Source organism: Virgibacillus sp. AGTR (genome assembly GCF_016919725.2).
Classification (GTDB): Bacteria; Bacillota; Bacilli; order Bacillales; family Amphibacillaceae; genus Virgibacillus; species Virgibacillus salarius.
Genome location: NZ_JAJERH010000004.1, coordinates 1 through 57,671 on the forward strand (window position 1 = coordinate 1; position 57,671 = coordinate 57,671).

The 57,671-nt window shown below is 37.6% G+C and carries 55 protein-coding genes and 2 pseudogenes; 45 read left to right on the forward strand and 12 right to left on the reverse strand.

The genetic code is table 11. The features are described 5' to 3' along the window. Nucleotides 1-598: 598 nt before the first annotated feature. Nucleotides 599-1,084, reverse strand: coding sequence for a hypothetical protein (locus JUJ52_RS02715; RefSeq protein ID WP_228088646.1), 486 nt, complete (start codon nt 1,082-1,084; stop codon nt 599-601). A gap of 1 nt (nt 1,085) precedes the next feature. Continuing rightward, the gene (locus tag JUJ52_RS02720) at nt 1,086-1,892 is read right to left on the reverse strand and encodes a ParA family protein (RefSeq protein WP_228088647.1); all 807 of its coding nucleotides are present in this window, start codon (nt 1,890-1,892) and stop codon (nt 1,086-1,088) included. 929 nt (nt 1,893-2,821) lie between these two features. Between JUJ52_RS02720 and JUJ52_RS02725 the strand changes: the two genes are divergently transcribed. From JUJ52_RS02725 to JUJ52_RS02735, 3 genes are all read left to right on the forward strand, one after another. After that, complete coding sequence (locus JUJ52_RS02725) at nt 2,822-3,058, forward strand: hypothetical protein (RefSeq protein ID WP_228088648.1); 237 nt, start codon at nt 2,822-2,824, stop codon at nt 3,056-3,058. Nucleotides 3,059-3,110: 52 nt separating this feature from the next. Then, nucleotides 3,111-3,734: a ribonuclease H1 domain-containing protein gene (locus JUJ52_RS02730; RefSeq protein WP_228088649.1), complete on the forward strand. Its 624-nt coding sequence runs from the start codon at nt 3,111-3,113 to the stop codon at nt 3,732-3,734. Nucleotides 3,735-3,926: 192 nt separating this feature from the next. Then, nucleotides 3,927-4,433 (forward strand): YcxB family protein, encoded by a 507-nt coding sequence (locus JUJ52_RS02735; protein ID WP_228088650.1) that lies wholly within the window; start codon nt 3,927-3,929, stop codon nt 4,431-4,433. Nucleotides 4,434-4,467: 34 nt separating this feature from the next. On the opposite strand, the gene JUJ52_RS02740 is transcribed toward JUJ52_RS02735, so the two are convergent. Beyond that, nucleotides 4,468-6,669 carry a glycoside hydrolase domain-containing protein gene (locus tag JUJ52_RS02740; RefSeq protein ID WP_228088651.1) on the reverse strand — a complete coding sequence of 734 codons (2,202 nt, stop codon included), beginning with the start codon at nt 6,667-6,669 and terminating at the stop codon, nt 4,468-4,470. A gap of 198 nt (nt 6,670-6,867) precedes the next feature. Beyond that, a complete protein-coding gene (locus JUJ52_RS02745) occupies nt 6,868-7,038 on the reverse strand; it encodes a YvrJ family protein (protein ID WP_228088652.1) in 171 nt (56 codons plus the stop codon). Nucleotides 7,039-7,386: 348 nt separating this feature from the next. On the opposite strand from JUJ52_RS02745, the gene JUJ52_RS02750 reads away from it, so the two are divergent. From JUJ52_RS02750 to JUJ52_RS02765, 4 genes and pseudogenes are all read left to right on the forward strand, one after another. Continuing rightward, complete coding sequence (locus JUJ52_RS02750) at nt 7,387-7,836, forward strand: AraC family transcriptional regulator (RefSeq protein WP_228088653.1); 450 nt, start codon at nt 7,387-7,389, stop codon at nt 7,834-7,836. Between the two features lie 75 nt (nt 7,837-7,911). Further along, nucleotides 7,912-9,044 (forward strand): annotated as a pseudogene (locus tag JUJ52_RS02755) (ISL3 family transposase); the annotation flags it as partial. Nucleotides 9,045-9,091: 47 nt separating this feature from the next. Beyond that, a complete protein-coding gene (locus tag JUJ52_RS02760) occupies nt 9,092-9,268 on the forward strand; it encodes a hypothetical protein (protein WP_228088654.1) in 177 nt (58 codons plus the stop codon). Between the two features lie 441 nt (nt 9,269-9,709). Beyond that, nucleotides 9,710-9,874 (forward strand): hypothetical protein, encoded by a 165-nt coding sequence (locus tag JUJ52_RS02765; RefSeq protein WP_228088655.1) that lies wholly within the window; start codon nt 9,710-9,712, stop codon nt 9,872-9,874. 553 nt (nt 9,875-10,427) lie between these two features. Here JUJ52_RS02765 and JUJ52_RS02770 read toward each other — a convergent pair. After that, nucleotides 10,428-11,744: a hypothetical protein gene (locus JUJ52_RS02770; protein ID WP_228088656.1), complete on the reverse strand. Its 1,317-nt coding sequence runs from the start codon at nt 11,742-11,744 to the stop codon at nt 10,428-10,430. Nucleotides 11,745-12,333: 589 nt separating this feature from the next. Next, complete coding sequence (locus JUJ52_RS02775) at nt 12,334-13,530, reverse strand: replication initiation protein (RefSeq protein WP_228088657.1); 1,197 nt, start codon at nt 13,528-13,530, stop codon at nt 12,334-12,336. Nucleotides 13,531-14,032: 502 nt separating this feature from the next. Here JUJ52_RS02775 and JUJ52_RS02780 point away from each other — a divergent pair. From JUJ52_RS02780 to JUJ52_RS02800, 5 genes are all read left to right on the forward strand, one after another. Next, nucleotides 14,033-14,422, forward strand: a complete 390-nt coding sequence (locus JUJ52_RS02780; protein WP_228088658.1) for a hypothetical protein — start codon at nt 14,033-14,035, stop codon at nt 14,420-14,422. Nucleotides 14,423-14,663: 241 nt separating this feature from the next. Further along, nucleotides 14,664-14,945, forward strand: coding sequence for a lactococcin 972 family bacteriocin (locus tag JUJ52_RS02785; protein WP_228088659.1), 282 nt, complete (start codon nt 14,664-14,666; stop codon nt 14,943-14,945). 130 nt (nt 14,946-15,075) lie between these two features. After that, the gene (locus JUJ52_RS02790) at nt 15,076-15,699 is read left to right on the forward strand and encodes a putative bacteriocin export ABC transporter (protein ID WP_228088660.1); all 624 of its coding nucleotides are present in this window, start codon (nt 15,076-15,078) and stop codon (nt 15,697-15,699) included. A gap of 661 nt (nt 15,700-16,360) precedes the next feature. After that, nucleotides 16,361-18,523 (forward strand): hypothetical protein, encoded by a 2,163-nt coding sequence (locus JUJ52_RS02795; protein WP_228088661.1) that lies wholly within the window; start codon nt 16,361-16,363, stop codon nt 18,521-18,523. Nucleotides 18,524-18,543: 20 nt separating this feature from the next. Continuing rightward, nucleotides 18,544-19,023, forward strand: a complete 480-nt coding sequence (locus tag JUJ52_RS02800; protein WP_228088662.1) for a hypothetical protein — start codon at nt 18,544-18,546, stop codon at nt 19,021-19,023. A 218-nt stretch (nt 19,024-19,241) separates the two neighbouring features. On the opposite strand, the gene JUJ52_RS02805 is transcribed toward JUJ52_RS02800, so the two are convergent. Then, the gene (locus JUJ52_RS02805; RefSeq protein WP_228088663.1) at nt 19,242-19,922 is read right to left on the reverse strand and encodes a hypothetical protein; all 681 of its coding nucleotides are present in this window, start codon (nt 19,920-19,922) and stop codon (nt 19,242-19,244) included. Nucleotides 19,923-19,928: 6 nt separating this feature from the next. Next, nucleotides 19,929-20,504, reverse strand: a complete 576-nt coding sequence (locus tag JUJ52_RS02810; protein WP_228088664.1) for a sigma-70 family RNA polymerase sigma factor — start codon at nt 20,502-20,504, stop codon at nt 19,929-19,931. Between the two features lie 251 nt (nt 20,505-20,755). Here JUJ52_RS02810 and JUJ52_RS02815 point away from each other — a divergent pair, with 251 nt between their 5' ends. Then, a complete protein-coding gene (locus JUJ52_RS02815; protein WP_228088665.1) occupies nt 20,756-21,112 on the forward strand; it encodes a hypothetical protein in 357 nt (118 codons plus the stop codon). Nucleotides 21,113-21,389: 277 nt separating this feature from the next. Here JUJ52_RS02815 and JUJ52_RS02820 read toward each other — a convergent pair whose 3' ends face one another. Next, nucleotides 21,390-21,854 (reverse strand): sigma-70 family RNA polymerase sigma factor, encoded by a 465-nt coding sequence (locus tag JUJ52_RS02820; RefSeq protein WP_228088666.1) that lies wholly within the window; start codon nt 21,852-21,854, stop codon nt 21,390-21,392. Between the two features lie 1,008 nt (nt 21,855-22,862). Continuing rightward, a complete protein-coding gene (locus JUJ52_RS02825; RefSeq protein WP_228088667.1) occupies nt 22,863-23,120 on the reverse strand; it encodes an AbrB/MazE/SpoVT family DNA-binding domain-containing protein in 258 nt (85 codons plus the stop codon). A gap of 525 nt (nt 23,121-23,645) precedes the next feature. Here JUJ52_RS02825 and JUJ52_RS02830 point away from each other — a divergent pair. From JUJ52_RS02830 to tnpB, 3 genes and pseudogenes are all read left to right on the forward strand, one after another. Then, nucleotides 23,646-24,371: pseudogene (locus JUJ52_RS02830) on the forward strand (RtcB family protein); the annotation flags it as partial. A gap of 209 nt (nt 24,372-24,580) precedes the next feature. Next, a complete protein-coding gene (locus JUJ52_RS02835; protein ID WP_228088668.1) occupies nt 24,581-24,925 on the forward strand; it encodes a hypothetical protein in 345 nt (114 codons plus the stop codon). Nucleotides 24,926-25,099: 174 nt separating this feature from the next. Further along, nucleotides 25,100-26,251, forward strand: coding sequence for an IS200/IS605 family element RNA-guided endonuclease TnpB (gene tnpB / locus JUJ52_RS02840; protein WP_228088669.1), 1,152 nt, complete (start codon nt 25,100-25,102; stop codon nt 26,249-26,251). A 28-nt stretch (nt 26,252-26,279) separates the two neighbouring features. On the opposite strand, the gene JUJ52_RS02845 is transcribed toward tnpB, so the two are convergent. Next, on the reverse strand, nt 26,280-26,498 hold the full coding sequence (locus tag JUJ52_RS02845; RefSeq protein WP_228088670.1) for a hypothetical protein: 219 nt from the start codon (nt 26,496-26,498) through the stop codon (nt 26,280-26,282). 379 nt (nt 26,499-26,877) lie between these two features. Between JUJ52_RS02845 and JUJ52_RS02850 the strand changes: the two genes are divergently transcribed. The 12 genes from JUJ52_RS02850 (at nt 26,878) to JUJ52_RS02905 (ending at nt 37,479) form a co-directional block, all read left to right on the forward strand. Then, nucleotides 26,878-27,522, forward strand: a complete 645-nt coding sequence (locus JUJ52_RS02850; RefSeq protein ID WP_228088671.1) for a hypothetical protein — start codon at nt 26,878-26,880, stop codon at nt 27,520-27,522. Nucleotides 27,523-27,731: 209 nt separating this feature from the next. Further along, on the forward strand, nt 27,732-28,316 hold the full coding sequence (locus JUJ52_RS02855) for a replication/maintenance protein RepL (RefSeq protein ID WP_228088672.1): 585 nt from the start codon (nt 27,732-27,734) through the stop codon (nt 28,314-28,316). 703 nt (nt 28,317-29,019) lie between these two features. Then, the gene (locus JUJ52_RS02860) at nt 29,020-29,331 is read left to right on the forward strand and encodes a hypothetical protein (RefSeq protein ID WP_228088673.1); all 312 of its coding nucleotides are present in this window, start codon (nt 29,020-29,022) and stop codon (nt 29,329-29,331) included. Nucleotides 29,332-31,677: 2,346 nt separating this feature from the next. Further along, entirely contained in the window at nt 31,678-32,088 is a 411-nt protein-coding gene (locus JUJ52_RS02865) for a hypothetical protein (protein WP_228088674.1), read from the forward strand. 226 nt (nt 32,089-32,314) lie between these two features. Beyond that, the gene (locus JUJ52_RS02870) at nt 32,315-32,641 is read left to right on the forward strand and encodes a hypothetical protein (RefSeq protein ID WP_228088675.1); all 327 of its coding nucleotides are present in this window, start codon (nt 32,315-32,317) and stop codon (nt 32,639-32,641) included. A 389-nt stretch (nt 32,642-33,030) separates the two neighbouring features. Further along, complete coding sequence (locus JUJ52_RS02875; RefSeq protein ID WP_228088676.1) at nt 33,031-33,582, forward strand: hypothetical protein; 552 nt, start codon at nt 33,031-33,033, stop codon at nt 33,580-33,582. 62 nt (nt 33,583-33,644) lie between these two features. Then, nucleotides 33,645-34,136, forward strand: coding sequence for a macro domain-containing protein (locus JUJ52_RS02880; RefSeq protein WP_228088677.1), 492 nt, complete (start codon nt 33,645-33,647; stop codon nt 34,134-34,136). Between the two features lie 1,133 nt (nt 34,137-35,269). After that, entirely contained in the window at nt 35,270-35,626 is a 357-nt protein-coding gene (locus JUJ52_RS02885; protein ID WP_228088678.1) for a hypothetical protein, read from the forward strand. A gap of 200 nt (nt 35,627-35,826) precedes the next feature. Then, nucleotides 35,827-36,375 carry a hypothetical protein gene (locus JUJ52_RS02890; protein WP_228088679.1) on the forward strand — a complete coding sequence of 183 codons (549 nt, stop codon included), beginning with the start codon at nt 35,827-35,829 and terminating at the stop codon, nt 36,373-36,375. 210 nt (nt 36,376-36,585) lie between these two features. After that, entirely contained in the window at nt 36,586-36,825 is a 240-nt protein-coding gene (locus JUJ52_RS02895; protein WP_228088680.1) for a hypothetical protein, read from the forward strand. 19 nt (nt 36,826-36,844) lie between these two features. Continuing rightward, nucleotides 36,845-37,204 carry a hypothetical protein gene (locus JUJ52_RS02900; protein WP_228088681.1) on the forward strand — a complete coding sequence of 120 codons (360 nt, stop codon included), beginning with the start codon at nt 36,845-36,847 and terminating at the stop codon, nt 37,202-37,204. Between the two features lie 17 nt (nt 37,205-37,221). After that, on the forward strand, nt 37,222-37,479 hold the full coding sequence (locus JUJ52_RS02905; protein ID WP_228088682.1) for a hypothetical protein: 258 nt from the start codon (nt 37,222-37,224) through the stop codon (nt 37,477-37,479). On the opposite strand, the gene JUJ52_RS02910 is transcribed toward JUJ52_RS02905, so the two are convergent. Next, a complete protein-coding gene (locus JUJ52_RS02910) occupies nt 37,453-39,432 on the reverse strand; it encodes a single-stranded-DNA-specific exonuclease RecJ (RefSeq protein WP_228088683.1) in 1,980 nt (659 codons plus the stop codon). The two genes, JUJ52_RS02905 and JUJ52_RS02910, sit on opposite strands and share 27 nt — an antisense overlap. Before the next feature lie 1,331 nt (nt 39,433-40,763). Here JUJ52_RS02910 and JUJ52_RS02915 point away from each other — a divergent pair. The 17 genes from JUJ52_RS02915 (at nt 40,764) to JUJ52_RS02995 (ending at nt 57,600) form a co-directional block, all read left to right on the forward strand. Continuing rightward, complete coding sequence (locus JUJ52_RS02915; RefSeq protein WP_228088684.1) at nt 40,764-41,348, forward strand: helix-turn-helix domain-containing protein; 585 nt, start codon at nt 40,764-40,766, stop codon at nt 41,346-41,348. 71 nt (nt 41,349-41,419) lie between these two features. Beyond that, nucleotides 41,420-43,102 (forward strand): DNA primase family protein, encoded by a 1,683-nt coding sequence (locus JUJ52_RS02920; protein ID WP_228088685.1) that lies wholly within the window; start codon nt 41,420-41,422, stop codon nt 43,100-43,102. 104 nt (nt 43,103-43,206) lie between these two features. Then, nucleotides 43,207-46,353 (forward strand): hypothetical protein, encoded by a 3,147-nt coding sequence (locus JUJ52_RS02925; protein ID WP_228088686.1) that lies wholly within the window; start codon nt 43,207-43,209, stop codon nt 46,351-46,353. A gap of 461 nt (nt 46,354-46,814) precedes the next feature. Then, nucleotides 46,815-47,180 (forward strand): hypothetical protein, encoded by a 366-nt coding sequence (locus tag JUJ52_RS02930; RefSeq protein WP_228088687.1) that lies wholly within the window; start codon nt 46,815-46,817, stop codon nt 47,178-47,180. 541 nt (nt 47,181-47,721) lie between these two features. Continuing rightward, entirely contained in the window at nt 47,722-47,862 is a 141-nt protein-coding gene (locus tag JUJ52_RS02935; protein ID WP_228088688.1) for a hypothetical protein, read from the forward strand. Nucleotides 47,863-47,930: 68 nt separating this feature from the next. Continuing rightward, the gene (locus JUJ52_RS02940) at nt 47,931-48,836 is read left to right on the forward strand and encodes an HD domain-containing protein (protein WP_228088689.1); all 906 of its coding nucleotides are present in this window, start codon (nt 47,931-47,933) and stop codon (nt 48,834-48,836) included. A gap of 81 nt (nt 48,837-48,917) precedes the next feature. Next, complete coding sequence (locus JUJ52_RS02945) at nt 48,918-49,343, forward strand: riboflavin biosynthesis intermediates N-glycosidase (RefSeq protein WP_228088690.1); 426 nt, start codon at nt 48,918-48,920, stop codon at nt 49,341-49,343. Nucleotides 49,344-49,404: 61 nt separating this feature from the next. Next, a complete protein-coding gene (locus tag JUJ52_RS02950; protein ID WP_228088691.1) occupies nt 49,405-49,707 on the forward strand; it encodes a hypothetical protein in 303 nt (100 codons plus the stop codon). A gap of 14 nt (nt 49,708-49,721) precedes the next feature. Beyond that, nucleotides 49,722-49,940 carry a hypothetical protein gene (locus JUJ52_RS02955; protein WP_228088692.1) on the forward strand — a complete coding sequence of 73 codons (219 nt, stop codon included), beginning with the start codon at nt 49,722-49,724 and terminating at the stop codon, nt 49,938-49,940. Between the two features lie 34 nt (nt 49,941-49,974). Continuing rightward, nucleotides 49,975-50,832, forward strand: coding sequence for a hypothetical protein (locus JUJ52_RS02960; protein WP_228088693.1), 858 nt, complete (start codon nt 49,975-49,977; stop codon nt 50,830-50,832). A gap of 241 nt (nt 50,833-51,073) precedes the next feature. Then, on the forward strand, nt 51,074-52,345 hold the full coding sequence (locus JUJ52_RS02965) for a replication-associated recombination protein A (RefSeq protein WP_374487955.1): 1,272 nt from the start codon (nt 51,074-51,076) through the stop codon (nt 52,343-52,345). Nucleotides 52,346-52,480: 135 nt separating this feature from the next. Continuing rightward, on the forward strand, nt 52,481-52,798 hold the full coding sequence (locus JUJ52_RS02970) for a hypothetical protein (RefSeq protein WP_228088695.1): 318 nt from the start codon (nt 52,481-52,483) through the stop codon (nt 52,796-52,798). 138 nt (nt 52,799-52,936) lie between these two features. Then, a complete protein-coding gene (locus tag JUJ52_RS02975; RefSeq protein ID WP_228088696.1) occupies nt 52,937-53,155 on the forward strand; it encodes a hypothetical protein in 219 nt (72 codons plus the stop codon). 947 nt (nt 53,156-54,102) lie between these two features. After that, entirely contained in the window at nt 54,103-54,423 is a 321-nt protein-coding gene (locus tag JUJ52_RS02980; protein WP_228088697.1) for a hypothetical protein, read from the forward strand. Nucleotides 54,424-54,427: 4 nt separating this feature from the next. Beyond that, nucleotides 54,428-55,303, forward strand: a complete 876-nt coding sequence (locus JUJ52_RS02985) for a hypothetical protein (RefSeq protein WP_228088698.1) — start codon at nt 54,428-54,430, stop codon at nt 55,301-55,303. 974 nt (nt 55,304-56,277) lie between these two features. Continuing rightward, nucleotides 56,278-57,267, forward strand: coding sequence for an RNA-dependent RNA polymerase family protein (locus JUJ52_RS02990; protein ID WP_228088699.1), 990 nt, complete (start codon nt 56,278-56,280; stop codon nt 57,265-57,267). 36 nt (nt 57,268-57,303) lie between these two features. Further along, a complete protein-coding gene (locus JUJ52_RS02995) occupies nt 57,304-57,600 on the forward strand; it encodes a DUF5983 family protein (protein WP_228088700.1) in 297 nt (98 codons plus the stop codon). Nucleotides 57,601-57,671: the final 71 nt, after the last annotated feature.

Sequence of the window (57,671 nt, forward strand, 5' to 3'; positions counted from 1 at the left end):
TTCCTCATTGAATACCAAAGCGATGACGCCTTAGCCAACTACACCGTAGATCGAGAAGAACTCGCTGCAGAACGCGAACGTCAAGAGAAATTACGCGCAATCTTCGGTAAGAAGAAATAACAAAAACGATATTCGTGTTCAAAACAAAACAAGTACGATAACCAGGGGCTGTCACAATCTTGTGATGTGACATCCTTTGTTACCGTTTAGCACACAAAAAGCGATAGCCTTTAAAGGTTATCGCTTTTTGTGTTACGTAAATGTGTTATATCTTACGTAACACAACATGTATTACATATTTCATAATAGTTAATCACAAGTGTAATAATACGCACCAGCAGATTTTTTTGTATTTACCATATAACCATTGTATGAAGTTTGTATGTATCTGGAATATCAATCCCTATTAATACGCATGACATTAAAACGCTTACTACCGATAACACTGAAAAATACCGTTTCAATAAACTCTTATCTAATAAATTTACTTTTATTTTCATTTTGATACCCCACATGTTTTCTCTCCGCAACCATTATACCAGATCTTTTTTTAAAAAAAGAGAGACGAATCCCTGATAGGGATCGCCTCTACCTTCTCTCAATCATACTCTTCTTCTTCCATTTCATCCAACATCACTTCAATGGCTTGATTAATAAACATTGTTTTGAACCCTCGTTTTCCTGCAGACAATCGATCCAAACGCGCTCGTAAGTCTTTTCGAAACAAAAACGTAGATCGTTGGTGGGTTTCCTCAACCGTTTTCTTGTTACTTTTTTCATCATACATAGCCATAATACTGTTTGTAACATCTTTTACGGTTTTTTCAGATGTTTCAGTATTTGTATTACGTTCAGGTATTACATCTTTTGTATACGTATCTTGATTACGTTTTACTGTTTCATTGTTTGGAATATCTTGTTTATTATGAATAGGAGTTATATCAGATGTTTCCTGTTTTGGTTGAACATTATCTTTTTTGTTTTCCTTACTTGTAAACGTATTTTCACTTTCATTTCCGTATTCTTCTTCCGATTCCTCAAATTGATTAAAAGCACCTGCTAATGATTTACTTTTGCGTGCCATATTACACCTGTCCTTTCACTGATTCAATTTCTAAAAACTCTTTAGCAACATCGTCATATGAATTTACGAGTTTATTCTTCGATTCCGAGGAGAGAATAGCCGGAACATTACTGTACGCCACCGCCTTAGCAAAAGCGATTGATTTAGGAATAATCGTATCATACATGTAAATATTCGACTGATTACAATATCGTCTCGCTTCCTGAAGCATTTCCGAGTGAAGAGATGTGCTCGACTCCACTTTCATCCCAATAACACCAGCAACCTCCAAAGACGGATTGTAATCATTTCTAAACTCCGCGATAGCTTTTATAACCCGGATCAATCCTTTCACATCATACATTTCAGGTACAAATGGAATAATCACGTGATTTGCATACGTCAAACAATTACCAGCTACAAACCCAAGTGACGGTGGTGTGTCAATGAAGATATAATCATAGTCTTTTTCTATATCCTTCATTCCGTCCTTCAGTAAGTAATATGGTCTGGAATATTTATCAAGATGAGGCAGAACGTCAAACTCCAAAAAATTCATATCATCATTTGCTGGTAATAAATCAATATTTTTTTTCATTGTATGGATCGCATTTTTAGGATTACAGCCGTTCAACATGACATCATAAATCGTATTTTCAAAACTATAGGGGTTTTGTCCGAATGCTATGCTACTATTTCCTTGAGCATCCGTGTCGATAATCAAAACCTTCTTCTTATGTTTTTTCGCTAGTATAGAAGCTAGATTCGTCACAAGAGAGGTTTTTCCAACACCACCTTTATTCATACTAATGGAATAGACTTCAGCCACACACATCACCCTTCTATTAATGATACTTCTATTCTATAAGTGTAATAGACTAACGTCAACATAGAACATAAACGTATTATGTAAGATGTAATACTATTATGTAATACAAATAACAACATTTTAGATCATAAATCGACAATAATACTTATATTTTAAATATACGTGACATTATTAAGGCAGCCAATCGCGGCTGTAGGATTTCTTTTGCTTTCGTGACATAAACTTGTACTTTTGGATCTCTATGATGAATCGTTGACGAGGACCTCCGGCGTCGGAATTAAGCACTAATTCCAGTTAATATTCATTTTTTAGTTGCTATCTTAATAAAATAACCCTCTCTTCTTTGACAGAAAAGGGCAGACATATTATAATAAAATTGATATTAAATGCATATTACGGCTTCTAGACCGGCCGATAAACTTCCTTGTTCCCTAACAGGAAGTTTTTTTTCTGTTTTACAATATCATAATGTGCATTATTATGTAAGAGTAATAGAATGATAGCATTTTATAAGAATCACATGTACTAGAATTACATCATGAGTAGATTTTTTAATCAAACACGAAATGCCGCGTCATCCCGTGTCGAAATCACGGCTGAACTGTCGCCCATCAGGCGACCAGTGAAGGGTTCAAAAATCAATCAGCATTTCCCAGAAACCGATTGGCTTAACCCAGCGACGGTCGTTTTTCTCAATATTCTTTAATCAATCGTAGCGATCGTCTCATATTCATAAAAACTGATCTGGATGAATTACCTACCGAAAAACCCACCATAATCCTGTTCCATATTTATAACAATCCACCTGGGAAATAACCCTAAAGAATTAGGTATTTCGGATTAAAAAAAGGAAATGACTAGGAAATATAGAAATTAAAATGAGGAGGCCAATAATTGGGTATATAAAAATCAAATCGGGAGGCTGAATCATGACAAAGAAAAAAGCGGAAATTATATTCAGGATTTCCGTCGTCGATAAAGAAGGCGGAGAAGATTTGAAAATTTCCGTTGATCTAAAAGGAACAAACAATGAAGTGATGGAAATAGCGGAAATTGCCCAGAACCTCGATATTATTGGAGAGGCGGGCGTAGAAAATATTCTTGTCAATATCCTCAATGAAGAAAAACCATTACTTTCAAACAACCCAAACGGACCGATCCATTAAATCAAAAAGGATCGGTTCTTTCTATATTCAAATAAAAAAGGTAGGGATAGGTATGGCAAAAACGAAATTTTACACGGTACGAAAAGGACGCAGACCCGGGGTGTATAACTCATGGGCGGAATGCGAAGCACAGGTGAAAGGTTTCAAAGGTGCTGAATTCAAGAGTTTTGCGAGCAAAAGTATTGCAGAACACGCACTAACGCACGGATGGGAGATCGGATCGAAACCTAATAGTGGGTCACAGAAAAAGAATGTAGTCGAACCGCAAGGTTATATTAAAAAGAGTATCTCCGTGGACGCTGCCTGCAGCGGGAATCCCGGCGAGATGGAATTTCAGGGAGTCGATACCGATACCGGTGCGCAAATCTTTGCGTCGGATGTATACCCGGTTGGTACGAATAACCTGGGTGAGTTCCTCGCTGTGGTTCGTGCTCTAAAACATCTGTACGAACTAAATTCAGATATACCAGTCTACTCAGACTCTGTTAGTGCTATTGCGTGGGTAAGAAATATACGCGTCAACACCAATCTGAAACGAAACGCTGATACTAAGAAATTATGGCAGGATATCGATGCTGCTATCCAATGGCTGTACGATCACGATTATCAAAATCCTGTACTGAAATGGGAGACAAAGGTGTGGGGGGAGGTTAAAGCAGATTTCGGTCGGAAATAGTTGAATTTGTATTTTGTGCTTTTCTTATTTAACTCTTTGTTTAGCATGATAATATTTTTATGTTAAAATTATACATACTGTATAGTGAATAGGCTTTAAGAGATTTAACTTAAGATTAAGAGTATAAAGGTTATCTACAATTTCAAAGCAAAATAGATTAGTATAAACAAAATGAAAAAGGGGGAAACACATTTGAATGCAACATTCAATATAACTGACGAAGACTTAATTGCTCAGCAAAAAAATGCTATAAAGAACACTAAATTCCATAGAAAATCTAGAATTATGCAATTAATTGTGTTTTTTATCTTTGTAATATTTATATTTGTAACTAGTGGTTTCTCAACAAATGATTTACTGTTTGGGTTAGCGCTCTGTTTAATTCCTGCTCCTTTAGTATGGAAGTCTTATGAGATTGCTATAATAAGACGATATAAAAGAGATATTCTTAAACAACATAAAAATAAGAAAGGTACTTTTACTTTGACCTTATCCGAAGAAGAATTGATTAAAGAATCCAATAATTTAACCGAAAAAATTCAATGGGATGACATAAGTGAATTTAAAGAAGACGAAACTCGTTATTTTCTATATACTACAGACCTACATGCAATTACAATCAAAAAGGAACCAGATAACTTGAGTGAAGAAGAAATTAAGGAATATCAAGCATTTATAAAAAGAAAAGTAAGTGTTTAGAAAGTGGAAAGCTCCACCGTGGTGGAGCTTTTTGTTATGATTCATTATCATCTATGTCGTCTTCATCTCCGATTAACAAAGCAACAATCGTACCAACACCTAAAGCAGCTATGACAGGAATACCGTGCGTAACTGCTAAATAAAGTAAAAAAACAAAACCTAACGTAGTTGCTGCAGCCTTTACCTCTTTTGAACTAAACGCATCTAATACAGGAGTTAGATCAATATCGACCGTAAATATTACTGTGACCGCAAGTTGAAGATTTCCTCCACCTTCTACTGGGATTTCTTCTTTGAAAGCAGTTACACGAAGTTCTGCATTAGTTCCTGATCCTGTTAGACTCAACTGGATAGCACCAGTACCTATCGAAGCCGCCATATTATCTATAAAATCTTCATAAAATCCAAGTCGTTTTTGAGTAAATTGCGCCATGCTTTCTCCAAGCAAACTCTCAAGACTGCCGTTTACTCCATTATTTGTGACTTGCAGTGTAGCTGTCGCCCCTCCATCACTAGGAGGATTTAACTGTTCACTGAATTCAACATCTATAGAGAATACATTTGCAATTTCAGTAATTCGATACGTATGACTAAAATTAATATTCGTTACTAATAATTCTGAACCAAACTTTTGCAATCCTGGTATATTCTTACCCATTTCTACAAACGCATTGTGTTTTGCTCGATATTCTTCGCTAATTTCTGGATTACCCGGAGGGTTTACTGCTGAAACACCTGGATCTTTGCCTGAATAATCATTTTTGTCGATACCAAGCAATCCCATACCAGAACCAATTGCTGTTTCATGGAATTGATTAAAGGACCAATTCTTAGGCATCGTAAATCCTAAGTTTCCACTAAAACCTGTGGACATGTTTCCTACAAAACTGTAATCTGCTAACACACTGTTATTTGACTGTGCTCTTATACAAGTATTACGAGAACCATAAACACCAAGTTTGTATTCTGGTAAGCCCTCTTCGCCCTTAATAATATTCAACACATCACGAACTTCTGCTAAATAAGGAAGAATATTATTCGTTACTTCAAAATCATAAGCGTCATAATCAACAGCAAAATAAATTGTTGTACCAGATGGAAATCCAAATTCGTTTGCTGCTCTAATGGCTTTCCATGCATCCTCTGTACCTTTCCCTGGTTTGAAGTACTCCGCATACCACCCACCATCTTGGTATATAGGGAATACACGTATACCGTTTACCGCAAGAATGTTTAGTTCCTCATGGGTCATTGCTTTTGAACGACGTTCGGCTCCAGTTCCTACATAACCTGTTAGATAACGACCGATAATCTGGTAGTTATAATCAAGTAAGGTATTAGCAGTTGTTTGATTAATAACCGTAGATGCATCACAAGCGATTGCCGTCCGACCTGTATACCCATTGCTTGTTAGTAATTGCTTGATGGTTGGCATATCAGCAACCCCATTAGCAGGAAGGGTCATAAACTCCTTAAACAAGTTTATGGCTGTTTCTACTTGCGGATCAAAATCTCCATCATAAGGATGTGTATCGTATAAAGGACTATTACACGCGAGCGACCACTGCAAAATCCTTGTGAATTTCGCTGGTGCATCACCATAGCTTAGGGTAGGGCAATTATCAATAGTTGAAGGACCAAAATTACCATTTGCTATATGGCCGATTCCTTCTTCATGCTGCAAGGCGTATATTAAAGCCTTGTTTGACTTTCTTTCATAAATCCCATTCGTTGGAATGTAATCAAAATAATTACCATATTCCTTATTAAGTGATTGTTGTATTTCTCTAACATTTTGTCGTCCGGAACTAATGCTTAATACAAAACCATCTGTATTCAATATTGCTTTCATTAACTTTGATGTTACATATCCAGTTGGTTCAACCCCGACATCAATTTCAAAGTCTTTAACTTTATTTTCCGTATCCCCAAAGAAATTTCCTGAAAAACCTCCTGGATCATAACCCTTACACCAGAATCCACCTTGAAGGATTTTATTCAAATTATTCGGTTTTGCACCATCTTCCTGTCTTGCCAATCCAGGAAATTCTCTAGTCGTAGCCGGACCAAATGATGGTACCGGGTTTGGTATACCAAGCTCTATTTGTAAACCAATAATTAAAGCCCCTACTGTTGTATTACCTGTTGTACCATCTTCTGGTATAGGTGAAAAGCCTTTTCTTCCCGTATACGTATCATTCAGCCATTTCTGTACCTCTAGTACCATTTCATCCATACTTTAGCCTCCTTTACATATGAGCTTTTTTCAAGCTCTTAGTTACATAATAGTAAAAGGCGCTTTGGTAAAAGTATCGGGAAAGTATAGAAAAAGTAATCTAAAGACAAATATTAATTAATTATTATGAATCAATACCTTAGCCTTGTTTGAGGTTAGAGATTTCTTGAAAACAAATACAAATATAAGAGGGATTAATTAATCCCCCTTACTTTTAAGACTTTTTATAACTGAAGATAATTCCAATATTACTTTTTCTAAATGATCTATCTTACGTTCAAATCGAACAAATAGATATACAGTTATAGCAATTGGAAATCCAAAGTTGCCTATAATACTAGTCCAAACTGGAACGTCTTCTGGTATCATTTTAACTCCCCTGAAAACAATATTAAAAGAATTTTACGTAATAAACGTATTGAAAAAGTAATTTCAAAGTAAGAAGGTGCACTGATGCGAAATTTCGCATCAAAAGATTTATCTTAAAATGTCGCTCTATGAAACTACGAGCGACCGGTAAACCGCATGAAATTAAAAATATCAATTGTTTTCATAAAAGGAGCTGTTATTCATGAAACAAATTAAAGATGAGGGGTCTTCGGAATATATAGTGGAATAATGGATTAATTAAACCATACTATAATCAAATTCTTTTAAAAAAGAACTTGAAAAACATTTTAAATCGAATTACCTTATCTAAGAAAGGAGGATTAAAAAATGAAAATAACTATTGAAGAATTACCTGAATCAAGGATTGCTTATTTCCGAAATGTTGGGGAATATGGTGAAAAGCAAAACAAAGAATTAATGGAGAATTTTAAAAAGTGGGCAAAATCGAATGGTGTATTTGATAATTCTACAATTTTAGGTATACCGCAAGATAACCCAGAGATTACTCCTAAAGAGGAATGTCGTTATGATGTTTGCGTTGTTATAAATAAAGATTTTAATGTGGAAAAACCAGCTCAAGTTGGTGAATTTTCTGGTGGGAAATACGCTGTTTTCTTGCTTGACCATACAAAAGAGGCAGTCAGTGAATTTTGGGGCAATATTTTTTCTGAGATAGAAAGAAATAATTTATCAATAAGAGAACAACCAATTATAGAAAGATATACTTCACAAATGATTGATAATCATTTGTGTGAAATATTAGTTCCTATACAGTAACGAAGCAGGGACAATTCCCACCTTCTGTTTAAAGGATGAACAACATGACAGACCTACTATGTCTTTCAGATCTAACTGCAATTGAACCACAGACGATACAAGTGTCGTGAATGCGGATCTACCTTCTGGGAACGCCTAATATCCGTTGATGAAAAGCGTAGTATGACCAAAAGGCTTTTAAAGTCCATTCAAGAGCAATCCATGTCTAAGACCTTTGTAGAAGTCGCAGAAAGCGTTGGTGTTGACGAGAAAACCGTTAGGAACGTCTTTAAGGATTATGTGGCACTCAAAGAACGTGAATACCAGTTTGAGACTCCTAAATGGCTTGGGATAGACGAGATACATATTATTCGTAAACCTCGGCTTGTATTGACTAATGTTGAACGCAGGACTATCTATGACATAAAGCCTAACCGTAACAAGGAAACAGTCATCCAACGTCTTTCAGAAATCAGTGACAGGACTTATATTGAGTACGTCACAATGGATATGTGGAAGCCCTACAAAGACGCAGTGAACACTGTCCTTCCACACGCTAAAGTTGTCGTAGATAAGTTCCATGTAGTTAGAATGGCTAATCAAGCCTTAGATAACGTCAGAAAGTCTTTGAAAACCCAAATGAGTCAAAAAGAAAGACGTACCCTTATGCGTGAAAGGTTTATCCTTCTAAAGCGTAAACACGATCTAAATGAACGTGAATTATTCCTCTTAGAGACTTGGTTAGATAATCTTCCTGCTTTGAAAGAAGCCTATGAACTTAAAGAAGAGTTTTACTGGATTTGGGATACTCCTGATCCAGATGAAGGTCTACTTCGTTATAGTCAATGGAGACACAGTTGTATGTCCAGTAACTATAAAGACGCTTATAAAGACCTTGTGAGAGCCGTAGACAACTGGCAAGAAGAAATATTTAACTACTTTGATAAAAGGCTCACTAACGCTTATACGGAGTCAATTAATAGCATTATTAGGCAGGTAGAGCGAATGGGTAGAGGTTACTCTTTTGATGCCTTACGAGCCAAAATCCTGTTCAATGAGAAGCTCCATAAGAAGCGTAAACCACGATTTAATTCGAGTGCTTTTAACAAAGCTATGCTATACGATACGATACTTTCAATTGGTTTGAAGTGACTGATCACGACATTACAGACAACTTTGGTGTCGATATTTCCACACTTATTAAGAATTTGGAGAAGGGTGATTTATAAGCCCTTTTCCACCATAAAATCCGAATACCCAAGATGAGCAGGAAATGATGGAAAGAATCGATATATTGTCAGATCAATATGATAAGGCACTATTTCAAATTGCGCGTTACAGACAAGCAATTCAAAAAGCTTTAAACGAATTAAGTTGGAGCGAAGTTGATCAAGCATTAGAAAGAGCAGGCGAAATATTAAAGGACATATTGGATGGTGGTTATGATATATAAACGGTTAGAATATCCCTCCTCTCCATGGGACGTAGAGGAGTAAGTGTACGATTACACTTCTAACCACCAAAGGTTCTGTGTATCAATTGCATTGACTACTAAAAACCGGTACGAAATTTCGTACCGGTTTTCTTTTCTAATGAACAAAGCAACAGACCACACACCTGACGCACACCGCGGCGTATAACGGTGATACCTCTCATGCGCACCCCATGGACATGTTACACACAAAGCATCTTTTTATATATTATATGTGCACGGTGTACGATACGTGATACGCATAAGCACACAAAAAAACAACAGCCAGATCGTGTCATTATATTAAAAGGCAATCACCACGAATCATTTGGCGGTCAGTTGAACGCCTTAAAAGTAAACGAAAACAAGGACAACATGCAGATCAATGCTATCCCTACTATTCATAATAAGGAGGGGAATAACTTGAGAAAAAAGTATATTCTATGGGTTACGAGAAAAGATGAATTTGGATACGGTTCCTATTGGTACGGTTGGAGCTGTAACTTAATTTTAAGTTACGAAGAGGCCGTTAAAAAAAGAGAACAGATTGTTAACAAGTTCGATGATGTAACCATCGTTGAATTTTAGCAGACAGAAATCTCTTTCCGATTTTTTATGATTCAAGAAAACCTGGTTCTCTCCTCGTTTTTCATTTAGTTGTTTGGAATAAATGTAGAATTTATTTTTGATCGTTTTAATAGATTAATTTTCAGTTCCCTAAATAATAAGTAAAAACCTTTATTAATCCCTTTTTCAATATCATAGATCAAAACAATAATATAAAAACATGAATAAAAATACTTACTGAAGCCTGTTCTATCAGTATTCCTTTTTAAAATATGTAACCGAATTAACAAAATACCATTCGATACTACATTATCAACGCTGAATCCTTTAAATTAACAAATTTATATTCTAAATTAACATGTTTATATTAAAACTTCACAACAAGTAACGTTAAATTCACAGACACTCTAGTGTTAATAAATGAGGGTTTAGCTTTTAAACCCTCTTATTCAAATGCCGTTTTCTATTATTTTTTCTCATTAAATCCATCTCAGTTATTTTAATAAAAAAATATTTCACGACAAATAAACTTTGACACTTGCGCCAAAGCATCCGAATTTTTGTTTTATGAGACTTAAGTAAAAACAAATCTCATATTTATCGTATCAATATATTGTTTAACCTGTTCCATCCAGTCAGCTAAATATGAGTTCTTTCTGATTAATTTTGTGTAATTATTCTCTAATTTTCGAATGGTTGTAGTCAAAGTATGAACAATATTATGTATTGTATCTTTTAGATTATTATTATGCTGCTCACTCGCCTCATTGATCTCTCCTCGATTAGATTCTTTTTTATGCACCCTAGATGTCACCCAATTCCTACACCAGCTTTCAAGTACTTCAGCAATAGACTGATGCTCCAAGATAAGTTGTTCGGACTCAGACTTTATATCTGTACGTGCAATCTCTACTAAAGATTGGATTGTATCCGCCTGATGTTGGTGCTTCGCCATTTCCTCTGCCATTACAGAAAATAAAACGGCGCTAAAATAAGCTGATAATGCTCCAGTATCCTCATTTTCATCCAATACCTTATATAAAGACTTAGATAGTTTTACTAAAGCCTTTTCGTAAACATATCGCGCTATATTCATCATTGTATCTATTAAGCCAGTTACATTACGATTTTCTTTTGTTACTTGCTTTGCGCCTGTGATTAGAGAATTAAACACATATTTTGCGACGCGCTCTATTTCTATACAATAATCATCTGATACATAGTCCTCGAATCCATGTTCAAATAGAACCTTTCTTAACTCGAAACGCTCTGTATGGTTATGCACCACCTGTTCTAAATAAGATGCATCAAAGGAAACTCGAATGACCTCTTTTTTAAGAAAAAAACTGGTCGCCAAAGAAACCTTTAATTTGCTACTAAAGATGGTATTAATTTCTTCTATTGTACGATATAACGTAGATTTACTTGGGATTAGTCCTGTAGAAACCTCATCTCGATATACAAAATTAGATACTCTTAAAGATGCAGTAGTTTTATTAGAAAGGGAAACATCCATTACTGCAGTTAAAATAATTCTCTTCGCATATACTGATAGCGTTTGAAATTCCTTGGAATACAAAAACCCGTACTTTTTTCCATACTTATCCCCTTTATTATAAAATAGAGAGGATTTCCCAAGCACCATTACGTATGGGAAATCGGGATCGGAATTATCTACTTTTAATATATGCTTTCCTCTTTTTAATGAAGTGAATTTATGTATTATCTCTTTTACATACTTCTTGGTTGTCCCTACTCGCTTTGATAGAGTAGAAATATCGATTCGTAACCGACCATTCCAATCCGTATTTCTAATCATCTCTAGTATTATATCTATTTCTTTAGCAGATGCTTTTTTCAACAAAAAATTGTATACATCTTCATATATCATAGTATTCCCCTACCTATTTCCCTCTGTTAACAACAATTTACACCATTAAAAGATAGAATTCTATACTGTACCACTACGGACATTTGACAACTCAAAATTGTCTTCTATTGTACCTTCACGGACACTTAAATTCCAAATAAATTGTCGAATATTGGCAGGAATACTGTACCTTCACGGACACTTAAACTTGCTTGTAGATTGTCTAATTTAAGAAGAAAACACTGTACCTCCACGGACACTTCTTTTTTTACTTTTTTCGACTTACTAAAGTCCTATTGTACCTTCACGGACGCTTTGGTTTTAAAAGTCTTATATAAAGGGGATCGTATTTTTGCTTACTACTGTACCAGTACGGACACTATAATTTTTATATTTGGACTCTTTTCATCACTTACTGTACCTCCACGGACACTTCCGATTCCTTTTATGTCTATGAACCCATCATTAAATTACTGTACCTCCACGGACACTTAAAAATTAATGAAATTTCATTCCGATACTGTACTATTACGGACACTTTATTCCGAAAAAAATTTTAAAAAAAATTATCCCCAAAAAAAATCTCCACTTTAAAGGGAGTTTTTTTGTTTTATTCTATATCACTAAAAGAAAGTTGTTTTATTCTTCTACTAACGTCAATATAATCTTTTTTGCCTAACACATCTTTTAACCAATCTGTTATTTCAATTACTAATTTTGTGTACGATCTTCCTTCTTTAATAAAAGAGAATGTTTTTATTATATCGATGCTTTTTAACTCCTCACACCCCTTTTCTACTACCGCTTTGTTTTTTGGATTCCTATCTTCTAAAAATAAAGTACCATAAACTTCTACAAGAGGTATTTCAAAAACCCCATCCGATTTGATGTATCTACTTGTACTTTCCATACTTGCTATTCCCGATATCATTACATATAGAGCCTGAGCCGATTCTACATCTAACTCATTAAATACTGCGATGCTGATAAAAGTGTAATATCCATGGGTAAAGGACTTTTCAATATGTGGGGAAAATTGAATCCTATACTGCTTTGCATTAACATCTCCCGATTTCGTCAGCTCTATTGTGGACTCATCCGCTATAATTAAATCAAATCTTTCTGTCTTTACACGCTTTCCTGTTTCGATTTCATGTGCCTCCTGAAAAACAACAGAAGTGTTTCGTAGCTTTTCTAAGGAACTCCTTACAATTTGATATTGCTTACCACCCATCCCCATATCAAGTCTATCTACAATCTGGTACTCCGTAAATGTTACCCATTCACCGTAATTTTGTTCTTCCCATATAGAGAACAATGCAAATAGCGTCTTAGCATCAGCCATTGTTAGCATGTGACCTAAGTTATTTTGGTAAGTCATTTTACGAATACCCTCTTTATCTATCTTTATGTAACCTTCTTTTTTAGCTTGGTCTTTTCTTTTTTTCGACCCTCCAACGAAATATGGCGCATGCGTAAGTAAATTTGTTTCAATTCTGTTTGTCTTTTTATTCTTTTCTCTACGATACTCTTTTGCTTTTTGAACTACTTTCTTACAGGTATCTAATAGTTGAGAACCCTTTGTTATTTCTTCATCTGATATATCCGATTTATATAGAGCTAACTCATCATTTGTTAGTTGATTTATTGCTTCTTCGTAATCTTTTATTCTATACTTGCGTGACTTTTCTATCTCACTTGCTATTTTTGGTATTCCATCAATATATCCATAGGGATTATCCTCTATCATACTACTCACTTCTTTTTTTACATGCATAAGTAGTTTCAAAACCGGTTTTTTGAGCATTAAAATCCCTCCAAAATAACTATCGTATTTATATATTAAATCAAAAGTGAAAATATTAACATCCCTATAAAGCAAAAATAGCCCCTATACTAATTAGAAGCCATTCCCTATATGTTATCTATCTTCTACTTTATAAAAGTTCACATTATATATTTATTTTTATTAAATATATCCGTAATATTACAATTGTTTTCTATTATTCTAGTTTATTTATACGGAACTTGCTACCATTTCATATATCCAAAGCAAATTCTTAACGATGACCGGGGTTCGTCACAAATTTGTGGTTTGAGCCTCCTGCATCGTAGCAGTATTCAAAGGTGAATTTGTGACCCAACTTTGAGTGAGTAAATATCTGCCTCCCCTTATATATACCCAAATATGATTAAGATTTCAAAGAATCTTTTCTGTGGCTGATTTATTGTCATAGACCCATACTTTCTGCTTATTGTAATTTTTCTAACAATAATGTTTAATATGCGTTAAGGAGGAGGTGAAAACAATGTTCAAAAAATGTTTCGCTGCTTTCGTGATGTCCTTTGCACTCGTTTTTGCATTTACTGGGATTTCATCAACGGTATTTGCGGATGACGGGACTATTCAAAACATAAGAGCATTTCAATTCGCTACAGGTGATGGACAATGGGACGGATATGTGTCAAGTTCCAGCCCGTTTGATGTGAACATTGAAGTTGATGCGCCATACGCTGCTACAATTATGGTTCGTTTGTGTAACGCTAATACAGGAAACTGCACAAAGTACAAGTGGTTGACACAAGCGAATAGAACTGAATTTCTCAGCATGTTACCAGGAACATACTACGGTGACATTATTACAGCGGGATTTAATGAAACATCTGGTACTGTGATTTATAGAGGTGGTTTTGATTAAGCAACAATTTGGTATTCGTACTAATAATTTATAAGAGAAGAATCCATTTTGAAAATTATATCCTAATTCTTTCATGTTAAGCGACAACATTCGACAACATTACTTTCAATTGTATGTTACATTATCAATACTTATTATATTTTTTGTAAATAATACATTAAATGTAAAGTATTGAATTTTTTGTAAAATTAAAGTATGATTAATTGGTATCAAAATAACTGGTAGAGAGGAGGTCATATACATGAAAAAAAGAACAATTACTTTTTTCTTAGCCGCTTTATTGATAATAGGTGCAATAGTACCTCTGTCAGTTTCAGCAGCTTCAACTTGGAATTATGGATACAACAAATCAACAATGCAGAATTATAATGAATACTATCATTCTAGTTTAAGACATTCTAATTCTATGACAAAAAATGATGTTATGTATTTTTCTCCTGTTGCAAGCGGTGGATATTGGGCAAAGCTATATTTAGATTACACTGGTCCTTACAGAGTTACTTATGCAAAATACGATCTCTAGTTTAAAATCTTGTTTATACTTTTTACAGAAATATAAGTTTTTATGAATTAATTAATATGAGCGAATATCAAGGGGGGATTTATATATTTAATATATAAATCCCCCGAAAATATTCTAAGGGGTTTTTAGTATGATTCTAATAAAAAATATGAATAAAAAATTCAATGAGAAATCAATATTTGAAGATTTTAATTTAGAGATAAATTCCGGAGAATTTGTTGGAATAATTGGAAAGAGTGGAAAAGGTAAAACAACTCTTTTAAATATAATTGGTACATTGGAGGAGGCTGATTCTGGAATAGTAAAGGTAATGGGTAAAGATATACATAAAAAAAGGATTAAGAGATATTTATTAAGGCATCACTTAGGGTTTATTTTTCAGAACTATGCTTTAATCGATAATGCATCAGTTAATGATAACTTAGAACTTGCACTGAAACATAAAAAAATTAGTAAAAAAGAAAAAATGGAATCTATAACCTTAGTACTAGAGGAAGTTGGCCTTAATAATTATAGTAAAGAAAAAGTCCATACTCTAAGTGGGGGAGAACAACAACGTATCGCAATTGCGAGATTACTTTTAAAAGATCCTGATATAATTTTAGCAGATGAACCAACTGGATCATTGGATAACGAAAACCGGGATATTATTGTATCGTTATTTAAGAATCTATATAAGCAAGGAAAAACAATTATAATGGTTACTCATGACAAAGACTTAGCCCATCATTTCTCTAAGGTAATACAATTATAAAAAAAGTATTTCTGTAATTAAGGAATATGAGGGGAAATCGAAGTACATAAGAAAAAGCTCCTTTAGTTTTCACACAAATTGAGCTTTTTACGCAAATCAATGAAAGTCGTTAATAATCGATGTCGATGAGGCAAAGAAAAAACACACAGTTCTCGCTATCCATGATCAAAGAATAGATTTAGCGAATACTCTTCTTCTCCATTGCGAGGGCTAAAACTCGTGCCTAGAGCTAATCATATGGTCGATATAAAAGGTATTAGTACCCTAACCATGATTGTTTTTTCGCTGAAGTTTTGCGATCTATGATTCTAAAAGGACCCACGTCATACCAAATCATTAAATTAGCGCGACTAAATATAATGGTGAATCAATCTCATCAAGATATTCCACATCTATCCAATGTGCGTACGATCTATTAAAAATAAAAATCAGATTTTTATTTTTAAAAAAGCATGGAGTATCCGGTCATATTTTATTTATAAGGGATGGTCGCCGAAGGAATTTTCGTGCGATTCGCCAAGAAAAATGGGAGAGTTTATTCACCCGTAACTTTGTTTAACCAAATTTATCAGTCGTTAGGAAGTGAAACTTGATCTTATCCACAATGGATGGTTAAGAAAGCTTAAGAAAAATCTTAATTTATAGAGGAAGGAATTATAATATGAAAAGACTAATATTTCTTCTGTTGACTACAACTTTTTTAATTATAAGTTTTTTATCTGTTAAGCAGTTTGAATTTTTGCAGTTTCAATCATTTAATTATCATAATAATGAGGAAAAATGGAATATAAATATAGAAGAGGGGAATGCTGAGAGAAATAGATTAGAAAATTATCAATTATTAACAGAAGCTGCTAGAAAGGCTAAAGTAAACTTACAGCGTATTTCATATGAAAGAAATAATGACAATAAAGATAAAATAGTATACTATGTGACCTTTTATGCTTCTGATACTTACTTTGAAGAAACAAATTTAAAGCTTAAAAACGGAAATTTACTAGATGAAAACAGTAATGCTAATGATTTTTTATCAACTGTACAAACAAAAAACAAGCACCAAATAGGACAGTTAGAAATATTTCATAGTTTTGACCCAATTGAAATTCGTCCAATGATCGCTGCTGAAAAAACCAAAGACATAAAAGGAGTGTACACTCTAAATAACAAAGACAAAGCTAAAAGATTTAAAAAAATAGCGACTGATTATGGTTTTTTAGTCACAATATCAAATCAGCAAAATGAAACTTATTTTACAAATTATCCATATCAAGACATGATTTATATTGTAACTTTTGTTCTGTGTTTACTAATACTGTTGGCGATGCTATACGATATAGTTAAAGAGTATAAATCTATTGGTGTTAGGTATATGTTAGGCGATGCTCCCTTACATATATTAATTTATTTATTTCTCAGATATACTAAAATCATCTTATGGTCATTGTTTGTTATGATAATAGGATTGGTAATATTTTTATACTATTATAATCAATATCAGCAATTTTTACCTTTTTTGAATTTTTGGTTTGAAAATATTAAATTAATACTATTTATAATAGTTATTATAATTTTACTCGCATGGATAGGAACAAAGAGTATTCATATTTCTCAAATGATTAAAAATAAAAAGCCAGTAAAATTAATATTCTTTATGAATATATTTGTCCGTCTTATATTAGCTGTTTTTCTTACTTTAGGTCTGCAACAAGTAGTTGGTACTTTTCAAGAATTAAAGTCAGCAAGTAATCAACAAGAAAAATGGGAAATATTAAAGGAATATTCATATTTAGGGGTTATAAATGAACAGGAGTTTCTTGATTTTCAGAGTGAAGAAAAAAGGGATCGTTTTAGACAATTTTATAGAGAATTAGAATCTAATGGGGCTTTTTATATATCTCCATCTATATTTTATTTAAATCCAGAATTGAAAAATAAAAATCAAGATCAAGATCTTAATACTAACCCTTGGGGAATGGAAGGAAGAAAAGTAGAAGTAGATAAGAATTACCTATTAATAAACCCAATATATGGTATTGATAATAAACAAGTTAAGATTTCAAAACCAAATGAGAATGAAATTATAGTTTTGGTGCCTCAAAAATATCAAAAACACCAAGAGGCTATTGAGGAGGTAATCAGTAGAGATTATCATGGAGCTTTCAATCTAAATGATCCTAAAGCAGTTAACGTTAATATTATATATGTTAAAGATGACCAATCCTATTTTTCGTTCTCTCCTCAAATGGCTGCCGAAAATAACTATTACATAACTGATCCAATTGCTGTAGTTGTTAATTACAAATTCGACCCAGTTTTATTGTCTAATACAATATCTAGAGGATACGGTTATTATACTAAAAATAGTAGTGAGCATAACCCATTTAAAGACACAAATGAGGCTTTAACTAAATACAAGTTAGATAATACTTGGGAAACAGTATCTATAGCTTATTCAAGTGTAGAACAAAAAATCGAAAACAACAAAGAAGCATTACAATTAACTACTATTTATTGTATAATATTCTTAATATTAACAGCTGTTTTATTGTTTTTTTCAGCAATGTTCTATATAGAAATGAATAAACAATTACTAGCATTACAATGGATTTTTGGTTATAGATTTCATGAAAAACATTTGTTCGTATATTTATCTATATTAGTTTTCTGGTATTTATCATTCATGATTTGTTACTCTATATTAAATAGCTTATCATTACTTATGATGATTACTATTGTATTACTTTGTTTTGATGTTATATTAGTTAGCATTATTTTCTTGACAAAAGAGTTCAAAATCACTAAGCAAATTTTAATTGAGAAGTAAATAGAAACGGAGGAATTCTGATGAAAAATAAGAAAATGGTTTTTATTACCTCAATGTTAGCAATAATTGTATTGTCAATAGGAACTTATTTTATTTTTGCAAATAATAACAAGGATAATATTGACAGTACAAGTAACAGTGTTAAATTGCCTATGGATGAAGATCCTTTAATAAATGCAAATGGATTAATAGGAAAGGAACATGAAGGAAAAGAAAATAAATATTATATTGTATATGTAGAACATAATGGAGGAGCATCTTCTTCATTCGTTCCTAAAAATTTAAATCCTGGTTATGAACCTGATTCTGATACACATGTAAGTATTTCATTTAATGATGATGGTACTGTTATAAATGATGGGAAAATAATCGTCATAAAAGATTATGAACTGTCTGATTCAAACAAAAATAAAATTAAAGAAATAACGGGAGATGGAAATTACGATAAGGCCTTAAAAGAAATTGAGGAAGGAATAAAAGAAGCTAGAAAAAATATTTAAAAGTATTACATCCTAATTAAGTGATGGCTTATATTAGGATACTTTTAAGGTATTATCGATTAGTATAGAGGTGGTATTGATTAAGCAACAATTTGGTATTCGTACTAATAATTTATAAGAGAAGAATCCATTTTGATTATAATTTTCAAAATGGATTCTTTGTGTTTTTCCACAATATTAAAGATAACTTAATGATTTTTTGATAAATCTTTATTCATCTATTTTGTATCTTGAAAAGGGTTTTCATTAAAGTAATTATCAAGCTCGTGTAATATATTGTGAATATCATTTAATTTTTTGTTCCCAATTATCACATCTTCTTTTATTGCTTGATTAGTTAGTTTTATTACCTCTTGAAGCTGTTCTTCTTTTTCACCTTCATACTTAATCTTGCTTAAACTTTCATTAATGCTTTCCAATATGCTTTTGACTTCCTCTTTCCCAAGTGGTTCTCCTTTATTATCAACGCTCGTATTATTTGTAAGACCTGCAGAGGCAAGATGAGCCATATATAGATGAAAATTAGAAGAATATTCTGCTGGGTTAGCCTTCCCCCCAACAGTTAAATATTCTTCTGCTTCATCAGAGGATAGTTTCTCCTTTTTTTGTTGTTCATCAACATATTCTTTGTGTGACTGAATAGGTCCACCAGAATTTACTCCACCATTATTTAAGAAATTAGTTTTATCCCCGCTAGTAATACCAATTCCTATAAAAATTAAAGCTGCTACTATAGCCGCTGTAATTATTTTTGGAAATAAATGATACATTCGATTACGATGCGGATTTGATTTACCGTTTCTAATTCTCTCTAATATTTCATGTTTATCCACCCCTGTGAAAGAGGTAGGGATTTTATTCTCAATGTCAGTATTTAAATTTTCTAATCGTTTATTCATTATTAATCATCGCTCCTTATTATGAAGGTTTTTTAACTTATCACGTCCTCTAAGCAATCTTGTTCGTACAGTCGGTTCCTTCACATTCAAAATATAACTAATTTCTTTAATTGATAAATCCTTAAGATAATACAGCACAATAATTTCTCTATACTTTACGGATAGCTTCATTACACTATCTAATAGCTCTTGTGCTTCCTCTTTTTTTATTGTGAAATCTATAGGATTTTCAACTTGTATTTTTGAAATATGAACTGAATTTGTTAATGTATCTTTTAACTTTTTATTTCGAAATTGCCACTTTCTTAAATAATCTTTACATTTATTTATTGCAATTGAATAAATCCAACTTTTTAATGATGATTTACCTTTAAAAGTATCTAACTTTTGGTGAATAGTAATGAATACTTCTTGTGTAATATCATCTGTATCAGCTGTATTTTTAACGTATGTGTAAATTAATTTTTTAATTTCATCCCCATATGCATCCATAATGTTTTCAATTACCTCTGTTGAATCCTTTTGAAAAATAGCAATGTCCTGCTGTTCGTAAAATTGATGAGAATCTTCCGAGAAGAACACATTTATCCCTCCTTTTTTTAACACCTCTATATATAAGACGTAATGATTTCTAAACGTAGTTCAAAATTCAAGAATAATTCTGGAATAATCAATTAAAAACAACTTCCTATGTAATAAACTATTATTTTTAGTTCATATTTTTCTTACTTAATTAGGCACCGAAGCAACTAAAAAGACAGTTATATTATTGGTACAACCTTAGAACATGTTATTTAAGGTTTAACAATAACGTATTGAGAGGAGGTAAAAAAATGGCTCATTTTTCATATGAAGCAAACCATGATTGGGGAATCGCTGATAAGTGGATTGCCATCAATGGGAGTACAGATTACAATGTCTATTCAGAAAATGCAACAACTATCGATTTTGAAATGAGCAAGATATACTCTACTTACGTGTATAGAGTGTATTATACACTTTGTGCAGAATGGTATAACGGTAGCTATTGGGAATGTGTAGACATGCAAGACGGTTACTTTGATAAAAGAGTTACAAAACATATCTATCTAAAGGGTAAGCCAGCAGGTAATTATCGTATGCGTGCTTATATCACCTACAACGGTAGTAATTCTCAAAATATCACACCGGCATTCTTAGTAAGACGGTAATATCCATAAAAGGGGGATGGAATTATAAAAATCAATGTATAAATTTTTAGCAGTCTTTTATAAGAATCCCCTAAATTATATCTAGCAGAAAATATAATAACACTTTAAAATGCGGTCTTTCCACGTTAATTCTGAGGGAAGACCGCTAAATTTGTTGAAAAAAAAGATGAAAAATCAACAAACATAATACTAATTACTAATAAGCGTTAGTTTGTATTAGCCAATATGTACTAACAGAGTGATAGTATCTTTTATCTGTAAAATCTAAATTCTATAGTTACTCAAGAAATAAAAGACCATTTAATGAGATTAATAGTTTATTTAGGACTTGTTTTCTTATATTGAAAATATATTTTTCACTATAACCTAATTCTAAAGAAGTTTGTATAATAGAATAGTTTTCAATATAACGACAAACAACAAAATTATAATCTATTTCATTTAATTCTTCTATCGCTTCGTCAATTGAATTAACGATAACTCTATAATAAAACAGGTATTCGCATAATTTAATTGCTTTTTCTTTAGATATGTTGTCTAAAGTAGTTTCTTGCTCAAGGGATAATCTAAAGTTCTTATTGAAACAGCTATTTTTATATTTAACTATTAATTCTGGTACTAGAAATTCTAATTGTTTTTGTAAATTTCTTATTGCTGATTTATATATTTTATAATTTTTCAAATGGCTTTCTAACTTCTTTAAGTTCTGTTTATGTATAATTTCCTTACTGCTTTTTACCAAAATAAGGTCCCCCTTCTAAATGTTGATTCAATTACAATAATAATTAAATTATTAATTTCAAAGTTTTAACAAAGTATGAAAAAAATGCAAAATATGTCGAGGGGGTTATAGTCTAAGTGCTATAATAAATACAAAGGGGGTGGTATCTTAATTAGCAATCGTAGTCTAAAACAGTATAAAATTATGAATAGGAGTCAATAATATAAGACAAATAAATTTAATCAAAATTAAAAGGCATGAGTCCAATACAATACCGAACTCATACCCTAGAAGGCTAATTATTTTGTAAAATCTTATGGCTGATTATTTGTTTTATCATTCTTCAAATGGAATTCTATTTTAAAAATTCCCGCGTAGTTTATTTTCTCAAAAATCAAATACTTCTAATTGAATAGTTGTTCTGTCAATAAGTTTTACAAATCAACGAGTGAAATTAATTGAGATATTATAATAAATACAAAGGCTGATAGGTGAATGCGAAAATCCAAACAAAGAAAAATAAAAATTATTGAACATTATCTGTATAATTTTAACAATTATAAAATCGCTCAAAAAAATTTATTAAATCAATTAGAACTTCTGACTTCTTGTAGTAACGATTTTTTGACTGATCATGTATCGCAACGGCCTGAAAAATGCATACGTAGTCTTGTAAGTCGATATGAAAAAACTACGTTCATTGTTAATACAGTTGAATCTTGTTTAGAAAGATTAAATAATAAAGAAAAAGAGTTTATTCACTACCGTTATTACAAAAACTTATCTGTAGATAGAATCTCTCGAATAATTGATTGCAGTCAGTCTTCCGTATTTCTATTAAGACGTAACACAATGGATAAACTGCTGTTTAATCTGAACAATTATAAATTAGAAAACGATTCATGAATTTTATCACTATCTTTTAATATAAACAATTCACTCCAATTTTCTATTAGATCTCTTTACATAGCCCTGAAAAGTGTAATAAAAAAAGGAAACGCTAAGCGATTCCTGTACTGTTGAACTCTTTTAGAGATATTTTTTGAGAATTTCTTTTCCTTTCTGGCTTATATACTGACCACCAGGTAATTCTATATTCTCGTCACTTATTTCTCCAGTAATAAAACATGTCTTACTTGCTTTGTATTTCTGCAGGATAACTCGTTCTTCATCTACGAAAATCTCTAAGGGATCTTTTACCTGTATGTCTAAACTTCTGCGCAACTCTATTGGGAGAACAACTCGGCCTAATTCATCCACTTTCCTTACAATGCCGGTACTTTTCATTATGTGCGCCCCTTTCTCTTACAAATATCTTTACCCTATTCGTACAATAAAAAGACAATAAAGTAATGTATTTACAGTTTAATAGAAAAAGAGACGAAAGCCAAGAAACTTAATTGTTTTTTCTTTATACGAAAGTCGCGCCAAGCGAAACCAGTAAAGTATGTGAACGTAAAAGCTGATACAATCAACGCTAGTTCCCCTTTATTTAAGTATAGGGTTTTTCTTTTTGTAAAGGAGGTCTTTAGTAGTATGAACGTCAACGATTTAAGCTATCGACTAAAGAATGTACTATGGTCAGATGCGGCACTCACTCTAATACCCGGTTTCGGATGGAATGACGGACGATGTCGCTCCCTCATGAAAGCTTTTATTTTATGGCTTGGATCAAATAATTTACATACGTATCAAATTGTGAAATCGCCGCAGCAATACCATTCTCGGGTCATTAAAGAAGTAGCTTTCCTCACCCGTTGCAGAGGCAACCGATAAAACATAGGAAGCCAAAAGGAGGAATATGAACTTGAAGATAAGGTTGTTCTTGTCATTCATTCCGGTTCACGTCATTTAGGGAAACAAATTGCGGAATACTACCAAAATCGGGCTTATGATGAACTAATGAATCTAAAAGATAAGAAACAGGAAATCATCACACGATTAAAGTCAGAAGGTCGAGAACGCGATATTCATGAAGCCTTACGAGGCATCAAAAATCCAAAAATCAGCAAACAACTCGCCTATTTAGAGGGTGATAGCTTTAACGATTACATGAAAGATATGAAGATAGCACAGTAATATGCGCTATTAAATAGAAAAGCCATGGTGAACGAAATTGTTACTCGAATGGGGTGGAATTTAGTGGATGGGTTCACGACAATCCACAATTATATCGATATGGACAATATGATACTTCGAAAAGGCGCTATTTCCGCACAGGCAGGAGAACGAGTCATCATCCCGATCAACATGAGAGACGGATCTATTATTGCCACGGGTAAAGGTAATGAAGACTGGAACTTCTCGGGTCCTCATGGGGCAGGTCGAGTGCTAAGCCGTTCGAGAGCAAAAGAACAGTTAAACTTAGAGGAATTTACAAAAACAATGGAAGGTGTGTGGTCTTCGAGTGTAAGTGAGAGCACCTTAGACGAGTCACCAATGGCATACAAACCAATCGATGAAATCATAGATAGCATCGATGGTTCAGTTGAAATCAACCACATCGTAAAACCTTTATATAATTTCAAAGCCAACTAGCATTGTTCGAATATCCTTGCGAACTTAAATATTACTAACACAGCGAAACCCTCTTTAATTAAAAGGGGGTTTTTCTTTTGTAACCAGGCGCCACGCAATTTACGCCTACGTAAAACCGCCTTAAAGGCCGTCGCGCCTAATGCGCAACCGAAAAAGCGAGTGACGATTCTACCTAAGAACGTGAAAAAAACGCAAAAGGAGTGTACATGATGGCCATAAAAGTAGTGATCGTAAAAGTAGACGAGGAAGAACTTGAAAGAAATAATCCAGATAGCAGCTTTGAAGAGGAAATGGGCTGGGTTGAAGAAAGCGGTCTTCACATGCAGAATTCTATTGATATCCCAATAGAAGCAGAAAACCATGACCCAATCGAAACAGCGTGGATTATGAGTGAGATCAATCAACAAATCGAACATCTCAAAGAATCCGATGAAATCACGGATATCACACCGGAAAACTATATCAAAATCGTAAAAGAAATCCAAGGTAACTACGAGCCCATTGAACAAGATATGATTTGGAAAATCAACGATATTTTGGGTGTCAAGCAGTAATCGCCAAAAAACTATGCTGAAATACGATTGCACCTCCCCGCTAAACTAGGGTAGAGATGCATCGTCCTTTTTTTTAGTATTTTTTCACTCGAACATTGAGCGATAATGCATTAAAACGCTGAATTATCAGTCGTTTAATATTATAATCACACTATAGAAAAGAGGTGAAATGACATGAACGTTCACAAAGCATACAAGTTTCGTATCTATCCGAATAAGTCTCAAGAAACGCTTATTATGAAAACAATCGGTTGTTCCCGTTTTGTATTTAATCATTTCTTGGCGAAATGGAATCACACGTATCAGGAGAAAGGGAAGGGTTTGACGTATAACACTTGTTCTTCACAATTACCCCAACTGAAAAAAGAGTTGAAATGGTTAAAAGAAGTGGATAGCGTTGCGCTTCAATCATCGCTAAAAAACTTAGCTGATTCGTATGCGCGTTTCTTTAAAATGCAAAACAAAGCGCCTCGGTTTAAATCTAAAAAGAATAACGTGCAATCTTATACAACGAAATGTACGAACGGCAATATTACGCTTATAGACAGCAAAATTAAGCTACCCAAACTAGGCTTAATCAAATTTGCGAAAAGTCGGGAGGTCGAAGGACGTATCATAAGCGCAACGATCCGACGCAATCCAAGCAATAAATATTTTGTCTCTATTTTAGTTGAGACCGATGTGCAATCCTTCGAAAAGACGGATTCCGTTGTTGGTATAGATGTAGGGCTAAAAGATTTCGCTATTTTGTCAGACGGAACAATACACAAGAATCCTAAGTATTTCCGCACATTAGAAAAGAAATTAGCAAAGGCTCAACGTGTTTTGTCAAGACGAAAAGAACTAGCGATAAAGCAAAAACGAAAATTGAGCGAAGCAAAAAACTATCAAAAACAAAAACGAAACGTTGCCCGCATTCATGAGAAGATCTCGAACAAGCGAGCGGACTACTTGCATAAAATTTCTACTGAAATTATCAAAAATCACGATATTATCGGTATTGAAGACTTGCAGGTGTCTAACATGCTTAAAAATCATAAATTAGCAAAAGTCATTAGCGAAGTGAGCTGGTCACAATTTAGATCCATGCTTGAATATAAAGCGGAATGGTACGGCAAGCAAGTCGTTGCAGTATCGAGAACATTCGCAAGTTCACAACTATGTTCGTGCTGTGGTTATCAACATAAAGACGTTAAGAATCTTGCATTGCGTGAATGGGATTGCCCACAATGCCATGCGCATCATGATCGAGATATTAACGCAAGTATAAATCTTAAAAACGAAGCCATGCGGCTTCTAACTGCGGGGACCGCAGGGATAGCCTAACGCATAACTTTCGGTTACGAAGGTGTTCTTAGGAATCTCCATCTTCATTTTTTGTCAAAAGTAAGGTGGAGTAGTTCAAAGTGGCCGTAGCATAAAGTAGGGATCGTTTATTAAATGTTTTATTTCTCATTTCACTTAATACAGGAACTAACGCTCCCAGCGATTTCCCTGTACCTACTGGTGCTTCAATAACCATCACGTTATCTGTATTGTCATCTTGGATAAAATTAGCAATATCCATTACCATTTGTATTTACGAAGTCCTTTTTGAAATTGATTTGTAATAGTTTGGTATCTTTTCTTCGAAGTATTTAAAAATCTCCTCGTACTTTTGAAATGGATAATCCGTTTTAAGTGATAGCAAAAAGAGCTAGGAGGTCCGTTGCTTATATCGTGCGTGTGTGGTGAGAGTGGTTTACGGTACGATATATGTATATAGGATAATGTCGCAAGGAGTATGCATTAAATGAAACACAATACGTGCATATAGTTCAATAAGGTATGTCATATTGAATGCGCAAAAGACCTAGCTACCCAATTCTCGTCGCAACCCAATAGAATAAACGATTAGTTACTTCTGATCCACCCCTTTTCTTCGGTGAGATTGCCGGAGAGAGGGTCTCTTTTTGTGTATCAGACCGGGGGATTTTCGGCAAAACCAGATAACCAAAAAGCTTTTCGGTCAGGTAATTGTGGACAACAAACCCACGGTTGCTATGCGCAACCCAGTGAAAAATCCGAAGCGAAAATCTTTAAAAAATAAGGAGCGATTAATTATGGCAGATTATCAATATATTGGATTAGCCGTATATATCAAAGAGAACGAAGAAAATATGGAGAAATTAAACGTTTTAGCAAGCGCGATTGGCATTTTACAATATCGAGTGGCGGATGTATCATTCGACCAAGAAAAATACCAAGATATTGTCGAGTCAGACGCTTTTCGATACCTGCATGACCACGATTACGTATGTTCTCCACACAACTCGGAAGTTCCAAGGAATACACCTGAAAAGTACATACGTGTGGCGGTAGATGGTGTGAACATCAAGGGTGTATCGATGTTAAAGATTTACGTACCGGCTGTTGCCAAAGACGAAGACCTTATCCGTTATTTTATCTATAACGCGCTACACCCCGTACTTATAAACATATTTCAAAATGATATAATGAGTATGAAAACCAAAGAAGGTATCGAATATGAGGACTTTCAGGACGGAAAAGAAACTATCTTAATACCTGTGAAAGATAAAGTAAAACAACCAGCCTAAACGCTAAACCGACAACCATTTCATAAGGTTGTTGGTTTTCTTTTTGGTATGACCTATGCAAATTATCGCATACCGTATGTCACAGGGGATATATACGTGCCATTATTTGCCCCGATATAATCGGGTCCGGTAAATCATAAAATACCTTGCAAATACGAACCTCAGGGGTAAAATAAATCAAAAAATAATAATTAGAAAGGATGAAATACATGAAACCCATCATCAAAGAAATTGCGGTCATGTTGGATCTAACCACCAACGCCAGGCTCAAAATTGTGACATATCTATTCGAAACACTAAGCACAAATGGTAATGTCCTGAAAATAACCATAAGAGAACTATCAGAGGTACTCAATGTCTGTACCAATACCGTTACTCTCACCCTTAAAAAACTAGAACAAGAAAATATTATCAAGCGTCGGACTGGTACGATTATGCTACATTCAGACATTCTAAGCCAGTGGGATACCGGCAGAAACCATGACGGGTCCGATCATGGCGTAAACATCAACATCCAGATGAATCAAAAGCATTATGGGATTGACCAGCATCCCAATCAAAAGAAACAATACGAAACCCGAGAAGAAAAACGCGAGACCGCGTTCACGGCACTTGTTCAACAAAAGAACGCCGAAACACTAAAAAAATACAAAAGCGAACTCAGTGAACGGGAAAAAGCCGTATGGAAACGAGAGAAGGCCTGTGATTTACAAGAGGCTTCTTTGATAGAAAAAGAAAAAAACTTACGACAATGGGAAAAAAGATTAGACGCCTTATTAGGATTGGAAGGATGAACCTTACCCCTTTAAATTATGCCAAAAGTGTTTTGATAAAGCAGAGCAGCCCACACTGTATCATACGGTGTGGGCTTTCTTTTTTACACGGTATGAATGAACACTTGTGCGTAAATTCAGTATGGTATACAGCACCGTCTGCAAGTGAAATGAAGTCGCATGGTATGTCACATGGGATAAAATCATGTATCTCCCTAAAACACTAAATTGGTAGTCGTTTCATCTGCTGTCATTCTTTTTTTGGTCAGCAGATCCATATTGTTTCAAATACCAGAACCCCCCCCTTATTTTGACAACGTTTCAAGTATGCTCCGTGAACTTTCTTATTGGTAAGCGCTTTGTACTACGATCATTATATTTTGATCAAAACGCAGTACACTTAATGGTTTGCAACAGACAGTAGGGAATCACACGCAATGTATCAATGCTAAATAGATTAAAAATGGAACAATCACTCCGATCACGCAGGTACTTTATAGAAAGGGTCACCATCGATAACCAATGAAAAACCAAAAACTGTCGCGATAACCCGCGCGACCGGGAAAAAGAATGACAGTAAGAGCTCACGGGTTTCAAGATATTGCAGATGATGTCATTTACATGGAGCTACCAAAAGACCAAGAGGAAATAGACCACGTATTTCAAAACAGCCGCTATATTAAACGGCTTTATGAAAAAAACTTAAGAACTAGGAGTGATTGATATGCTCAAATTTATCAAGAAATTATTCAACAAAAAGGAAATTGCAAGAATCAAGGAACTAGAAGTAGAAAACGAAAAACTAAAAAAAGAATTAGAAAAATTAAGCGAGTATGCTGCGGAAATGGAATATTGTATAGAGATGAATGAAAGGGAGGAAGAGCAACAAGAATTAGAAGCTACCACCGAAAAATGTTCTTGTGGTGGTCATCTGATACCCATGTACGAGGATCATCCTAATTGGATTACAATTTGCACTTCTTGTGATAAAAGAAGTGCAAATACTGATATGTCACCAATAAAAGAGCCTGCTTAAAAAACGACAAATACATAGCTTAAACCTACACTATTTCATATGGTGTAGGTTTTTCTTTTGATAGCATATAAACACATTATGTATTACATCATAAAACCCCATATATCAAACGATAAGGAGAATACCCCATAACCTTATCCGTAGATTCAAAAAATAAGAAGTATATTTGAAATATTTCATACGTATATCATCGGCATGCGATCTTGTTGAAAACCCGATGGTTATATCATGCATCATGAGGTGTGTACGAAATATCGCTCCATATGCAAATTGGTATGGGATGTCCTGGATGCGTTAGATATACGGTACTGTATGCATATATGCTGGGATACAATGTATGTATAAAATATGCAAGATATCAAGAATTATATAGCTATGCGTATATCGTGTCGTATTATATATCGCATAGTGTATCACGAAGAGTACTCTTATTAATATGCGCATGATGTGCCACATGAAATAAGTATATTGTTTGATATATTATGCATATAAAGGTTATGAATATATCGTGTGATATGTAATGTGCATATCATATGGCATTAAATATTAATGGTGTAACATTGCGTATATCATGCGGATAATATGCGTATAATATAACGCATGGTATATAGATAATTATAAGTGTGGAATATGACATGATATAATTATCCTGAAAATACTTCTTTTTTTGTAACACCAGACCGGTATTTGATTCGAAGTACCAGACAACTATCACCTTGATCCAAAAACCCCGAACAGCTTTCTTGTCAGCAGTTGCTGCGCATTTCGGAGCGGGTCCCGCCTTCCGATCGGTGGTGTTTCTCGACTCTCTCCCTTCGGTCGTATAACCGCTCCCGGAAGCCCGCTCCGAATTCACGCAAAAGGGCCATCTAATCAAGAGAAGCCAGTGCTTTTCGCGTGGGTCCCGCGTCGGTCGGTGGTGCTTCTTGACTCTCTCGCTACGCTCGTATAACCGCTCCCTCCTTCCCACACGAAAAGCACTGAAACACCCTTCTTACAAAAAGCGCGGAGCCTCCCTTCGTCCGGTGGTTTTTCCTGACTTTTTCAGCTCGTCCCTCTTTATTCAAATCGGTACGTACAGAAAACGATTTTTTGACATACAACCGCCTCCCTCAGTCCACGCTGTTTGACGAAGTGTGAATTTCTTGAAGGTCTTTTCTTGACGCTCCACATTCGTTTCGCTACCACTTTTTTGACAACTTCCCCTACACGATTTTTTTGCAGCTCCTCCCACGAAATCTGAAGTGTAGCACGTTTACCGTTCAGCTCTATACGTTCGAATTCCAGCACGAAACCCGCCCCGAAAAACGAAGCTATTTTGGGGTAACCGGGGCGAAATACGCGCCAGGAACCTCCCACTATGCCGTCATACACGTTTTCTGTCCGCAAGGGGTCGGCATAGTCGGGCGACCGCATAACGGCGCGGTTTATCGGGGGTGGACTATGCGGCATAGTCGGTATGTCTCTCGTCCCGATGTAGTCTGAACGTTGTCGCGCCGGGGTTTCGCGCGGTGTTTGACATCCCTGACTTATTTTCGTGACGTGTAGGGGAAAGAGCATAAGGGGGACGTATGACAAGCCTCGCTTCGCTCGTTTGTCAGTCAGCATAGCTGACCGTCCCCCTTACTGCGATTTATGAACGCTTACGCGTCCATAAATCTTGCCCCTTCGGGGTGCTCATTCGAAAGCTCCTATTCGTCGCTTTCTATTTAATAATCATTCCTGCTCTCCTCCAGCGATCCATCGGGATCACTGGTTACGTTTCGGTAAAAATAAGGGCTTCACCTAGTCCGTATTCCCGCAAAACGCCCGCGCCTTTTACGTACATACGTAATAAACAAATCGGTACACACACCTGTCAGAAATACCGGACCGACATGCCTATACATGTCTGCTTCGAAGAACATATTCGGTGTGTGAAAAGGACCAAATACCAAACGAAAATACTTGCGTATTTTTATAAAAAAAACAGCCATTGTGCATACACAATGGCCAATAAACAGAATAAATCAGAACAAAAAAAGGAGGTGGGAATCATTCTATCCTCCCTCAAGCGAATCATAAAACCAAAAAATATGATCAATTGTTTAACATATTTTCGCAAAATAACTAGTATAATCCAAATTTTATGTTAGAATAAGAACGTGTGTTCCTGTTTTACAATAACAAAAAATAGCATAGGAACAACTTCAAAAATGCTTGTACGACCATTTCCTTACACGGCGTATCATGTAAAACCGCCTGACCCTCTAAACCACTAAAAGCCAGATAAGACATGTCGCTGACATGTCCAATAAACGAAACGAGTAAAAATTAATTCGTATTGTATACATAGGAGTGATAGAGATGGATATAGAAACAATCAAACAAATGGAAGTTATTTACTTTCTAGACCGCAACGCATGGAATGTCAACGACCCTGAGGCTCTTATCGTTGAAATGGAAATCATCGAAGAAGATGGTCAGTTACTCGCATACGCCGAACAGGGGCATATTACCCTCCAGTTCGAGTTAACCGATGACCTTGTCGCTCAGGTGACAGAAGGTAAACGCAAATACCTGTTTGAAACGAGAAAAGAAGCCCGGGCACATTACAATGATGAACTCCGAAAAGAAGTACAAGTAATTCGCGACATGCCAAAAACCACCCTACTTCGGCAATTCTTCGATGAATGGAAAGGGGAATGCTTTCACGACATCGAGATTATTAACGCCATGAAAGCAAAAATCAAGAATGAGTTCGGTGTAGATGTTTAAACCAACCCGATAAACCAACACGCAGCGAAATTCCGCTGCGTGTTTTTTTCTAAGACGAGATAAAATACATGATTTCATAAGGCACATAGTCACAAATAGAATCTTCCACTCTCACTCTCAAAAGTGCATGACATATGGCGCTATCCTCCAGTTTGTTTCAAGATAGAGCAGATCTGGTACAGGTTAGTCTTGGTCTGATGTCGAGGCAAACAAAGAAATTGCTGTAATGGATCACTATCGTCAGAGAATCAACAAATACAGTTTATTTCCAAGCAAAAAGGAATTAGCGCTTGAGAAACAGCTTTATCAAAAACAAAGCAAAAGTAAAAAAGATGACGTTCGTCAATACGCTGAAACGCGCAGACAAAGGCTTAGCATATACAACAAGCAAGAAGAACACATGGTAGCAAAAGAGATCGCTGATTGGAAACAAGCACAGTACGGCGGTGAAAATGAATACGATACGATGGTTGCCAAGTACAAAAATCGCACTATCCCTGCGATCAAAAACATCATCGACGAAGCAAAAAAGCAACCTAACTACAACGCGTAATTAAAAAACTAAAACACATGACGAATGATCGTTATGTGTTTTTTTGTGTGATTTTGTTTATGAATTTTTTAAATAAGGCTTCGCCCGATAAAAAATATAATATAAAAAAACAATATACATAATAGAGGTGTTAATACGCGATTACTTAAAGGGCACTTATGGGGAAATAGCCATTCATCCCCCAAAATACTAGAAGGAAACACTAAGGATAAAAATCAACACCGTTATTCCATATTTTGCATACAAAATGAAAATGCCATACGGCCTATTTGAACGAAACGGTCATAAATACCAAGCCATCGGAACGTATTGTTTTCCGTTTGCAATACGACATCTCAAGAAAATAGATTAACGCTCATTTTTTGCGACATAGGAAAGGGGGAAATCTAATGAAAAAGACCCTACGCTTCACGTACGACCCACTAACACTCATGCGGCTCACGATGGACATGTTCGCAGAAGAATTGGAAGGAAAGCACACAAAAGCCATACAATTCGCTCGGTACGAATACCTTCGCACTATGACTAACGACGAACTGATCGCTCTATTGGAGCGTTACATGAAGGAACAAAACCTGGATGCCATTACGCTCAAAGACTGGCGTAAAGATTGCGGGTGCCTGTTCCAATATATCTACGAATCCGACCGTTATAAAACACTGGAATTCAAATTTAACAAGCAGGGGTACGGCTATACTGGTATGGGTGTCGTAGACACATCGGACAATACGTTTTATCATTGTGGTTTCACCCAACACTGGCCGACCATCATGGGAATCATTGAAACGAAATACCCGGACCTTCATCAAGCACTCAATGCCATGTACTTACATGATACACTAGACGAATACGACGGTGTATCCCGTAAAGAGCTAGATGACTTTATCACGAACCGGTTTGAGCTCATCGGCGGATATAAGCCGATTCATGATTACATGTGATAAAGAGTACGGGTACTGTCCAATAAATACAGTAATAACCCATTCCAAAGGAGTGTCTATTCATGCCAATTACTATCAAAAACGGAACCATTCTTCATGCAGACGAGCATATCATCGCCCACCAGGTCAACGGACTTGGCGTTATGGGTGGCGGTGTCGCTCGTCAAATAAAACAGGCCTATCCGGGCGTATTCAGAAGATATAAAACCTTTGTAGATAATCACAGCTCTCCCGAGGAACTACTCGGCCGGAACCTAATGATTGTGACTGACGGAAAACCCGTATACCAATACGATCCATCAGATGGAGCCAAAATTATCAGTAACCTGTTCGGGCAGGCGCGCATCAGTACGTCACAAAAGCAAACAAGCGAAGAAGCACTTAAAAAGGCACTTGAGCACCTAGTGGAATTTGCCAAAATGGATAATTTATCAGTCGCTATGCCTTACGGTATTGGTTGCGGTCTCGGTGGAGGTAATTGGAACGAGATCCGGGTCATCATAGAGGACGTCTTTGGGAATTATCCCGTGACGCTATATCGTTACACAGAGTAAATAACACATTTATTAAAAAAAGGAGAATCGCAATGTCTCACGAAACGAAACGTCTAACCAACGCTGAACTAATGCAAATACACGAACGTACGGAAAAAGCTACGGAGGGTCCGTGGTGAATCGGAAAACAGTCACCAAACGGTGCAAATAACGTAGGAACTCTAAGCGGGTTACTGACTGCACAAACAACGAACAGTGAAAACGCAGTCTTCATCGCAAGCGCCCGGACTGATATTCCGAAATTGCTCTTGCATATCACTCAACAAGAGATTGAAATTGATACCATTCAAGAATACAAGTCCACTATACGAAATATGGATGCTCTTGCTGATTCCATTAGATACGGTGTGACACAAACGCCTTCGAGTACAACATATGTCGTGGACGAAATTGTCCGACTGATATCGGAGTTAGAAGAAAAAGTGGGCGATATAACATAAGAAAAGTGAACCGTGCAACATTCGAACAGCCTCAAATACACCACCTCCTTCCTCTCACTAAGTATATTATGGAAAAAAGGAATGTTCATTATTTCCCTATCCGCAGAACGATATGAGAATCAAACAAAATCAAAACTAAATACAAAGGAGGCGGTACACTATGGGATTCCTTAGTAATACCGACAGTCACATCATAGCTCTAATCATCGGAGCACTTATGCTTCTAGGGAGCTTTGCCACAATTGGTAATGGAAGCGCATCAAAATTCGACCACGACTTTGCCCTGATCCTACTTATTACGGGTGTTATATGTCTCGGATTCGGACTTGGACTTATTGACCTGTCGCAGTTGAAGGATCTATGGCCGAGAAACGAATAAATATGTATATTACATATTACGTAATACGGAATACAAAACTTATTTTGTATGTTTTATATGAAGGAGGTGATTTTGATTGTCTTTCTTAGACAGAATCGCGGACCCATTCAATCGAAAACCCGGCTATACGTTCTGGGATTTCATACGCGGAGCCGATCACCGATGTACGAAATGCAATAAATACGTCCATCGTGACAATTACACCCGGGACTTAAAAATTTGTGACAACTGTGGCATTTTGGGAACCCTCAGAAACGAACTCAAAAAAACCTGTGAACCGGAACATCTTCCGAAAAAATAAAGAAGGGAGTTGCATGGCCATGCCTGCGACTATCGACAAACTGAGCATCCGTAAACACGGAACCAATGAAAAACTTGATCGACGCATCAAACTGACGACCGACGACAAAGAAGCTATCCGGACTCAGTACTTCAACGCCCATGAGGGTGAACGTCCCACCATGACATCGCTCGCCGCCAAATATAACGTTGATCGCCGATTAATTCAATTCATACTGTTCCCCGAACGGGAAGACCTCCAAAAAAAACAGGCGAGTCTTAGGCAAAAAGACGGACGGTATTACAACAAGGAAAAAGGCCGAAAAAATATGCAAGAATACCGTGATTACAAGCGCAAACTCGTCAAGGATGGGAAACTCAAGTCGTCTTAGAGAAACGAGAACTATTGAATTAAATATAAAAAAAAGAACCGAATAATGGTTGAAGAGCCAATACGAACAACAAAAACCCAATACTAGGAAAAGATAGACAGGCCCAGGACATGCTTTTTTATTTTCAAAACAATCCGTCCCGTCAGCAAAATAAACGATAAATCACATGCTATTCAATTTCACAAAAAGGGGCGGAACATATGCAAAAATCAAAAATCCACATCGGTTTCACTGGTCACAGACCGAACAAACTTGGAGGATACGACCTCACGGTAGATGGATACATACATCTGCAGGAGGACCTCGAAACGTACATCAAACGGAATCTTGACGTGTTCGATGTAGTTGTCGGTCATTCGGGACTTGCACTTGGAGGCGACACGGTCTGGTCGAAAGCGATTCTTGCTATGAAAGAAAAATATCCTGGACGAGTGCTGTTTCACGCAGAAATTCCGATGATGGAACAGGCGAGTGCGTGGTTCAAGCAGTCCGACATTGATTTTTGGCATGAACAGGTTGAGCGCGCTGATTTCACATCGGTATACGGATCGCTAGAAAGCGTTGAGGAACACAAACGCCGAGCGCTCGCCGCGAAATTCTTGAATCTACGGAACGAAGGCATGCTTGGTCACTCTGACGTGCTTCTCGCGCTTCACAACGGGACATCTGGCGGAACTGGGAACGCAGTGGAATACGCCAAAAAAATCAATCTTGTGACCCACACAGTTCATCCGAACGTCTATTTCTGACGTTCGGCTTTCTGTTTTATCTATTTCCAACTGGACACAGAATACGACACAAGGAGAGAAATAATCAATGACAATAACTTATATATCTACTACTTATTGCATTTTTAATAGGGTTTAGATTAGGTGAGGCATACATTTTAAAAGGATTAACTCTCAGGGGTGAGTAGTTATATCATGAGGGAGATTATCAAAAGTCTCGGATGATTGATGGTGTCTTGGAAAGATACAAAAATGAGATGTGAAGCAAGGAGGGATTTTAAAAAGGTAACGATTGAAGGAAATAAGAAATCTGTAATTATTACTGTCTTAGAAGGAGTAGGAAATGGTTATAAAGGGCTAAGTGCCAGCATATCTAAAGAAGTTCTTGTTAATAAGCTAATTCAAGAAGGCGTATTGGAAGATGGCGAATCAGTGCATTTTGATGAACACTCCGACAGTATAACGACCTAACTTAAAAGGAGGCATTTCTATGAATATCAAAGAATTTGCGGGTGTAAACGCCTTAAATGAAAAGTCAAACGGTGAAAAGATGTCACACGAAGAATTATTCACCAAAGTTGTCAACGGTATTGGGCTGGAAGTTTGTGAGAATTATATGCCCGTACCAATAGAAGAATTGCGCAACGCCTTAGAAAAAGACCCCCACCTAAATAACATTAAACTCAAAAAGTGGGATAATATGCACGGAGTGTTCCGTCACACCTTCTCCCGTATCAACGTCAACCGCCTCACCATGAGCGATATAAACTGTACGCTTAAACAGGCAGCGCGTATGCTTGTCGAAAGAGACTATCCGAGAGTAACCACCATAAAACTTATTACAACATAAACAAAGGCGGGGATCGCATGACTAAACCAATAAGTATAAACGGAACTCTGTGGCGTTGTATAGACGAACACATGAAAGAATTTGGCATGACATGTATCGTCATCGACGGGGAAGTTCGCCCGGATTATAACGGTGATAATGACATTAAAATAAAATACGAGGACGATTCCATCGCCTTCATGAAATTCAGACGGTTTGCAACGCGTTTTAAACGCATCAAACCAACCGACAAAGGGGCGAATAAGCAATCACGCTGTCGCCCCTTCTTTTTTTGATTCATCTAATGGCGTAATGTCACAAACATCCGTGGCGATAAGCTGAAGGGATTCATCTCCATTAAATCGATTGATACCGAGCGTTCCTGTGACGACAAACATCCGATCATCTGGTGCTGGGTTTCCTTCCTTATCCGTTTCGACTGGTTCGGGTCTTGCGAACAACTTGGCCCCATTCCATTGAATCACGGTAAGCCCATTCGATAACATCAACTTTGCATGTTGTTTTTCGGCACCCATATAAAAAATACGCGACACATCCTGCATCGCAATAGCGACGCTAAACGATGGTCTTGGGAATCCGTTTCCGAACGGCTCTAATTGCTCAAAAAACCGCACCGCATCCCAAAGTGTCTGATTCGTGAATACCGATGTATTTCTGTGAAGGGGAACCACTTCGCTTTTATGTGTGGCACCACCCTGCATTAAACGGTCATATGCATCGGTCGTAAGGACGTATTCTCCATTAAATGCTGACGATTCTTCCTGGTGAGTCATCTGTTCAGCCATGACAGCTATAAACCGGCTTGTAAACACAGCTCTGAACTGATCATACTTCTCCGCTCGGATGGTGATCCCGGCAGCTTGAGCATGACCGCCCCATTTCTCAATCAATCCCGGATATGCTGTATCAATATCAGTTAAAAACCCGTGAAGGTCAAACGTTTCGGGAGAACGAGCAGAACCGGTTAAGAATTGCCTGCCCGTTATATCGACATTGATTCGGTCATGTTTATTCTGTGACATCCCTTCGTCTAAACCAAAAGCAATGCTTGGGAGACCGAACTTTTTTGTGAAATTTCCGGAAAGAAGCCCTGCAATCCCTTCACGCATCCGTGCATTGAAAATCATATAATCAAGTGGTCTGCCCCCATGTTCTTTCATATAGGAGAAGAGCGCTGTCGTAAGCATTTGTACGTATACTTTGCGCTGTTCATTAATCACAAACAAATCATCGCTCGGGAATGAACGCCGCGTATCCGCGATGTCGCTTCGTTTCGATTGAAACAATTGGAATGAGAGTTCGCTCTCCCCCATCATTCGCCGTGGACTGTTCAACATCGGGCCGATAATAAAACCAAACGTATCGGCATCTATGCCATATTTCAGCTTTCCGTGCTGGTTGAGTGTCGTCACAAGCAAATCCACACCCCGATAATACTGATGAAGCGGTGTGTCATCATAACCAAGAACACGTCCCACACTGTACCCCTCAATGAAATAGGTCAACATTCTTACGGATTCCTTGACGTAATAACGATTTTCATTGACTAAAGGCATCACATCACTAATGGTCGAAATACCAACGAGAAGCACTAGAGAATGAAAATCATGCCACACATCCGGGTTCTTCACATACTTGTGTGCATACGCAGCAAGCGTTTTATAAATGACTGCTGTACCACTAATGTGTGTGAACGGGTACGTATTATCGCCATGACCATTTGGATTAACAACAGCATCTGCACAAGGCGGGTGTTCCGCCAGGTGATGGTCCGTAACCAAGACTATTAATCCCTTCTCTTTCGCATACAAAACACCATCGTGTGCGTTACTGCCGTTATCAGTGGTTACAATGACCGATATATCGGGCCGTGCTTGCAACACGTTGTCTATGCTCTTCTTCGACAACCCGTACCCGTCACGTGTCTTTGGAGGGTAAAGATAAGCATCTCCGAATCCGAACAGGGATAAACCAACACGCGCAAGCGTACCAGAAAGCACACCATCCGCATCATAGTCTGGAATGATAGCAATAGAATGCCCCTTCACGCTATGCAAAACGTCAATCCACCTGCCGACACCCTTTAATAGAAACGGATCGTGCTGGTGGGTTTCGTTCGGATTTAATAAGTATGTAACGTCCTGTGTTGTGAGATCACGTCTATGTAAAAAAGAATGAATAATTGGATTTTGCATTTGCTGTGTAAGTATGATCTGTGTTTGCGTCATGATATTGACACCCACCTCTCTTACCTTTCCTATGTATCGGTTCCGTTCATAGGTAACTGTAATATTTTGGTAAATATATTATATCACATTAAAACCGCTGTGTATACAGTGTTATTATTATAAAAGGATATACTTCATTAAGACTTCTATTGCAGTATTGAATTTGAAATAATACAGGGTAACCAATGCGAAAAACCGTATTTAGAACATGATTTATCAAGACAACTGTTTCACGATTTTAGGGCAGTTCTAAATACCGATAAAGATAGAGAAGATGAAAAAACTATTAGAAAATATCTCCATTATCAGAAGTAAGATGATTGTACGAAAAAAACATCTAAACCAAACACTTCACGCATTCTATGGGAATTCCATTTCATGGGGTGTTTTTTATTTCATTTACCAAGTCACGCATCTACATCGCCTGTTGGACAATTGCTTGATTTTATAAAATGTTCCTCCGTTCCTCATTTTTTTGAGAAAACTTTATATGCGTGACATACTGCTATTATATATTTTTTATTATAGTCTTTAATTAAAAGAAGTAGGAACAAAGGAACATAAACGTGTGACCTATTGGTATAGAAGGGTTTAGTTGTACCTTTTTGCTAAAAATATGCAGGGACATTTGAGGAACATTTTAGGGTAAAAAGGAACAAAGTTCCAAAAAACACTTGCATATATGCAAAACGAATCATTTGTTCGCGTGACCTTAGAGGAGCGGAAAGCCTTAAAACTACTTGCATGTATGCAAAATCGACCTCAAAAAAGGAACATATCGACAAAAAAGGAACATTATATGGGAAAAAGGAACAAAAACAGGAACAAAAAAGACCTCATAATATACAATCATATGTTCGTTTTACTGCTTATTTGTTTAACATTTGGAAATATAAATGGGTGTGGTAGGTATATATCGATGTGGAATATACAGCAATAAATGAATTACTATGTCCTTTTCTTATTAAAGGAAGGAACAAAGGAACATAACCAACTAAACACTTAAATCGAAAGGGTTTAGTTGTACCTATTTTATACAATCAAACAGTCACACATAAGTTGAAAACGAAACGTCTTCACGCCACTCATAAGACCTTCAATGCAGGATTTACGGTAACCATTCGCCATGTAATATCCAGAAAAAGCAACATACACCAAAAAATAAAAATGTCAACCCCGATATAGGAAAATACTTGCACATTTGTGAAAGATTTTTTATAAAATTTTTTTGCAATACTTTCTCCCACCTCTATATACTGGGCATGGGGTGAGATAAATTACCACATTTAACCATACAGACGAATCGGAAAGTGATGAAGGAGGGAATCTATATGTCAGTAATCGACAGTGTAAAAGCAAAACAAATATCCTTATATGACATGCGCCTATCTTCCAGAATAACCGGATCGGTTGTCGCCCAGTTTTGCAGGACAACCTACCGCTCTCTTCGGAACTGGGAAAAAGGAACGACAATACCTAACATCGTGAATGTGCATGACTTACTGCAGATTTACGACCATTCGTTTTACGACCTAGACCTTACACTTTACACCGCACGAAAAGATCGTACCTCCATACAACAAAGAATAGACAACGCGTTACAGAACAAAATGCAGGTGGGTAAACCAATAACTAATCTTTCGTTGCAAGACATGCGTCAACATTGCGGATATTCTGGTGCTGCAGTCGCAGAAATCTGCGAAGTATCGTATCGTTCTATTCGAAATTGGGAAACGGGAGCATTCATCCCGAATGTAATTCATGCAAACGACCTGCTCACGCTTTACGGTTATGCATTTTATGACCTTGACTTGACACCGTTTTATACCATGTTGGAAACACGTTTAAAAAGAAAGGGGGAACGGACCGTACAGATGATAGATAACCTATTTACGGATAAAACAATTTTAAAGTAAGAACTAGAAATATAGAAGAAAACACCAAACAATAACACGGAAAAGCGATAAGAAAGGAGACGGAACGAACGATGTCAACTGCTACTGTTACTGCCATAAAACTACCATCACTTCCAAAAGGAATTTATATACCTGATTATCTAGCAGACTATTTGATCTCTTACCTATCAGGCGTGACTGTACCTGATGGTATCGATATGACGTTTCTATTAGATCTCGGTATCGGCGCATTAAAAGCCAAAATTAAAAGCGTAGAAGAATTTAACTTAACGTATAAATCGGGAAAAAAGCGAATCCCAGATAAATTAACGTTTGATGAAGTGGCCATCATCCTGATGACCTTGTTCATATTCAAAAACATACAAATGACCGATCGGACAGACGACACATTGCTCGGTATTTACATTAACGAAAAATCGTCAGATAAATATGGTACGTATGTCACCAACACCAAATACATGTATGAAATCATGGAACGAATTGTACCCAATTTCAAAAACAAGGATATGCAGGACGTCCTGGATAAGATTGAACGATCAGCTCCGACAATCGAACAAACGAAAGACCGGCATTTATTTGTTGTAAAAAATGGCATCTACGATCAACGAGCTGGAAAATTGCTAGATTTCAGCCCTGAATACGTCTACCTAACGAAAATTCCTGTGGATTATATTGACAATCCGATTAATCCAGTTCTTACTGCACCAGACGGCTATCAATGGGATGTAGAATCATGGATCAAGGAGTTAGCTGTCGATGATGACGCCGCAACACTCATATGGCAAGTCATCGCTGATTGTTTACAACCACACTATTCTCGTTATAAATCCATCTGGTTTTATTCTGAAAAAGGAAACAATGGAAAAGGGACCATCGGACAACTCATCAAGAACCTGCTCGGAAAAGGAAATTACGCGTCATTATCCGTTGCGGATTTCAACCATGAATTTTTAAAAGAAACCTTGGTGGGATCTGCCGCCAACATATCAGATGAAAACGACGTAAACGTCTTTATTGACTCAATTAAAGACTATAAGGCAAGTGTTACGGGTGATGACATCAACATTAACCGAAAATACGAAAAACCACTACGAATTCAATTTCTAGGCACAAACATCCAAATGATGAACGGCCTACCAAAGACGAAAGATAAATCCGATTCTTTTTACCGTAGACTTATCATTGTACCGTTCCTGAAATCCTTCACGAACAATGGTGAACGAAAATACATCAAGACCGACTACATCCATGAAACCGCCGTCCTGCAATACGTTTTATTCAAAGCATTAAACATGGAATTCGACGAGTACATCACACCACAAAGCTCTGCAGTTCTGTTGGAATCGTACAAAGAGAAAAACAACCCTGTTCTGGAATTCTGGAACGAGCTCCGTGAAGAATTCGTGTGGGATTTACTACCAACACAGTTCTTGTATGACTTATTCGTCAAATGGTTCGACATTAATAATCCAAGCGGTAAAGTTATGTCCAAGCGAGCATTTAGCGACACCTTAACCAACGTAATTTACACGTTGGAAGACCCATGGGAACCGAAAACAGGTCAAAACGATAAAGTCCGCTCAGATAAACGAATGGACGCAGACGAACCCCTTATTACGCAATATGGACTTGATAAGCCAGATAGGGGTGGAAATCTGACTAGTTGGGTGGATCCTTCATATAACGGATCAATCGACCAGAAAAAGCGAGATTTTCCGCGTAAGAAGACATATAGAGGATTCCTTCGATTATAAACACAAACGGTGCGTCATACCGTTATGAGATGACGCACCTTTATATTTATTACGTATGAACGACCACACACATAAACTGAAAAACACGGAAAGGAACGATACGCATGCCTTACAGGTATAAACACGACGACATGTTTTATGATGTCGAATCACTATCTAATGTATTCACAGTCGCCTGGTGGCTCCCTCACCCGGACATGAATGCCATTATCTTATCTTATCTGGACGATGACGGCATTATCCAAGGGGAATCCGATGAGGACTATATCCGACAATACATCTACAACCTACACCCGAGACTCAAAAACACGGGAACCGAAATCGTATTTGAGAATATTAAACACACCGGGTGTATTAATGAATATGTCGGACAAAATGGAAATACGCACAGTGTTCTCGGTTTACAGAGCTTTGCAAAACGTATGGGTCTTGCTAATCAGACCACTTATTTGAATGCTCGCATCGACGAACGCCACAAAGAAGGTGGTGGATTGCAGTACGATCCTGCCTTCTTTCCGGTCAAGCAAACCGATCCGGATTACGATGAAAACCGTCAAGGCTATCGGTTCGGTTATAACTCTACGAATTACGATTTAACTGTCCTTGCTTATATACTGTCCGAATTGCATGACCAACATTTCGGTTGTGATTATACTAATCGTCCGGTGCAATGGGGTTCAAATATTCCGTTCACGGCAAATATGATTCGTAATTTTAACGATGAATTATTTGAGGATAGCTGGAAATCAAGAATGGCGATGAGACTGGCACATGTTCCCGGTTCTCACCCTGATTCCTTCGGGGATTTCACAAAACCAGGATGGATTTTACGAAAGAGCTGGCTACTCACTGGACGCTATATTGACGTGGCGCGTTTGAATGAAAAATTACAAAAAGTAGGCCTCAAACGTTTACTCGGCATGCTTGGGCTTCAGATCATGGAATCCGAAAAACTCGAAAACGATACAAAAATCAACAACCTGGAGGAATTTGCAGACTTATTAGCGTACAACATTTCCGATGTCGTGAACCTGCAACTTCTGTTCGAGCATAAAGTCTACCAGAATGCATTTAACGTGCGTGGACAATTACTCAAAACGTTCCCTGCGACAATTTACGGACAAAAGAGAGGGTATGCCCAGAACGGTCAGGAATTACCCGTAGACGAAGGGAATTACACGAATATCCGGAAAGATCGTCTCGCCCGTGACTCGACGAGTGCGAAGTTCGTTGAGTATGCTATTGCACCGTACAAGCCGATCAAAGACATCCCGGCAGTCTCACTCGTTTATCCGTCTAAATTAGAAGCAAAAAAGTTAGGTATAGAGCAGTCTGACATTCTAGAGGACACGAAGAAATTCTTTGAAGAAAACGTGACGGCGGACCCTGAACATCAGGCTCACAAGGATTTCATGGAAGTCTATAATTTTTATGACAACATTCGTGGTCATAACTTCAACGCCTCCAAAGCGTACATGCAGCATTATGGTAGTGAATCCATGGAAGCAAAAAATAACCAGTACATTCGAGGATTGATGGCAAAGTACAACACCAACCTGTTTTATCATCATAAAGATGAAAACGGAAATGTGTACCGTTCTTCTTGCTTAGCCAACTTCTCTATCGGTGGTATCCACGGGGCGGAAGTCAACACCACGTTATATAACCGTGACCTAACAGAGTATCAAAACGAAAAGGCGATTCAAGATTACGTCGAGAGTCTTTATCCGTCTGCAACAGACGCATTAAACGGACCTACCTACATCACGTTACCGGAATACTTTGAATTGACCGAGCGTGTAGCCGGCAAAATCAAAGACGATGGCACGATTAAGATTCGTGAGTTCGTAAAATCCGGTTCTACGAAAAAGAAAGCCGTATGGCGCGATGTACAACCAGTCGAACTATTCCAGAAGAACGCATCTGGTAACTGGGAAGTTAAGAAGAAATATACGTTCGTAAGTGTCGGACCAAGCCATCACGAAGATTTCACGTCTTACTATCCATTGTTGTTATCACGTTTATCCGTGTTTATCAACCCAAGCTATCACGGATACAAAGACAATGGCGATCCGGCTGACCCGTATTACGAATTGTTCCTGACGCGTCTCAAGAAAAAGAAAGAAGCCAAGGATATGTCACTTACACAGGAACAGCGCGATCTTGCTCAAATTGAGCAAGAATCACGTAAACTCTTGATTAACGCGGCATCCGGTGCGGGAGACGCTACGTTCGACAACAACATCCGAGCAAACAATGCCGTGATCTCGATGAGAATTATCGGACAGCTTTTTGCCTGGCGTATCGGTCAGGCGCAAGCACTCGCTGGCGCCCGCGTGCCAAGTACCAACACCGACGGGCTATACACAATGGGAATTTCTGCCGAAGTAAATGACCGTATTCTCGAAGACATCGCCAAAGACATGTACATTGGCATCGGGCCGGAACGCCTTGATCGCTTTGTCTCTAAAGATTCGAACAACCGTCTGGAAGTCTACGACGGGGGAATCACATCGGCAAAAGGCGGAACCCTCAACTCATGGGGTGGTCCGCAGCCGACGCAAAGTTTAGACCATGCAGCTATTATTGACCATATCCTGGCGAAATACCTTGCCGATGAACGGCTAAAAAACCCGGCTAACCATGCATTCGACCGGGAGCATGCGGAGAAAATGTTCCACGAATTCATCCAAGAGCACATCCAGAAAGATACACCGCAGGAAGCACTCAAGTTCTTCCAGTGGATTGTCGCAAGCTCCACAGGAACACATCGCTACACCTATGCAAAGCTAATGAACAAACACACTGGAGAAACGATGATTAAAAACCTGCAACATTACAACCGCATTTTCTTAATAAAAGAAGTGAGCGAATCTGTCCGTCAGGAGGTTTATCTAGCTACGCGCCGCGTGATCGATAAAAAGACGTGGGTAAAACGCGAGAAAGAATACCAAAACGGTGAACGCATGCGGAACGACTTGTGGGAACATGATGAGGACGCCCTCCAAATTCTTGTCGAAAACGGGCTTGATTTGAAGGCGCACAACGATAATCCGGCATCTGCCCATCATAAAGACGAAGCGAAAACGCAGAAGATTCGTACTATGCCTCAAAACCAACATATCGGTATCTACAATCAATCTATCGTAGATTTGCCAAATGAAACGGCCCTCCAGATGATAGGCTCACTTGATCTCGACGCCTACACAGACATTCTGGCGCATACGTTCCGTTCCTGGTCGAATATCTAATCTACACCCTCTATACCGGAGGGTATAGATTAATAGAAAGGGTTGATAAACACATGTCCTTGATTTTAAAAGCCATTACTACACAAGAAGGAACGTTAAAAACAGATGATGGTTATGATAAACACATCGCATGTGAAGGAAGTAGGGAACATGTTCTTTCTTACACTAACAACGGTATACATTGTTCTCATAGAAACTGCATTGTGAATAAAAACAATCAATCTAATATTGAACATTGGATATTCATTCAAGCATAATAAAACCAAAAAAAATAACGCCCTTGTAAACCATACAAGGGCGTTATTTATATTAAACGAATTCAAAGTCAAACGTCTGTGTGACATCCTCCATCATGTGGCACAGACAGCTCTGAAGATGAAAAAAGGTAGTAATTCATCATAACAAACGTACCCAGTCTGAATGGGGACGAAGACGAATTCCCCAATACGGAGGCGAAAACAATGAGTAAAATACTTAAACGGAAATACAGGAGCAAACGAGGCGAATTCAAAAACGACCTATATCAGCGGTGCAAGGACAACAAGACACTTGCCGTACTCATCGTCCAGACCTATACATCCTGGCATCACCGCAGACACATAATGCGCATATGGTCGATGATGTTCTGGAACCCGGAATACGACGCGTTCCGTCGGGATTACAATCAAAACCTGATGGGTAAGCATTTATCTGGACGGGATGACATTTGGAGGTCTTTATACTTCTCGGAAAGGGATCTATATGAAAAATTCAAGTATCACATTCCCGAAACATACGCCATGGGGGATGCCATCAGTGTCGCCTACGCCGTAATGAAAACCAAATAATAAAAGAAGGAACCATAAGGCATGACAGAAAACGGAATATCCTCCGCACCGAGTCCGCGCACATTTAAAAACCTGTCGTGGAATCTCTCTCACGGCGTGCGAGTGCGGACGCACCAATACGACGACACTTTGTACGCATTCGAAGTCACACAGCGTAACACATGCCTTGGCACCATAATCCCGCAAAACATTGGTGATATGGAACGTATGAAATACGTACTTGATAACGACCTACCGATTGACGGGTTCGAATGCAACGACGATTTCGGGACCCTGATCCATGTGAATCATGTTAAACAGGCACCATCCAAAGGGTGATAAACGATGACCCATCAATAAATACTATAAAAATGGAGAAACAAAAGGAAGGAGCTGCAGTCTGATTCATAATCAAATTGAAATCAAAAGCGGAATTCATAGACTCCGCAAAATGACCAAAACGCAAGTTCGAAACAGCATCTGGGACACCGGTTCATTCCACGGGTATATCTGTGGCAACCGAGTTCATCCCAAGCACATCGCCGACAGCTGGCATCTCGGTATGAGAATCGATGTGAATGACATCCAGCAATTCGAAACACAAGTTAGTGATTTTGAAACCAGTCTTACCGTATACCAACCGGAACTAGGGCGATACCCACACTATTATCAAATTATAGACGAAATTGAAATCACAGGATAAAAAAGTGGTGTCTTACAAGGCATCGCTTTTTCATGCGTCAAAAAATAGACGAATAGGAGCCAGTAACCATGTTGAAACAAAAAGCGGTAAAGACTAAATCCAATGTAGCCATCAAGAACGCAGAAAAAATCATGGACAAAAAAAGAAACGCAAGTACCAAAATGTTCAAACAGACCAATCGTCGCAAACAGCGCCTACTCGAAAAAAAAGAAACTGAACGCATAGTAGATGAGTACGACCAAGACCAGTGGGGGATGGATACAATGAATACGCTAAACACAAAACAACGATTTGACAGCAACCAACACCATAAATCAAGTCGAGTAATTCATTTGGAGCATCAACTCGCCATTTTGGGCTTTTCCGACTCGCTCCGGGCCTTTGATTTAGTCCTGACTGAAATGAACGCTGAGAACGGCTTCAAACGGCACGACGGCTTTCATTACTATTATCATCTTGTAGATGTTGCGCAGATTTTATTGAATTTCGGTATCAGTGACGAGGACATCATTACTGCCGCTCTACTTCACGATTTTATCGAAGACGTCGAGTGGGCTACGTATGAATATGTTCAGGATCAGTTTAACATCCGTGTTGCTGACATTGTTCTGCTCCTGACAAAGAAAAAGAGTGTGGACTACAAGCTCAATTTAAACGAAATGCAGCGATACCTAGCAGGTATTGCCAGTCGTTACGAAAGCGCCTTGATTAAGACGGCTGACCGGATTCACAATTTCAGCTCCATGTGCAATTCATCCAGGAACCACCGGGCGAAACAAGTGAGAGAAACCCGTGACTTTTACATCCCGTTCTTCAAGGAATGCAGGAACCGCTACGTCAGGTACAGCAACTTCTTCTTCTTTGCGAAGACGACGATTGAACCGATTCTGCACGAAATTGAGTATAATCTCACGAAAACCGAAGAACTTGAAAAAGAAATCGAAAAACTCAAAACAAAACTGGATGCTAAATAAAAAACACATCCGACATACTCGGCGATAAAGAACATGGAATTGGAAAACCAATAAAGAAGGTATAGAAAGGCGGAATCTACTATGAAAGCACAGGAAAAAGTGGAGAGTTTCCGAGGGGAACATTACTTTTTGAGCAACTTTTACCCAGCAACTGTAGTGTACGACGGAGTCTGTTATGAAAATAACGAGGCAGCATTCCAGGCGCAGAAACAGCCAGAACGAGCAAAAGAATTCGCCTCCCTCCCACCAAACGAAGCCAAACGACTCGGACGCCGGGTAAAACTACGCCCCGACTGGGAATCGGTGAAAAATGACATTATGGCTGACATAATCCGTGCAAAGTTTACCCAGAATGAAAATTTACGCAAAAAATTAATCGAAACAAATCATGCAGAACTCATTGAGGGTAACCACTGGGAGGACACCTATTGGGGTGTTTGTCGAGGTAACGGTAGGAATGAACTCGGACAAATTCTGATGAAAGTACGAAGCGAACTCCATTCATGATAACGCAGGGGCTCACTCTCCCCTGCTTGACGCTATATTAACTTTACAAGGAGGAAGGATAATGCCATTAATCAGCGGACTCCTATATTCACTACCGTACGAAAACTTACAATCTATCAAACACGCTAAGTCCTACGACGCCCAACATAAAACCCCAAGTGAACGGAACTTATTCGGCTACACCGCTATTAAACTCGAAGAAGACGTTACATTCTATGTCGGATGGCGACCTGATGACATGAAAGAATACCGGGCGAAAAAGGGCGAATATCTTGTCCAATGTCCCATGCAACCACCGAACATTATCAAGTCGTGGACGGAACTCAGAATGAAATATCATGTATTCCAGAATAAACCCCAATAAAGGAGTGGATAACCATGACGAATACTATTAAGAAAGGGTTGAACAACGCACCGTTCGATTTCAGCGATATGAAAGATCCAGACGCGTTTGTTAACAACGGCTATCAGTTACAAGCCATGTCAACCAACGGCAACAACCTTATATCGTCCTATATTGCCAAATATAAAGGCAAGCGTATATATGGGTATTACGATTATCAGAAAGGCGAATACATCGAAGAAATAATCTGTTAAACGGATCATTAATCACAAAAGGAGTGTATGAAATATGCTTCAACATTACCAAGTACAGAAAAAGCATGACGTGGTAACGATTAAAAATGTCGCATATATAAAACAATCAAAAAATGATGTATCATTATTCGATCAAAATGACAACATTATCGCCATGTTTCAACGAGATTCAATTACAAATATTGTACCAACAACCACATTACCGGCCACAGAAGAACAACTTGTAAGCAAAACGAGTCGTGGGGACTTACAATACGCTGGGTTCCGATATAAAAACATGAGCGTTCATGCGTTATACAGTAGAATGACTGGCGTTGTTTATGTCAAAAAAGGCGCACTTGTCATGAAAGAAATGAAAAACTCTATACATCACCAAACAGGTTATCAACACATACGCGACCTACGTGAACAACTCATTCCTGCATACGTGGAGGACCATGACGAACAATATTACCAACTAACCCAAAACATTGAATTCAACAGTCTGGCTCAAGCCCTCACTACACTAACAGGCGCAGGACTATCCGCCAAACAATATTGGAAAATAAACGAAAATCACCCACCAATAAACCATAAGCTACACATCGTAAAATTACATTTTGAAGATTTGACTGCTAACGGAATCTATAATGAAGCTACAAAAACAGTAATCATCAAAAGAGGGTCTCTTATGATGAAAGAAATACGCCAATCACTAAGTCAATCAAACTATTACTCGACAATTATTAACAAGCGCAATGAAATCATACAAGGCGGCATTGAAAACCATAACGAAAACTGTTGCCGTATATTACAGGATATAGAGTTCAGTAGTTTATCTCAAGCATCTGCAGCACTTACAGGGGCAAAACTTAACATGAATTATTGGAAATTTATTGATAGCAAAAAGTAACCCATATAAGTAAGATATGGGCGAAAACTCGATGTTTTATAGTGTGCATATTTATGGTTCAGACATTCAATTGTTACAGTAGAAAACTTGCTCACTCGAAGAAGCAAAAAGCTAATTAATTGAATTAATGGGAGATCAAAGTATCACATGTCGTGAAGGCATAGTGGTATTTGACTATCGCAACGATTATCTAGATTGTAAAAAAGAAATAAAAAAAAGACGGAAAGGACTGGAAGGAACAATGAACCAACCTCTTGCCACACGTATGCGACCTACCTCCCTCTCCGAAGTCGTTGGTCAAGACCACCTTATCGGAGATCGTAAGGTATTAACTCGCATCGTTAACAGCCGTCAGATCGCTTCAATTGTCCTATACGGCCCCCCGGGTGTAGGCAAAACAAGCATTGCACATGCTTTATCAGGCGACCTCGGGGTCCCGTTCAGGTATTTCAATGCGGGCGCTCACTCCAAGAAAGATTTACAGACTATCGCCAAGGATGGTGCGCCTGGAAATCCTGCCATCATTTTAATCGATGAGGTGCATCGGCTCGATAAACCGAAACAAGACTTTTTGTTAATGCAAATCGAGGATGGTTCGCTTATTATGGTCGGAGCGACCACAGAGAATCCGTATATGAGCATAAATCCTGCTTTGCGCTCGCGAAGTCATATTTTCGAGCTAAAACCCATAAGCTCCAAAAACGTCGCAGAAAGGCTCTCTGTGGCACTGACAGACACTGAACGTGGACTAGGGAATATAAAAACAAATATTGATAACAAGACGCTCCATCATATTGGTGAACAAACAAACGGTGATATCCGCAGCGCTCTTAACACGCTAGAGCTTGCTGTGATGTCTACGGAGCCTAAAAACGGGATATGTACTATTAATCGTGACATTATCAACACCTGCCTCCAGCAACGACAAATCGGTGGTGATAAAGATGGCGATTCGCATTACAATTTACTGTCCGCATTCCAAAAATCAATACGGGGTTCCGATGCAGACGCTGCACTACATTACTTGGCACGGTTGATCCAGGCAGGCGATCTTATCAGTATCAACCGACGGTTGCTTGTTATTGCTTACGAAGACATCAGCCTTGCAAGTCCCGAGCTGGGACAAGAAACACTCGCTGCCGTTACAGTTGCAGAACGGGTTGGCTTACCAGAGGCTCGCATCCCACTCGCGCAAATTACAGTCCGATTAGCACTCAGTGCCAAGTCAAACATAGCATATAAAGCACTGGATAGAGCAACTGAAGCACTAAATACTGGTCGAGACTTAACCGTGCCAAAACACTTGCAAGACGCACACTATCAGGGCGCATCAAAGCTCGGTCATGGTGTCGGTTATAAGTACCCGCACAATTTTCGGTACGGGATTACAGACCAACAATACTTACCTGATGGCTTCTTATCCGACAGATACTTGCAGTTTAGAGATAGTCAGGATACAGAAATTATACAAAACAGCTATTGTAAAATAAATGAAATCGTAAAGCGCGGGTAGTATGAAACAGATGAACAATTAAATCTATTGTATTGTCTTTCCCTTTTTAGTATAAATACGGAGTTCGATGATAAAGGAAGTATAAGAAAGATTGAAATTTCAAGGTCAGCAAGATAATAAAAAGGAGTGTTCTTTATGCTAAAAGTAATTATTGGTTACGTTATTGTTGCGTTTATATTGGGGGTATGGTTTAATTTATTCTTTCATATTTCGGAAAAGAAATTATGGCGTGTTGTAAATTGTACATGGGGGTTTGGAATTACAATTATTGCTCTTGGTTACCCAATTGTAAGTACATTTCAAGTTAGCTTTTCGATGGGATTTAAGCTTATAGTAGTTATTTCTATTCTTTCTATCGGGGGACTAGTCATGATGAAATTTATATACATGCTAGTAGAAAAAGGTATAATGGCAATGGAAAAGATTGAACATAAATTTGAGGAAAAAGGATGACTGGAAGCAGGCTTAAAATGCCTGCTTTATTTATTGTAGACTTCTTTAGTGGCTTGTCCAGTAACTAGCCCTACCCTCTTTTTTTTTATTATGACCCACATGCAGAAATGACAAAATGCGAAATAAGAAGGAGAAATTATGACCAAACAATATATCGCAAGTATCAAAAATAATACAAGGGGTACATGGGTAAAATCCATAGCAATTAATAGCTATACCGAGACTCTTTTTAAAAAAGAACGTCATATATTTAAAGACAAAAAGAGAGCGGAAAAAATACTCAAAATATTACAGGAAAGATACCCTGATACATTCACTCTCTATTCCTGCAGACAAAACGGAGAAATTATACGCTAAGCAAATTCCAGCAATGAAGCCAATTGCTTGTACGCTAAGAAATTGGCTTTTTTAGATGTTTTTGAAATGGTACCTCTACATTAAATAAAATAAGGATTATTCACCTAATTGTAGTATACACTACATCAATGGCAGTTGATTGTACTGTTTGTTATTTCGTTTTACCCAAAAACCCTAAAAGAAAAATCGTGTTCATTCAAATAACATGAAAAGTGAACACCGATACAATAATCGAGAAAACAATACCTGCATTTTCTCATTGCATGCCAAGTATACAACATCCTATTACAACGTGTAGCAGGTCACAGATCAAACAACGTACGTATGTGTGGGGACACCTCTATGTACACGGGAAGATTCGCAGACTTTGACATTTAGTAGTGAGCCGTACCTGTCACATCTGAGCGCTGAGCTCCTTATTTATTGTCAGGACGAGCAACTGGGGCGAGTCGCATCACGGACTGGTTGTCTGTGAACTAATGGTATCGGGGAAGATTACAATGTGATGTGTATGATGACGAATCATCGGGTGTAATCGCAAACAGGTTGGTTACCTTGTGACACCTCTGTATATTGCTATAGGCCAACTATTAAGGGCCACTCATTCGCCGAGGGCAATATAGGCGAACAGAGGTGTATTTTTAAAAAATTTCGAAACAACGCTATGAAAAAAATACGATATCAGCGCGAGGGTTCCCCTTTTAGACTTTACAGACACCCTCATCAAAAGGGGTAAGAATAAAGTCAGGTTCGCCATAAGTCCACGCAACCGCCTGTGAAATTTGCGGGGTTTCAGTAGGGCTGCAGACCGAACATAACTAGCGGTCAAGCGGGTAAATGGGTTGGGAAAATGGCAACTCTCGCGGTGATACTGTATCAACAATGAAGCGGTAGCGGAATAGGTAGACGCAGCTAAGCTCATTACGTAACCAAAGGGAGCAGGCAAAATGTCAAACAACAAAGGTTTCATGCAGGGTGCAAATCCCTGCCGCTTTTTAATTCAAAAAAAAAGAACTACTACATTTCCGCGATATTTGGTAGAAATAGGAGGTCATCCCATAAAGACAGTTCAATTATGGACAGACGTCGAAGGAATGAAACTCGCCGCTAAAGGCGATAACTTCTTTGCCTGGAAGGAAAAACAAAGTCACACAAGCATACAACTTGAAGTCGATAAAAATCTTCTTATGGAATCAAACATAGGCGGTGCATATTACGTTTCACCTGCCATGCATATTGGTTTTAACAGTTTAAACAAAAAGAGGTGAAAACATGATAATAATAGGCATTCTACTATTACTCGTCAGTATGACGCTCTTTATTTACATAATTAAGGAAAATGGGACAATTGATATGCCTGACCCAATAGTGGCCTCTATTGTCTTGCTTTTCGGGGGTGTGTATGCGACAGCCGAGGGGATTATCGGACCAATAATCGACCTAACGCAAAACAAAACCATCACTTCATTCGAGAAATTGTGGATCGGTGTTGTCCCCCCGTTTATTTCATTAGTTGTCATCGGTACAATTATCGGCGCGCAATTGCGGTATAAAAAATATGGTAATCAAAAGAAACGGAAGGAAAGAAAAACAAGGGGTAGTGATCTTTTAATGAACTACGAAAACAAGGGTATGCAATACGCCGAGAAGCATGGCATCGTGGGATATGAAGTAAACGGAAACATCATGACCTACAAAGAGTCGTTCCCCACCGAAGGGGATACTTACACTGTCTCCGTAGATCTCGATACGATGAAAGAAACGCGAAATGTCCTTGAGACAGACTATCCGAACAAGGTCACTCTTTTGGAATTAGCTGAAAACCGTGAAACCGAGGTGTTTGATTACTTACAAGCGAAAAATTACATTACGTGTGATTACGATACATTTCAAAAATCTACTCAAGTTTACCAGACACCGCATGGAGTCTATATAAACACACCAATTTCCGAGGTTGAAAGAGATAATATAGTCAACAAACTATTGAACGTAACAACCAATGAGTTAGAAGGATACAAAAACGCAGTGGATTGGCTCGTACAACAAAATAAACACGTCTATTACATCGAAGCCTTCAATTTATATGTACGAGTATGCGACACATCGAAGGTCACGATTATTATACCGGAGGAGAGTGACGCATCTTGATGAGTATACGGTTCTTATACAAACGAATGACCATACGACACCATCAACCCCCATAGCGTACTATCCGTAAGACCAATTTATCGTTTTGTAAATTTATATGAAACTCATATTCCATTTCATGAATATAAACATTGAGTGACAGACGCTTAATGAAAAATCCAACCCACACGTAGATGTATATATCAGATAAAAGGGATTGTATTTGGTGTGGGTTGGTGCAGGCGTTCGATCCAATGAGCCTGGCATCGGAAAGGATCAGAGCGTCCTGACAATATCATCGTCCATGGAGGATCACTCATCTTGCATCAGAGGATATCTGGGGTAGAGAGCTACGATCAGATCAGAATCAGCAACAGGATAATCGAGAAGCTTCAGTTCGGAAATTATTACTGAGGTGCAGGACTAGTGATGAGCTCTCGAGGGGACGTCATCCGGGAGCTAACATGATTACAGCCGGGACTCGAATCCAAATCGGGAGGTCTTCGGGCCTGAGCACAAATTTCCGAGGACACGGAAAACGATAAATGAACTAAACAATATATTTAATTAGATACGAACGTTCAGTTAAACAAAAATGCGAAGTAATGCGGTGATTAAATGAGGGTTGTTTATTGTGAATGGCATAACAACTATGACTTTGTTCTAGGTGAAGAATACGAGGCTCAACAATATAAAAAGGGTTGACTATTGATAAAAGGTCAATTGTACCGTCAAAAGTGCTTCCAAAGAATTTAAGTCACATTCCGACTAAAACCTAACATAAGGGAGAATTATATGTTTCAATTAAAGCTTCAATATAATTATGGTACTTGCATAGAGAACTGATCTTCTCATTGGATTAATGAGGCGAAAGTAAAAAAGAAAATCAAACGTATATATTCTAAAGGCGCTATTAATATAAGAGTGATTCAAGCAGTTAATGCTACAAAGAAATTTATAACTTAATAGACACAAATACGAAACGAGGGAGAACGATGAGTAGCGAAAACCCATACACACTACCCTTAATTCAAGACGGTCGAAAGCTACTTCACATAACCGACGACCGTCTGATTCGAAGATTCAAAATCAAAAATAAAGGGAAACTCCGGGACGTCAACGATCCGGTTCCCGAATTGAAAAACATATTAAAGGGCTGGAACGGGACGCTTACGGACTATTATGCCCAGCAGTTGCAGGAAAACGACGTGGCACATGTCGCCCATGCGTATCTACCTAATAAGTCGATTCAGACGAACGCACAGGCGCATCTCCATTCCCCTATCATCCAGTTCGATTTCAAAGGATTCTACGATTCTTGTAAATTCGACTACTTCAAGGACGTGTTGCGTGACCTTGACCCGACGCTCGACGATCAAAACGAAGACGTGATAAAGCGCCTGCTCATTGACCCGAATACCGGTGGTGTGACGCAGGGGCTTCCCGTTTCGGGCGCTCTTGCAGGACTCTCCCTGATACCTTTCTGGGTGGAGCTTGCGAAAACACTGCCTGAGAACATCCGATTCACCCAGTATTCTGATGATTTAACGTTTAGCTATGTAGGTCAGGTACCATCCAGATTTACGATACCAGCGTTGACACAAAAAATTTACGAAGCGCTGAAAAATACAGGGTTAGACTTTAAACTAAATGCCGACAAAACACGCACGCAGAAAGAGCAATACCGAAAAATAACGGGGATTCGCATTAACCATCACAACCAAACGACCCCGTCCCGAAACGATTATCGATTCTTGCGACATGCTTTGTATATACTTTCTAAATCTAACGATTTAGACAAAGAACTTACTGAATGGGGCTTCGCTTCAAAATCGGCATTCGTCGGCAAAGTGAGCTATATGCGTTCGATAGATTCCACCGGTAAGATCGACCGGCTCATCATGAAATACCGCACCGCCTGTCGGAAGCATGATTTTTTTACGACGTGGATTGATCAAGTATACAAAAGAAGTGCTTTTGCTTGATGTTACCACGGTGAAAAGAGGAGGAAATAAAACAACATGACAAATGACTATGAAACACCACGCATGCTCGTTTTATCTACTGCCCATCTTACAAATGATGACCGCAAGTGGTTAAATGAACAAACTGTTCACAACAACCCTCGTTTGGTGGTATACCCAAAGTCTGAATACGGCTGGTTTATTCCAATCATAGAGGATAGTGATTTTCTCAAAGAAGACGTACCAGAAAACATTGTAAAATTACTACAGTTCACCCGTGTAACGAGATGTACATGGCTCATGTTAGACCGTGATGCGGACATCATCAATGAATTACCTATTTATAGGGATTAAAAAGGAGTTATACCTATGCCATTGATGGAACGAAAGAATCCTAAAACAGAATTCCGTGAAACTACCACATA

Excerpts from the sequence above, each read along its gene's own strand:
- JUJ52_RS02860 (WP_228088673.1), top strand. The coding sequence starts at position 29,020 with ATGCTCAAATTTATCAAGAAATTATTCAACAAAAAGGAAATTGCAAGA.
- JUJ52_RS02890 (WP_228088679.1), top strand. The coding sequence starts at position 35,827 with ATGCAAAAATCAAAAATCCACATCGGTTTCACTGGTCACAGACCGAAC.
- JUJ52_RS02875 (WP_228088676.1), top strand. The coding sequence starts at position 33,031 with ATGAAAAAGACCCTACGCTTCACGTACGACCCACTAACACTCATGCGG.
- JUJ52_RS02970 (WP_228088695.1), top strand. The coding sequence starts at position 52,481 with ATGCTAAAAGTAATTATTGGTTACGTTATTGTTGCGTTTATATTGGGG.
- JUJ52_RS02950 (WP_228088691.1), top strand. The coding sequence starts at position 49,405 with ATGCCATTAATCAGCGGACTCCTATATTCACTACCGTACGAAAACTTA.
- JUJ52_RS02990 (WP_228088699.1), top strand. The coding sequence starts at position 56,278 with ATGAGTAGCGAAAACCCATACACACTACCCTTAATTCAAGACGGTCGA.
- JUJ52_RS02930 (WP_228088687.1), top strand. The coding sequence starts at position 46,815 with ATGAGTAAAATACTTAAACGGAAATACAGGAGCAAACGAGGCGAATTC.
- JUJ52_RS02865 (WP_228088674.1), top strand. The coding sequence starts at position 31,678 with ATGGATATAGAAACAATCAAACAAATGGAAGTTATTTACTTTCTAGAC.
- JUJ52_RS02815 (WP_228088665.1), top strand. The coding sequence starts at position 20,756 with ATGGCTCATTTTTCATATGAAGCAAACCATGATTGGGGAATCGCTGAT.
- JUJ52_RS02885 (WP_228088678.1), top strand. The coding sequence starts at position 35,270 with ATGGCCATGCCTGCGACTATCGACAAACTGAGCATCCGTAAACACGGA.
- JUJ52_RS02805 (WP_228088663.1), bottom strand. The coding sequence starts at position 19,922 with ATGAATAAACGATTAGAAAATTTAAATACTGACATTGAGAATAAAATC.
- JUJ52_RS02960 (WP_228088693.1), top strand. The coding sequence starts at position 49,975 with ATGCTTCAACATTACCAAGTACAGAAAAAGCATGACGTGGTAACGATT.
- JUJ52_RS02740 (WP_228088651.1), bottom strand. The coding sequence starts at position 6,669 with ATGGATGAAATGGTACTAGAGGTACAGAAATGGCTGAATGATACGTAT.
- JUJ52_RS02985 (WP_228088698.1), top strand. The coding sequence starts at position 54,428 with ATGATAATAATAGGCATTCTACTATTACTCGTCAGTATGACGCTCTTT.
- JUJ52_RS02725 (WP_228088648.1), top strand. The coding sequence starts at position 2,822 with ATGACAAAGAAAAAAGCGGAAATTATATTCAGGATTTCCGTCGTCGAT.
- JUJ52_RS02775 (WP_228088657.1), bottom strand. The coding sequence starts at position 13,530 with ATGCTCAAAAAACCGGTTTTGAAACTACTTATGCATGTAAAAAAAGAA.
- JUJ52_RS02980 (WP_228088697.1), top strand. The coding sequence starts at position 54,103 with ATGTCAAACAACAAAGGTTTCATGCAGGGTGCAAATCCCTGCCGCTTT.
- JUJ52_RS02800 (WP_228088662.1), top strand. The coding sequence starts at position 18,544 with ATGAAAAATAAGAAAATGGTTTTTATTACCTCAATGTTAGCAATAATT.
- JUJ52_RS02920 (WP_228088685.1), top strand. The coding sequence starts at position 41,420 with ATGTCAACTGCTACTGTTACTGCCATAAAACTACCATCACTTCCAAAA.
- JUJ52_RS02940 (WP_228088689.1), top strand. The coding sequence starts at position 47,931 with ATGTTGAAACAAAAAGCGGTAAAGACTAAATCCAATGTAGCCATCAAG.
- JUJ52_RS02955 (WP_228088692.1), top strand. The coding sequence starts at position 49,722 with ATGACGAATACTATTAAGAAAGGGTTGAACAACGCACCGTTCGATTTC.
- JUJ52_RS02790 (WP_228088660.1), top strand. The coding sequence starts at position 15,076 with ATGATTCTAATAAAAAATATGAATAAAAAATTCAATGAGAAATCAATA.
- JUJ52_RS02965 (WP_374487955.1), top strand. The coding sequence starts at position 51,074 with ATGAACCAACCTCTTGCCACACGTATGCGACCTACCTCCCTCTCCGAA.
- JUJ52_RS02905 (WP_228088682.1), top strand. The coding sequence starts at position 37,222 with ATGACTAAACCAATAAGTATAAACGGAACTCTGTGGCGTTGTATAGAC.
- JUJ52_RS02760 (WP_228088654.1), top strand. The coding sequence starts at position 9,092 with ATGGAAAGAATCGATATATTGTCAGATCAATATGATAAGGCACTATTT.
- JUJ52_RS02745 (WP_228088652.1), bottom strand. The coding sequence starts at position 7,038 with ATGATACCAGAAGACGTTCCAGTTTGGACTAGTATTATAGGCAACTTT.
- JUJ52_RS02845 (WP_228088670.1), bottom strand. The coding sequence starts at position 26,498 with ATGGTAATGGATATTGCTAATTTTATCCAAGATGACAATACAGATAAC.
- JUJ52_RS02785 (WP_228088659.1), top strand. The coding sequence starts at position 14,664 with ATGAAAAAAAGAACAATTACTTTTTTCTTAGCCGCTTTATTGATAATA.
- JUJ52_RS02935 (WP_228088688.1), top strand. The coding sequence starts at position 47,722 with ATGAGAATCGATGTGAATGACATCCAGCAATTCGAAACACAAGTTAGT.
- JUJ52_RS02945 (WP_228088690.1), top strand. The coding sequence starts at position 48,918 with ATGAAAGCACAGGAAAAAGTGGAGAGTTTCCGAGGGGAACATTACTTT.
- JUJ52_RS02730 (WP_228088649.1), top strand. The coding sequence starts at position 3,111 with ATGGCAAAAACGAAATTTTACACGGTACGAAAAGGACGCAGACCCGGG.
- JUJ52_RS02910 (WP_228088683.1), bottom strand. The coding sequence starts at position 39,432 with ATGACGCAAACACAGATCATACTTACACAGCAAATGCAAAATCCAATT.
- tnpB (WP_228088669.1), top strand. The coding sequence starts at position 25,100 with ATGAACGTTCACAAAGCATACAAGTTTCGTATCTATCCGAATAAGTCT.
- JUJ52_RS02795 (WP_228088661.1), top strand. The coding sequence starts at position 16,361 with ATGAAAAGACTAATATTTCTTCTGTTGACTACAACTTTTTTAATTATA.
- JUJ52_RS02995 (WP_228088700.1), top strand. The coding sequence starts at position 57,304 with ATGACAAATGACTATGAAACACCACGCATGCTCGTTTTATCTACTGCC.
- JUJ52_RS02855 (WP_228088672.1), top strand. The coding sequence starts at position 27,732 with ATGAAACCCATCATCAAAGAAATTGCGGTCATGTTGGATCTAACCACC.
- JUJ52_RS02900 (WP_228088681.1), top strand. The coding sequence starts at position 36,845 with ATGAATATCAAAGAATTTGCGGGTGTAAACGCCTTAAATGAAAAGTCA.
- JUJ52_RS02835 (WP_228088668.1), top strand. The coding sequence starts at position 24,581 with ATGGCCATAAAAGTAGTGATCGTAAAAGTAGACGAGGAAGAACTTGAA.
- JUJ52_RS02825 (WP_228088667.1), bottom strand. The coding sequence starts at position 23,120 with ATGAAAAGTACCGGCATTGTAAGGAAAGTGGATGAATTAGGCCGAGTT.
- JUJ52_RS02870 (WP_228088675.1), top strand. The coding sequence starts at position 32,315 with ATGGATCACTATCGTCAGAGAATCAACAAATACAGTTTATTTCCAAGC.
- JUJ52_RS02715 (WP_228088646.1), bottom strand. The coding sequence starts at position 1,084 with ATGGCACGCAAAAGTAAATCATTAGCAGGTGCTTTTAATCAATTTGAG.
- JUJ52_RS02750 (WP_228088653.1), top strand. The coding sequence starts at position 7,387 with ATGAAAATAACTATTGAAGAATTACCTGAATCAAGGATTGCTTATTTC.
- JUJ52_RS02925 (WP_228088686.1), top strand. The coding sequence starts at position 43,207 with ATGCCTTACAGGTATAAACACGACGACATGTTTTATGATGTCGAATCA.
- JUJ52_RS02975 (WP_228088696.1), top strand. The coding sequence starts at position 52,937 with ATGACCAAACAATATATCGCAAGTATCAAAAATAATACAAGGGGTACA.
- JUJ52_RS02780 (WP_228088658.1), top strand. The coding sequence starts at position 14,033 with ATGTTCAAAAAATGTTTCGCTGCTTTCGTGATGTCCTTTGCACTCGTT.
- JUJ52_RS02770 (WP_228088656.1), bottom strand. The coding sequence starts at position 11,744 with ATGATATATGAAGATGTATACAATTTTTTGTTGAAAAAAGCATCTGCT.
- JUJ52_RS02915 (WP_228088684.1), top strand. The coding sequence starts at position 40,764 with ATGTCAGTAATCGACAGTGTAAAAGCAAAACAAATATCCTTATATGAC.
- JUJ52_RS02880 (WP_228088677.1), top strand. The coding sequence starts at position 33,645 with ATGCCAATTACTATCAAAAACGGAACCATTCTTCATGCAGACGAGCAT.